This window comes from Shimazuella sp. NTD248 (assembly GCF_059510395.1).
Genome location: NZ_JCAJZT010000002.1, coordinates 1 through 57,671 on the forward strand (window position 1 = coordinate 1; position 57,671 = coordinate 57,671).

The 57,671-nt window shown below is 38.5% G+C and carries 55 protein-coding genes and 3 pseudogenes (1 of these 58 running past the window's edge); 12 read left to right on the forward strand and 46 right to left on the reverse strand.

The window, feature by feature from the left end:
- On the forward strand, positions 1–1,087 hold a 1,087-nt coding region (locus AC5WOE_RS04535), incomplete at its 5' end, for a BclA C-terminal domain-containing protein (protein WP_496052043.1).
- Positions 1,088–1,352: 265 nt separating this feature from the next.
- On the opposite strand, the gene AC5WOE_RS04540 is transcribed toward AC5WOE_RS04535, so the two are convergent.
- From AC5WOE_RS04540 to recA, 13 genes and pseudogenes are all read right to left on the reverse strand, one after another.
- Positions 1,353–1,694, reverse strand: coding sequence for a DUF192 domain-containing protein (locus AC5WOE_RS04540; RefSeq protein ID WP_496049875.1), 342 nt, complete (start codon positions 1,692–1,694; stop codon positions 1,353–1,355).
- A gap of 183 nt (positions 1,695–1,877) precedes the next feature.
- Positions 1,878–2,744 carry a 2-oxoacid:ferredoxin oxidoreductase subunit beta gene (locus AC5WOE_RS04545; RefSeq protein ID WP_496052044.1) on the reverse strand — a complete coding sequence of 289 codons (867 nt, stop codon included), beginning with the start codon at positions 2,742–2,744 and terminating at the stop codon, positions 1,878–1,880.
- Positions 2,731–4,491, reverse strand: coding sequence for a 2-oxoacid:acceptor oxidoreductase subunit alpha (locus AC5WOE_RS04550; protein WP_496052045.1), 1,761 nt, complete (start codon positions 4,489–4,491; stop codon positions 2,731–2,733). Before AC5WOE_RS04550 ends, AC5WOE_RS04545 begins: the two co-directional genes overlap by 14 nt.
- A 163-nt stretch (positions 4,492–4,654) precedes the next feature.
- Positions 4,655–5,620 (reverse strand): dipeptidase, encoded by a 966-nt coding sequence (locus tag AC5WOE_RS04555; RefSeq protein ID WP_496052046.1) that lies wholly within the window; start codon positions 5,618–5,620, stop codon positions 4,655–4,657.
- 59 nt (positions 5,621–5,679) lie between these two features.
- Entirely contained in the window at positions 5,680–5,940 is a 261-nt protein-coding gene (locus tag AC5WOE_RS04560) for a stage V sporulation protein S (protein WP_022737614.1), read from the reverse strand.
- Between the two features lie 113 nt (positions 5,941–6,053).
- A complete protein-coding gene (locus AC5WOE_RS04565; protein WP_496049871.1) occupies positions 6,054–6,851 on the reverse strand; it encodes a TIGR00282 family metallophosphoesterase in 798 nt (265 codons plus the stop codon).
- A 73-nt stretch (positions 6,852–6,924) separates the two neighbouring features.
- A complete protein-coding gene (gene rny / locus AC5WOE_RS04570) occupies positions 6,925–8,418 on the reverse strand; it encodes a ribonuclease Y (protein WP_496049972.1) in 1,494 nt (497 codons plus the stop codon).
- 427 nt (positions 8,419–8,845) lie between these two features.
- A complete protein-coding gene (locus tag AC5WOE_RS04575) occupies positions 8,846–9,520 on the reverse strand; it encodes an OLD family protein (protein WP_496052047.1) in 675 nt (224 codons plus the stop codon).
- The gene (locus AC5WOE_RS04580; RefSeq protein WP_496049971.1) at positions 9,507–9,755 is read right to left on the reverse strand and encodes a hypothetical protein; all 249 of its coding nucleotides are present in this window, start codon (positions 9,753–9,755) and stop codon (positions 9,507–9,509) included. Before AC5WOE_RS04580 ends, AC5WOE_RS04575 begins: the two co-directional genes overlap by 14 nt.
- 448 nt (positions 9,756–10,203) lie before the next feature.
- Positions 10,204–11,220 (reverse strand): annotated as a pseudogene (locus tag AC5WOE_RS04585) (AAA family ATPase); the annotation flags it as partial.
- Complete coding sequence (locus AC5WOE_RS04590; protein WP_496049869.1) at positions 11,207–12,205, reverse strand: metallophosphoesterase family protein; 999 nt, start codon at positions 12,203–12,205, stop codon at positions 11,207–11,209. The gene AC5WOE_RS04590 and the pseudogene AC5WOE_RS04585, both read right to left, overlap by 14 nt.
- Positions 12,205–12,840 (reverse strand): regulatory protein RecX, encoded by a 636-nt coding sequence (locus AC5WOE_RS04595; protein ID WP_496049868.1) that lies wholly within the window; start codon positions 12,838–12,840, stop codon positions 12,205–12,207. The genes AC5WOE_RS04590 and AC5WOE_RS04595 overlap by 1 nt, the downstream gene beginning before the upstream one ends.
- Positions 12,837–13,940: a recombinase RecA gene (gene recA, locus AC5WOE_RS04600; protein WP_496049867.1), complete on the reverse strand. Its 1,104-nt coding sequence runs from the start codon at positions 13,938–13,940 to the stop codon at positions 12,837–12,839. The genes AC5WOE_RS04595 and recA overlap by 4 nt, the downstream gene beginning before the upstream one ends.
- A 233-nt stretch (positions 13,941–14,173) precedes the next feature.
- Here recA and AC5WOE_RS04605 point away from each other — a divergent pair, with 233 nt between their 5' ends.
- Positions 14,174–14,488, forward strand: coding sequence for a metal-sulfur cluster assembly factor (locus AC5WOE_RS04605; protein ID WP_496049866.1), 315 nt, complete (start codon positions 14,174–14,176; stop codon positions 14,486–14,488).
- Positions 14,489–14,533: 45 nt separating this feature from the next.
- Here AC5WOE_RS04605 and AC5WOE_RS04610 read toward each other — a convergent pair whose 3' ends face one another.
- The 15 genes and pseudogenes from AC5WOE_RS04610 to AC5WOE_RS04680 all read right to left on the reverse strand — a co-directional run.
- Positions 14,534–16,189 (reverse strand): DEAD/DEAH box helicase, encoded by a 1,656-nt coding sequence (locus AC5WOE_RS04610; RefSeq protein ID WP_496049865.1) that lies wholly within the window; start codon positions 16,187–16,189, stop codon positions 14,534–14,536.
- Positions 16,186–17,439, reverse strand: a complete 1,254-nt coding sequence (locus AC5WOE_RS04615) for a competence/damage-inducible protein A (RefSeq protein ID WP_496049864.1) — start codon at positions 17,437–17,439, stop codon at positions 16,186–16,188. Before AC5WOE_RS04615 ends, AC5WOE_RS04610 begins: the two co-directional genes overlap by 4 nt.
- A gap of 11 nt (positions 17,440–17,450) precedes the next feature.
- Positions 17,451–18,035 (reverse strand): CDP-diacylglycerol--glycerol-3-phosphate 3-phosphatidyltransferase, encoded by a 585-nt coding sequence (gene pgsA / locus AC5WOE_RS04620; protein WP_496049863.1) that lies wholly within the window; start codon positions 18,033–18,035, stop codon positions 17,451–17,453.
- 249 nt (positions 18,036–18,284) lie between these two features.
- A complete protein-coding gene (locus AC5WOE_RS04625) occupies positions 18,285–19,058 on the reverse strand; it encodes a helix-turn-helix domain-containing protein (protein ID WP_496049862.1) in 774 nt (257 codons plus the stop codon).
- A gap of 56 nt (positions 19,059–19,114) precedes the next feature.
- The gene (locus tag AC5WOE_RS04630) at positions 19,115–20,794 is read right to left on the reverse strand and encodes a helix-turn-helix domain-containing protein (RefSeq protein ID WP_496049861.1); all 1,680 of its coding nucleotides are present in this window, start codon (positions 20,792–20,794) and stop codon (positions 19,115–19,117) included.
- Between the two features lie 72 nt (positions 20,795–20,866).
- Entirely contained in the window at positions 20,867–21,466 is a 600-nt protein-coding gene (locus tag AC5WOE_RS04635; RefSeq protein WP_496049860.1) for a helix-turn-helix domain-containing protein, read from the reverse strand.
- 15 nt (positions 21,467–21,481) lie between these two features.
- Positions 21,482–21,853, reverse strand: coding sequence for a helix-turn-helix domain-containing protein (locus AC5WOE_RS04640; protein ID WP_496049970.1), 372 nt, complete (start codon positions 21,851–21,853; stop codon positions 21,482–21,484).
- Between the two features lie 23 nt (positions 21,854–21,876).
- Positions 21,877–22,632, reverse strand: a complete 756-nt coding sequence (locus tag AC5WOE_RS04645; RefSeq protein WP_496049859.1) for a DUF3388 domain-containing protein — start codon at positions 22,630–22,632, stop codon at positions 21,877–21,879.
- A gap of 237 nt (positions 22,633–22,869) precedes the next feature.
- Positions 22,870–23,118: a DUF3243 domain-containing protein gene (locus AC5WOE_RS04650; protein WP_496049858.1), complete on the reverse strand. Its 249-nt coding sequence runs from the start codon at positions 23,116–23,118 to the stop codon at positions 22,870–22,872.
- Positions 23,119–23,309: 191 nt separating this feature from the next.
- Complete coding sequence (ymfI, locus tag AC5WOE_RS04655) at positions 23,310–24,053, reverse strand: elongation factor P 5-aminopentanone reductase (protein ID WP_496049857.1); 744 nt, start codon at positions 24,051–24,053, stop codon at positions 23,310–23,312.
- A complete protein-coding gene (gene yfmH, locus AC5WOE_RS04660; RefSeq protein WP_496049856.1) occupies positions 24,054–25,343 on the reverse strand; it encodes an EF-P 5-aminopentanol modification-associated protein YfmH in 1,290 nt (429 codons plus the stop codon).
- The gene (yfmF, locus tag AC5WOE_RS04665) at positions 25,340–26,632 is read right to left on the reverse strand and encodes an EF-P 5-aminopentanol modification-associated protein YfmF (RefSeq protein ID WP_496052048.1); all 1,293 of its coding nucleotides are present in this window, start codon (positions 26,630–26,632) and stop codon (positions 25,340–25,342) included. Before yfmF ends, yfmH begins: the two co-directional genes overlap by 4 nt.
- Before the next feature lie 486 nt (positions 26,633–27,118).
- Entirely contained in the window at positions 27,119–29,470 is a 2,352-nt protein-coding gene (locus AC5WOE_RS04670) for an FtsK/SpoIIIE family DNA translocase (RefSeq protein WP_496049854.1), read from the reverse strand.
- 237 nt (positions 29,471–29,707) lie between these two features.
- Positions 29,708–29,935, reverse strand: coding sequence for a YlzJ-like family protein (locus AC5WOE_RS04675; protein ID WP_496049853.1), 228 nt, complete (start codon positions 29,933–29,935; stop codon positions 29,708–29,710).
- Positions 29,910–30,257 (reverse strand): annotated as a pseudogene (locus AC5WOE_RS04680) (ClpP family protease); the annotation flags it as partial. The pseudogene AC5WOE_RS04680 and the gene AC5WOE_RS04675, both read right to left, overlap by 26 nt.
- Before the next feature lie 441 nt (positions 30,258–30,698).
- Here AC5WOE_RS04680 and AC5WOE_RS04685 point away from each other — a divergent pair.
- Positions 30,699–31,112 carry a hypothetical protein gene (locus tag AC5WOE_RS04685; protein ID WP_496049852.1) on the forward strand — a complete coding sequence of 138 codons (414 nt, stop codon included), beginning with the start codon at positions 30,699–30,701 and terminating at the stop codon, positions 31,110–31,112.
- 1,159 nt (positions 31,113–32,271) lie between these two features.
- On the opposite strand, the gene AC5WOE_RS04690 is transcribed toward AC5WOE_RS04685, so the two are convergent.
- The 6 genes from AC5WOE_RS04690 to AC5WOE_RS04715 all read right to left on the reverse strand — a co-directional run bounded on the left by AC5WOE_RS04690 (position 32,272) and on the right by AC5WOE_RS04715 (position 37,584).
- A complete protein-coding gene (locus AC5WOE_RS04690) occupies positions 32,272–34,512 on the reverse strand; it encodes an ABC transporter permease (RefSeq protein ID WP_496049851.1) in 2,241 nt (746 codons plus the stop codon).
- Complete coding sequence (locus AC5WOE_RS04695) at positions 34,512–35,207, reverse strand: ABC transporter ATP-binding protein (RefSeq protein WP_496052049.1); 696 nt, start codon at positions 35,205–35,207, stop codon at positions 34,512–34,514. Before AC5WOE_RS04695 ends, AC5WOE_RS04690 begins: the two co-directional genes overlap by 1 nt.
- A 114-nt stretch (positions 35,208–35,321) precedes the next feature.
- Complete coding sequence (locus AC5WOE_RS04700) at positions 35,322–35,516, reverse strand: hypothetical protein (protein ID WP_496052050.1); 195 nt, start codon at positions 35,514–35,516, stop codon at positions 35,322–35,324.
- 44 nt (positions 35,517–35,560) lie between these two features.
- Positions 35,561–36,310 carry an ABC transporter permease gene (locus AC5WOE_RS04705; protein ID WP_496049848.1) on the reverse strand — a complete coding sequence of 250 codons (750 nt, stop codon included), beginning with the start codon at positions 36,308–36,310 and terminating at the stop codon, positions 35,561–35,563.
- Positions 36,311–37,072, reverse strand: coding sequence for an ABC transporter ATP-binding protein (locus AC5WOE_RS04710; RefSeq protein ID WP_496049847.1), 762 nt, complete (start codon positions 37,070–37,072; stop codon positions 36,311–36,313).
- Positions 37,073–37,233: 161 nt separating this feature from the next.
- Positions 37,234–37,584, reverse strand: a complete 351-nt coding sequence (locus AC5WOE_RS04715) for a DUF1048 domain-containing protein (protein WP_496049846.1) — start codon at positions 37,582–37,584, stop codon at positions 37,234–37,236.
- Positions 37,585–38,037: 453 nt separating this feature from the next.
- Between AC5WOE_RS04715 and AC5WOE_RS04720 the strand changes: the two genes are divergently transcribed.
- Both AC5WOE_RS04720 and AC5WOE_RS04725 read left to right on the forward strand, forming a co-directional pair.
- Entirely contained in the window at positions 38,038–38,205 is a 168-nt protein-coding gene (locus tag AC5WOE_RS04720; RefSeq protein ID WP_496049845.1) for a hypothetical protein, read from the forward strand.
- A gap of 122 nt (positions 38,206–38,327) precedes the next feature.
- Positions 38,328–39,992: a recombinase family protein gene (locus AC5WOE_RS04725; RefSeq protein ID WP_496052051.1), complete on the forward strand. Its 1,665-nt coding sequence runs from the start codon at positions 38,328–38,330 to the stop codon at positions 39,990–39,992.
- 32 nt (positions 39,993–40,024) lie between these two features.
- Here AC5WOE_RS04725 and AC5WOE_RS04730 read toward each other — a convergent pair.
- The 5 genes and pseudogenes from AC5WOE_RS04730 to AC5WOE_RS04750 all read right to left on the reverse strand — a co-directional run.
- A pseudogene (locus tag AC5WOE_RS04730) lies at positions 40,025–40,417 on the reverse strand (ClpP family protease); the annotation flags it as partial.
- Positions 40,418–40,476: 59 nt separating this feature from the next.
- Positions 40,477–41,346 (reverse strand): hypothetical protein, encoded by an 870-nt coding sequence (locus tag AC5WOE_RS04735; RefSeq protein WP_496052052.1) that lies wholly within the window; start codon positions 41,344–41,346, stop codon positions 40,477–40,479.
- 180 nt (positions 41,347–41,526) lie between these two features.
- Entirely contained in the window at positions 41,527–41,889 is a 363-nt protein-coding gene (locus tag AC5WOE_RS04740; protein WP_496049842.1) for a VOC family protein, read from the reverse strand.
- Positions 41,890–41,982: 93 nt separating this feature from the next.
- Positions 41,983–43,566 carry a DHA2 family efflux MFS transporter permease subunit gene (locus AC5WOE_RS04745; RefSeq protein ID WP_496049969.1) on the reverse strand — a complete coding sequence of 528 codons (1,584 nt, stop codon included), beginning with the start codon at positions 43,564–43,566 and terminating at the stop codon, positions 41,983–41,985.
- 42 nt (positions 43,567–43,608) lie between these two features.
- Positions 43,609–44,046 carry a MarR family winged helix-turn-helix transcriptional regulator gene (locus AC5WOE_RS04750; RefSeq protein ID WP_496049841.1) on the reverse strand — a complete coding sequence of 146 codons (438 nt, stop codon included), beginning with the start codon at positions 44,044–44,046 and terminating at the stop codon, positions 43,609–43,611.
- A gap of 404 nt (positions 44,047–44,450) precedes the next feature.
- Here AC5WOE_RS04750 and AC5WOE_RS04755 point away from each other — a divergent pair, with 404 nt between their 5' ends.
- The 6 genes from AC5WOE_RS04755 to nagE all read left to right on the forward strand — a co-directional run bounded on the left by AC5WOE_RS04755 (position 44,451) and on the right by nagE (position 50,810).
- Positions 44,451–45,311, forward strand: coding sequence for a PRD domain-containing protein (locus AC5WOE_RS04755; protein WP_496052053.1), 861 nt, complete (start codon positions 44,451–44,453; stop codon positions 45,309–45,311).
- 152 nt (positions 45,312–45,463) lie between these two features.
- Positions 45,464–45,598: a hypothetical protein gene (locus AC5WOE_RS04760; protein WP_496052054.1), complete on the forward strand. Its 135-nt coding sequence runs from the start codon at positions 45,464–45,466 to the stop codon at positions 45,596–45,598.
- Between the two features lie 15 nt (positions 45,599–45,613).
- Positions 45,614–46,792, forward strand: coding sequence for an N-acetylglucosamine-6-phosphate deacetylase (nagA, locus tag AC5WOE_RS04765; protein WP_496049838.1), 1,179 nt, complete (start codon positions 45,614–45,616; stop codon positions 46,790–46,792).
- Entirely contained in the window at positions 46,789–47,544 is a 756-nt protein-coding gene (nagB, locus tag AC5WOE_RS04770) for a glucosamine-6-phosphate deaminase (RefSeq protein WP_496052055.1), read from the forward strand. The genes nagA and nagB overlap by 4 nt, the downstream gene beginning before the upstream one ends.
- Before the next feature lie 25 nt (positions 47,545–47,569).
- A complete protein-coding gene (ptsP, locus tag AC5WOE_RS04775; RefSeq protein WP_496052056.1) occupies positions 47,570–49,282 on the forward strand; it encodes a phosphoenolpyruvate--protein phosphotransferase in 1,713 nt (570 codons plus the stop codon).
- 79 nt (positions 49,283–49,361) lie between these two features.
- Positions 49,362–50,810, forward strand: coding sequence for an N-acetylglucosamine-specific PTS transporter subunit IIBC (gene nagE, locus AC5WOE_RS04780; RefSeq protein WP_496049835.1), 1,449 nt, complete (start codon positions 49,362–49,364; stop codon positions 50,808–50,810).
- Positions 50,811–51,078: 268 nt separating this feature from the next.
- On the opposite strand, the gene AC5WOE_RS04785 is transcribed toward nagE, so the two are convergent.
- Positions 51,079–51,984: an N-acetylglucosamine kinase gene (locus AC5WOE_RS04785; protein WP_496049834.1), complete on the reverse strand. Its 906-nt coding sequence runs from the start codon at positions 51,982–51,984 to the stop codon at positions 51,079–51,081.
- Positions 51,985–52,351: 367 nt separating this feature from the next.
- On the opposite strand from AC5WOE_RS04785, the gene AC5WOE_RS04790 reads away from it, so the two are divergent.
- A complete protein-coding gene (locus AC5WOE_RS04790; RefSeq protein ID WP_496052057.1) occupies positions 52,352–52,966 on the forward strand; it encodes a PH domain-containing protein in 615 nt (204 codons plus the stop codon).
- A 187-nt stretch (positions 52,967–53,153) separates the two neighbouring features.
- On the opposite strand, the gene ndk is transcribed toward AC5WOE_RS04790, so the two are convergent.
- From ndk to AC5WOE_RS04820, 6 genes are all read right to left on the reverse strand, one after another.
- A complete protein-coding gene (gene ndk, locus AC5WOE_RS04795) occupies positions 53,154–53,597 on the reverse strand; it encodes a nucleoside-diphosphate kinase (RefSeq protein ID WP_496052058.1) in 444 nt (147 codons plus the stop codon).
- 75 nt (positions 53,598–53,672) lie between these two features.
- Positions 53,673–54,647 (reverse strand): polyprenyl synthetase family protein, encoded by a 975-nt coding sequence (locus AC5WOE_RS04800; RefSeq protein ID WP_496052059.1) that lies wholly within the window; start codon positions 54,645–54,647, stop codon positions 53,673–53,675.
- Between the two features lie 18 nt (positions 54,648–54,665).
- Positions 54,666–55,502: a menaquinone biosynthesis protein gene (locus tag AC5WOE_RS04805; RefSeq protein ID WP_496049830.1), complete on the reverse strand. Its 837-nt coding sequence runs from the start codon at positions 55,500–55,502 to the stop codon at positions 54,666–54,668.
- 14 nt (positions 55,503–55,516) lie between these two features.
- Positions 55,517–56,383 carry a UbiA-like polyprenyltransferase gene (locus tag AC5WOE_RS04810; protein ID WP_496052060.1) on the reverse strand — a complete coding sequence of 289 codons (867 nt, stop codon included), beginning with the start codon at positions 56,381–56,383 and terminating at the stop codon, positions 55,517–55,519.
- 15 nt (positions 56,384–56,398) lie between these two features.
- The gene (locus tag AC5WOE_RS04815) at positions 56,399–57,130 is read right to left on the reverse strand and encodes a demethylmenaquinone methyltransferase (protein WP_496049828.1); all 732 of its coding nucleotides are present in this window, start codon (positions 57,128–57,130) and stop codon (positions 56,399–56,401) included.
- Positions 57,127–57,671, reverse strand: partial view of a heptaprenyl diphosphate synthase component 1 gene (locus AC5WOE_RS04820; protein ID WP_496049827.1) — the 3' portion only. 112 nt of this gene lie beyond the right edge of the window; the window shows 545 of its 657 coding nt (coding positions 113–657); its start codon lies beyond the right edge, outside the window; it ends in the stop codon at positions 57,127–57,129. The genes AC5WOE_RS04815 and AC5WOE_RS04820 overlap by 4 nt, the downstream gene beginning before the upstream one ends.

Here is a 57,671-nt window from a genome sequence, read left to right on the forward strand (position 1 = left end):
AAATACCGGCGTTACCGGGAATACTGGCGTTACCGGGAATACCGGCGCTACCGGGGCCACTGGCGCTACCGGGGCCACTGGCGCTATCGGGGCCACTGGCGCTATCGGGAACACTGGCGCTATCGGGAACACTGGCGCTACTGGGAATACCGGTGCTACCGGAAATACCGGTGCCACCGGAGATACTGGAGTTACTGGCACTACCGGGAATACTGGCACTACCGGGAATACCGGCGCTACCGGAAATACCGGCGCTACCGGGAATACCGGCGCTACCGGGGCCACTGGCGCTACCGGGAATACTGGCGCTACTGGGAATACTGGCGCTACTGGGAATACTGGCGCTACTGGGAACACTGGCGCTACTGGGAATACTGGCGCTACCGGGAATACTGGCGCTACTGGGAATACTGGCGCTACTGGGAATACTGGCGCTACTGGGAATACTGGCGCTACTGGGAATACTGGCGCTACCGGGAATACTGGCGTTACCGGGAATACTGGCGCTACCGGGAATACTGGCGCTACCGGAAATACCGGCGCTACCGGAAATACTGGCCCTACCGGGGCCACTGGCGCTACCGGGAACACTGGCGCTACCGGGAATACCGGCGCTACAGGTACCACTGGCGCTACCGGGAACACTGGCGCTACCGGGAATACCGGCGCTACAGGTACGAATGTAACAGCAACTTCCGGTTTCGCAGCGAATACTTCAGGAGCATCCATAGCAGTTATATTAGGAGGAACAGTTGTCCCGCTTCCAGATGCTCAAAATCTGTCTGCCGATATAACAGTAAATGGAGCAAATACAATATTTACCGTAGCTCCAGCAGGGCGTTACTATATTTCTTATAACATCCATTTAACGGCTAGTTTATTACTAGGTTCAAGGTTGATTGTAAATGGATCACCTTTAACTCAATCCTCCATCGCACCATCTATCAGTGTTTCTAGTTTCTCTACAGATGTCATTGTCACATTAACTGCTGGATCTACCATATCACTTCAATTATTCGGGCTGTTAGGAACTGCTGTACTTGTATCAGGAGCAGGTGCAACTTTAACTATTATAAGAGTAGAATAATTTTATATTGATTCACAAACAGATAAACCAATTACTACGGTTAAAACGATAAAATATGATGAAAAAAACAAATTATTCAAACCTAACCCCTTATGTGATAAGGGGTTAGGTTTAGTATCTATGCTTCATATCTGTGTAAAATTCCTTTGTTTGATTCCTACGATTAAGGAAATAAATATTTATTTTGGCATGATCCAAAGATGAAATTGAAATTTGATTAATTGCAATTTCATCTTCTATAAATCCATATGAATCCTATTCATAATCAGTTTCCCCAATCCCATTTTTCCCCAGTAAATATCTGATAACTATGAATAGTCCCCGCATCAAACTCCACTATGTGTGCTGTCTTCTCATAGTGACCTCCATACTGGTTTGGCATTACGTTCCCTTCTAATGCGATAACATCCCCATCTTGATTTAAATAAACAATATCAATTGGAAATTTCATTTGAAATGTATGAACCATTCTTCCCCTCATGAGAAATAATCCACTACCAGCTGAGTTTCGTCCAAGAAGCCCTTTCAACAGTTCTTTTTCCGTTACGGCTAACTCCATACTTCGAAAAAAGATATGTGATCGATAAACATTTATCCAATTTTTCAACTCTTTGCCTCCAAAGCAAAATATTTATGCGCAACAATTAAGAAAACAAAATCCATTCTTTTTTAATTTACATTATATTTCCGATAAAATTTTTTTCTTGTGCAATCAAATATTTACTTGTTATTTGGCAAAAAGTGTTAAAAAATAAAAAAGAGAGCTGGATAAGTCCAACTCTCCATAACCTTATGCAAATTCGCTGATTAAACGATCAAATTGCTCTTCTTTTAAATTTAGATCTTGTTTTACAAGGGCTTCTTCTTTATAACCTTTTATCAAGTCTTCATAGGAAGGTCTGTCGGAATTTTGATAAATAATTCCAGTAACGAGACCATTGTGTTCCATCAAGGTTTGCATTGCTTTCCCACGGTTTGATGGATCATATCCTTCGATATCATCCAGACTAGTAAGGTTTTGTTTAAACCAATCGTATGTGTTGATTTTGTTGTAAGTCACACATGGGCTATAAACATTGATCAACGAGAAACCTTTATGTTTAATACCTGCTTCGATTACAGCAGTCATTCCTTTTAAATCACTGGATACCGTTTGTGCAACGAAACCAGCTCCTACCGTTAGTGCCATTTCCATTGGAGAAATCGCAGCTTCAATAGAACCATTTGGTGTACTTTTCGTTTTGAATCCCATCTCCGAGCGTGGAGAAGTTTGTCCTTTGGTGAGACCATAGATTTGATTGTCCATTACAATATAGGTGATATCAACATTACGACGAATGGCATGAACCGTATGTCCCATACCGATCGCAAAGCCATCTCCATCACCACCAGAAGCAATTACAGTTAGCTCTCGATTGGCGAGTTTTAGACCTTGAGCGATTGGTAGAGAACGACCGTGAACACCATGAAATCCATAGGAATTCACATAACCTGCAATACGACCAGAACAACCGATACCGGAAACGATAGCAACTTCTTCAGGTTCTTTACCTAAGTTTGCAAACGCACGCTGCATAGAAGCCAAAACCGTGAAGTCTCCACAACCAGGGCACCAGTTAGGTTTCACTTTGTTGCGGAATTCTTTAAACGTTGCCATGAACCAACAGCTCCTTACACTCTTTATAGATTTCCATCGGCAAGAACGGGTTTCCGTCGTATTTGCCAACGTGAACCAATTTTTCAGCCATACCTACATTCATTTTAATGAGCGAAGTCAGTTGTCCTGTAGCATTGTTTTCTACGACAATTACTTTTTTCGCTTTTTCCATTTGTTCTTTTAATTGTTCAGTTGGAAAAGGCATCAATTGACGAATATGAGCATGATTTACTTTTAATCCATCAGCTTCTAAACGACCCATTGCCTCTTGGATGGTTCCATAAGTAGAGTTAATACCAACAATCAAGATATCGGCATCTTCATGACGTGTATCGGCATGAATTGGATTTGGGAAAGACAGGTTAGTCAATTTGGACAACCGTTTGTCCATCATTTTTTTACGGTTGACAGCACCTTCAAATGGACGTCCTGTTTCATTGTGTTCCACACCAGTTACATGATGGAGCCCGTGTTTTTTCCCAGGAAGAACACGACGAGACACACCATCTTCACTAAATCCATAGCGTGGGAATAACTCTGAATTTTCGAGTTCTGGCAATTCCTCTTCATCCGTAACCAGTTTTCCACGACGAATCTCAATTTTATTATAATCTAGCGGATCCACGGTTTGTTTGCCGAGCGACAATGCCAAATCCGTAACGATGATTACAGGACATTGATACTCTTCAGCGAGGTTAAATGCTTCAATCGTATCATAGAAACATTCTTCCACAGAACTTGGTGCGATAACGATCTTTGGAATTTCACCATGTGTGCTGTACAGCATAGCAAGAATATCACTTTGTTCTTGTTTGGTAGGAAGTCCTGTACTTGGGCCACCACGTTGTGTATCTATGATTACAACAGGTGTTTCGGTCATACCCGCAAGACCTATAGCTTCTGTCATTAAAGATAACCCAGGTCCAGCGGAAGCTGTCAATGCACGCACACCACCATAGTTTGCACCAATAGCCATTGTGATTGCAGCAATTTCATCTTCTGTTTGTACTACCGTTCCACCAAATGCCGGAAGACGACGGATTAAGTATTCCATGATTTCAGAAGATGGAGTGATCGGATAAGCTGCCATTAGTCTTGCTCCACCAGCAACCGCACCAAAAGCAATTGCATCATTACCAATCATATATAAACGTTTCTTTCCATCAGATGGTGCTAAGCTAAAGTCTTTGATAGAAAGATTGGTAGTTTCGGTTTTGACATACTCAATTCCTTTTGTGATTGCATTCATGTTTTTATCAATCACTTGTTGTCCTTTTTTCGCAAATCTATCTGTCAAAACTTCACGGAATGATTCAACAGAAATACCTAGTAGCGCTACAGATGCACCAACAGCCACCATGTTTTTCATTTGAGCCATACCAACTTCTTCAGCAATCTTTGTAAATGGCACTGCAATTAAGTGTGCCTTGACGCCTTCTGGAACAGTAGGATTAAATTTTGCGTCAGCTAAAATTACACCACCGTCTATTAGTTCATAAGAATTTAAATCAATCGTTTCTTGGTCGAATGCAACTAAAATGTCTAGATCATCTGAAATAGAGCTGGTAGGTTCTGTGCTAATACGAATTTTCGTATTGGAGTGGCCACCTTTAATACGGGAAGAAAAATGACGATACCCAAATAGAAAGTAGCCTTGGCGATTGAGCACTGTAGCTAAAGTTTCTCCAGCACTATCAATCCCCTCTCCCTGCTGTCCGCCTACTTTCCAGGAAAGCTGGTTAATCATGAACTCATCTCCTTTAATACTTCACGCCAAACAATCATCTGGAGAAATCCCCAGATGTGAACCAGTAATGTTTATACATTTGTTTATTATGGTAAATTACTAAACACTAACTATTGCCTTTTCTAATTCTATTCCTGTGTAGTAGAAATTGCAATAAGCAATCTTATCTTAGTGAATGTTTATAAAATTTGAGGGCGTTATGGTAAGTCCATTTATCTACTAATGACTTTGGAAAGTAACTACTCAATACATGGTAAAAGGACGGTAATTCAAATGCATTACTCAATCCATATAGTTTATTCTCCATCCCATCAAAATCAGAACCAAAAGAAATACGATCTTCTCCCCCTAAATATTGGATGTGTTCAAGATGAAACAACAAATGGTCTATTGTTGCCTTTTGGTAGGGATGAAACACAAATTGAGGGACATATGTAATTCCGATTAAACCATTCAATTCGATGATTATTTTAATTTGATCATCTGTCAAATTCCTAGGATGGTCACAGATCTTTCGGCAATTGGAATGAGATGCCATAACTTTCACATTTGGAATCGAAACAACATCCCAGAACCCTTGCTCCGATAAATGTGAAACATCTACAATCATTCCGAGTCTCACCATCTCCTTCACAAATTCCTTACCGAAATTAGTAAGACCTCCGTTACGAATCTCCCTACAACCATCTGCAATAGCATTCGAACAATTCCATGTTAAACCTATTTGCCTTACTCCCAATCGATGGAATAAACGCAAGATGGAAAGATCTCTACCCACTGCTTCTCCACCTTCGAGAGAGAGTACAGAGCGAGTTTCTTCCTCTATTCTTTTCCCATTTCCGCATGATAACAGGGGAACAAAAGGTTCAACGTTTTGGTAAAACAAATCAATTTGTTTAAGTGCAGTTCCTAATTTACCAGTTTGGGGGATATGATCAGGAACATAGATAGCAAAATTTTGAAGGAGTACATTGCTATATTTTAAAGAGTTATAAGAAACATCTAAAGGAGAATTATCCGAAAGAAATAAGTTTTCTTGAGGTTGTTTATTTGAAAAAAAAGAACAATCCTCCTTTTCCCGTTTCCAAAGCTGGTAGAGTACATCACAGTGATTATCTATCCAGTACAAACCCTCACCCCCCATATATAAAGAAAAAACCTGCTACATGACATAACAGGTTTAAACGATTATCGAGGTTCCACAATTAATTTTATCGCCGTGCGTTCTTCACCATCGATGACAATGTCGGTAAAGGCAGGGATGCAGATGAGATCAATTCCACTTGGAGCAACAAATCCTCGTGCGATTGCAACCGCTTTAACAGCTTGGTTTAGTGCACCTGCGCCAATAGCCTGCATTTCGGCTTGACCTCTCTCACGCAAAACACCAGCAAGTGCACCTGCGACGGAATTGGGATTCGATTTTGCTGAAACTTTTAATACTTCCATGAATGTACCTCCTCGATGGTTGGAGTAAGTCCACTCCTATCATATTCGACTAAAGTGTAAAAATTCCTTCTTAAAAAAGTAGACAGAACTGAAATAATCCAAATAAAATTATTTTAATTTAACCACGGTGTGTCATTATCAATACGAATTCTCTTCAATTTTTTTGTTCGTTTATTTGAGGTATCGAAATCCATTAAAACACCTTGCAACATAAATCCTTCTTTTGAAACCTCAAATCGAACCGGAAGTTGCGTTATAAATCTTCTTACAACAGCATCAACCTCCATTCCGATTACTCCATTATAGGGGCCTGTCATTCCAATATCCGTCAAATAACCAGTACCTTTTGGTAAGATTCTTTCATCTGCTGTCTGTACATGTGTATGCGTTCCAACCACGGCTGATACCCTCCCATCTAAATACCATGTAAGTGCTTGTTTCTCAGATGTAGTCTCTGCATGCATATCCACTAAGATATAAGGATTTCCTGATATACGATTTAAAATATTATCTACTGTTCGAAATGGACAATCCAATGAGCTAGCAGCATATGTTCTGCCCATAAGGTTGATGATTACAACTTTACCTTTTGCAGAAGAAATGACTGTATACCCTCTTCCCGGTGTTCCCTCTGGGTAATTAGCCGGTCGAATAATTTTCTCCTCATCATCGATAAAATCAAAAATTTCAGACTGTCCCCATGTGTGATTGCCCATCGTCACACAATTTACTCCTAAGGATAGAAATTCCCGAAAAATATCTTTAGTGATTCCTCTACCATTTATAGCAGCATTCTCTCCATTGACCACAATGACATCGGGTTGATAGGTTTGTTTTAATTTGGGGAGGTATGTTCGAAGTGTATCTTGACCCACTTTACCAACGATATCTCCAATCATTAATAATCTCATTTGTTTGATATCCTCTTTCTATCCACTAGAGACTTTTTATTCTATGAAAAAAATAAAGCGGCACAAGGCCACTTTATTTTGCATACTCAACTGATCGAGTCTCCCGAATTACAGTTACTTTGATATGTCCTGGATAATCTAGTTGATTTTCAATTTGTTTGGTTATTTCTCTAGCTAATCTAGTTGCCTCTGCATCATCTACTTCTTCAGGTCGTACAATAATTCTACATTCTCGACCGGCTTGGATAGCATATGATTTTTCTACACCATCAAAAGACTCACAAATCGCTTCTAATTTCTCCAAACGACGGATATATGCCTCTAATGTTTCCCTTCTAGCTCCTGGTCTGGCAGCTGATAAAGCATCAGCAGCTCTTACAAGTACTGCAATAACACTTTCTGCTTCGACATCACCATGATGGGAAGCAATACTGTTGATAACGACTGGATGTTCGTGAAACTTCTTGGCTAACTCTACTCCAATCTCCACGTGAGAACCTTCGATTTCATGGTCAATTGCCTTGCCGACATCATGAAGCAATCCCGCACGCTTTGCTAAAGGAATATCTTCTCCCAATTCAGCAGCTAAAAGACCGCTAAGGTAAGCAACCTCCATGGAATGTTTCAATACATTCTGACCATAACTCGTTCGAAATTTAAGACGTCCAACGATTTTTATGAGGTCTGGATGCAAACCATGTACTCCTGTTTCAAAAGTAGCTTGTTCACCATATTCACGAATTCTCTCATCTACATCACGACGAGCCTTTTCAACCATTTCTTCAATTCTGGCTGGGTGAATTCGACCATCAGCGACTAATTTTTCCAAGGCCACACGCGCAACTTCACGACGAATCGGGTCAAATCCGGACAAAATTACAGCTTCTGGGGTATCATCGATTATCAAATCAATCCCAGTTAACGTTTCTAATGTACGTATATTTCGACCTTCACGTCCTATGATGCGACCTTTCATCTCATCATTTGGCAAGGTAACTACAGACACAGTTGTTTCTGCTACATGATCAGCTGCACAGCGTTGAATAGCGAGAGATAGAATATTTCTAGCTTTCTTATCTCCTTCTTCAATCGCTTGTTGTTCCATTTCTTTGATGAGTTGGGCAGTTTCATGACGCATTTCATCTTCTACACGCTTCATAATGATTTGACGGGCTTCTTCAGTTGCTAAGCCAGAAATACGTTCCATTTCTTTGACTCCAGCTTCTTTTAAATCCTCTATTTCTTTTAGATGCGTGTTAATCGTAATCTCTCGATCATTTAGTTCACTTTCACGTTTCTCTAGATTTTGTTGTCTCACATCAAATGTTTCTTCTTTTTGAACGATTCTCCGTTCCATCCGAGAGAGTTCGTTTCGCTGTTCACGTATTTCCTGTTCTGCTTCGCTTCGCAATTGGTATACTTCATCTCGTGACTCAAGGATTTTTTCCTTTTTCATAGCCTCTGAATCGTGTCTAGCTTTCTCTAAAATCAGTTCTGCTTGTTTCTCAGCACTACCGATACGAGATTCAGCTATACTTTTCCGCAGCCAATAACCAGCAAATCCCATGATTAGCGAGGCGAACAGCAGCAGGATATGTCCTGTGTCTAGCACTGTAGTGTTCACCTCCCTTATTCTTTTATCTCAACCTCCACCACTATTGATGGGGTTTCTTACTATCAGAAGTAAGTATTTCTAAAATCCAGAAACACTCTGTTTCTTTAAGTAAGGGCACATAATTTTACGAACATTAGTAGGGATCAACCTACTATTTCCTGCATAAGCCAATCTTAGTTATGTTTTTCCTATCTTTGAAGATAAATTACCAATCTTGCAGTATTCTCACAAGATTACTTCATACATGGGTTGGTTTAAAAACAAGACCGATTTGCTCGGTCTACCGTTTTACCTTGTTGTTCATTTTGCATACATGCAACCGGTCAAGTGTATCTTAAATAGATGATAAAAATAAAAAGATACAGCTCAATTGTATTCGTTATGAAATCCCATTGTCAAGGCGACTAGCATGCACCTCTGATTTTCCATCTTTTAGACGAACAAAAAAAGATTGGTCAGCAGATTCTGTTAAATGTATATTATGTGTCACAAACAAAATCTGACGATCGAAAGTTTCATGTACAGACTGTAAAAATTGTGTCATAGGTAATATATAATCCTCACTTACATGTTTACCTGGTTCATCTAATAGAATGGGACCATTTAATCGAGGCCTTACTGTCTCCAAGAAAGCAATTCGAAGGGCAAGGGAGATAATATCCACTACTCCACCACCTCTAGCCTCTTGAGGTTTGGTTCGGATCGTTTCTTCATTCCATTTTGTAACAACATAGAACTCAGCTGTTGGATTTTTTTCTGCAGGTGAAAGGTCTATCTCAAAACGAAAAGAAGAACCAAATACGTATTGAAGTGCGTTCGTAACCAATGTTTCCAATTGAGCTTTTGCCTGTTTACGTGCATACTCTCCAGATCGCTGAAACAAAAGACGAACTCTGTCCAATAACTCTTGCTCTTGGCGTAGTTTCTCTTCTTGTTCAAGCAATTCCAGTTGCTCCTTCACAAGCATATCCTTTTTTGTCTTTCGACGAATCCATTCTTCTCTTGCTTCTTTTAATCTAAGATCCATCCGCTCAAATTGCTCAATGGTTTCCATCAGCAAGTAGCTCCTTAGGAAGTAATTGCTCTACTTCTTCTAATCCATCTTGAACTTCTTGCTCCAAACGACTTATTTCTTCTGTCAGTTGTTCTGGCTTTACCCCTAGCTGCTCCAACTCCATTAATATATCTCTTTCCTGTTTTTCCAGATTTTCCAATTTTAATTCCGCTCTACGACGTAAATCTTTTGCTTCCTCAATTTTTGTTTTTATTTGCTTGATCTTCTCTTCCAGCTGCTGCATAATTACTTCCTCCTTCAAGTTCTTGTAATAAGTGTTGAATCAAGTGATCATTGATTTCTGATCCGCAAATTGGACATTCTCCATGTTCCGTAAGCAAATCTCCATATTCCTTTAATAGACCTTCCAAAGTGTTGTTTACCTCAGCTATGCACTGATATCCCATTGCTATTCTTTTTTGTTTATCTGTTAAATCTACTAAATAAGTTCGCAGTTTTGATAAAAGAGATAGTTTTGTTTCTACTTCTGGTAGATAAAGTTGCAAATCTGCTAGAAAACCTTCGCTGATTGTTAAAAACTGTTCTACTTTTTGTTTCCTTTTACATGTATCTTCCCAAATCCGTTCCCACTTCATTAATTTTTCTAACTGATTACGCTTTATTTCTACAGCGCTTACAAGATTCATCCCTTCGTCTATCTGCTCCGTTTGTAGCAATACATCCTTTAATTTTTCTTGTTCCAGTTGAATCTTGTTGTACTCATTTTGAAACTTTTTGTACTTATTCACGATTTGCATTTTCGTGTCTATCTCTTGTTGGATTTGTTCTATTTGGGTAATGGATGCAGTTTTGTCGTAAATAGACTTTTGTACTGTTTTTTCTTCAACATGAAGATGATAACGGATTAAAAGTTGTCGATATTGGCGAAGGTATAACAATTTATTTTCTAATGAAATGGAAATGTGTTCGGCTTCACCTATACTAGGAAACTTCTCTAATATAACTTGTTGTACTTGTTTTTCTTGAGTTACAAGTTTATATTGGTACGCCAATTGCTTTAATTGGATAAGAAGAGATTGTTTTTCTTTGATATCAGATGCCCTTTTTTCTGCTTGTAGCAGAGCTGACTCTAAAATATCTAGATTTTCAAAGGGTTGAAGTTTTTGCTCCACATTTTTTCTCTGTTCAAGGAGATGTTTATTTTTTGAAGCAAGCTGTATTCGATCACTATTTAACTTCTTCAATGCCCTATCTATCAAATGGGCGCCACTAACTAGACCAATTGTTTTAGCTTTTACTCCACTGGACTCAGATAGGAGAAAAGGACCATCAAGCTGATTACCCACTTGTAAAAAAATATCTTTTTGATCCAACTCCAAAGGTCTAAACTGATGAGCATTGGATATCTCCAACGGCACATCTGAACCAAAACCTTCAAATATCTGCGGTTCCTCTCCTATTTTTTCCAATTGATAACGATTAATGGAGTTGTGATTACGAATTCGTCTAATAATGGTTCCATCATCTAAATAGAGTGCTACTTCACAGAGATTAGCACCCATACGAATATATTCAGTTCCTCTAGGGGAATTGAATAAGACCCAGCGAAGCGCACGTAAAATAGCACTTTTTCCACTATCTGACGGACCTACAAACACATTTAAGCCTGGATGAAAATCTAAATCTGTATGTACATGGGATTGGAAGTTTTTTATGATTAATTTTTTAAAATGTATCATTATTCTTTTCCCCTGCCATCTCTTGAGCTTCTCCAATTCTTTTCAATGCTTCCGCTTTAACAGAGTGATCCAGCAGGTCAATCTTAGCGATCTCTTCAATGATTTCCTCTACTTGAATCCCTTGATAGATACCAGCTGCACTCACCTCTTGAGCAAATTGGGCCCATTTCTCTTGTCGATATATAGACTCTTCTTGAATAGATCGGTCAAAAACATCTTCTCCACGAGCAGCAGATGTTAATTTTTGAAAATGGATTTGAATTTCTTTCCCCAATTCGATTAGAACAACTTGTGGCATACGTCTGATTTCTGCTTGTTGATTCGAAAGTCTAGCAACTGAACCTGGATTGATAATATATTTCTTGTTTTTATGCTGGATAGGAAAACCTGCATGATAGTGCCCTGTCAATAATATATCTGCATCGCTTTCCATCTCCAATAAAGCGGATACCATCGTATGAGGTACTCCTTCCGGCAATGCTTTGTCCACAAGCATACCATGAACCATATGTATACAATAATCTGCTCCTGCATGATTGGTAACGGCGTAGTCCTCTGCTATCGTCCGTTTGTCCAGATCGTAATGAAAGGCTTGTCCAGTTAATTGAACCTGATAGGTGCCATCTGATAACACTATATGTTCCTTCGGTTTTACTAATGTCAAAATACCAAAAGCCTCAAGCAAACCAAGCATCGTACGATCTACTGTGGCAGGATTATGACCAAAAATATCATGATTACCAGCAACAGCGTATACAGGGACGGAGAATTTACGAAAAAGTTGGGCAAACTCTCGAACCACTGCAGGGGATAAGTTTGGACGGTCAAAAACATCTCCACCATGTAACACATAGTCCACTTTCTTTTTTTCTGCTATCTGTATAATTTCGTTTAATTTTCGCTTCATCGACTCAAAAAAATCATCTGTACGACCACGAGGAGAAGTACCTCGAATATGCGTATCTGTGAAATAAAGCAAACGCATTATGACCCCTCCAGATCTCGTTTGTTTCTGATATGCTGCAACGCTTGACGAACCAAGTCAGAGGGAAAGCCTCTTCGTAAAAGATAAGAGCCCAATCGACGCTCAATTGTTTGCCAATCTTCTTGATAAAGACGAGAATAGCGCCGTTCGGCGACCTCTGTCACCAATTGGCGCTCCTCTATGATGTCCTCTTCCTGAATAGCCTCATCAATATTAGTTGAGGAAACTCCCTTGCTTTTTAATTCTTGCTTAAGACGATTAATTCCTAGTTTTTTTCCCATCTGTCTTTCTTTTATCCAATTTACTGCATATTGACGATCATCCAAAAAACCTTGCTGTTTCATCGATTCAAGAACAGACTTGATAAGTCTCTCATCAAATCCTTTTTGTAATAAATGTTTTTCTGCTTCTTTCACAGTTCTTGGACGATAACTGATATAACGAAAAAAGGCTTGGGTTACATAATGACGCTCCTGAGTCTCGCTGATTTCTGTTAAATCGGAAGGTTCTATTTCCATCCCTTTATGTAAGCCATACTTTACCAAAACATCCTCATGGACAGAGAGCACAGGCTCTCCATCCACTTGGATTTCGTAACGCTTATGTCGTTGTCCTACAATAGCTGAAATTATCACTTGAGATCAAACAGAGGTGTTTCTTCCTCCGCTTTCTCCTTTGCTTTACGACCTCTTTTTGGTTTTTCCGTTTCTTCAACTTCTATCGTAACGGCAGCTTCTTCTACATGAATAACTGGAAGTTCATGATGTGAACGGATTTGGTTTTCGATTTTTATAAAAGTCTCTGCATTTTCTTTGAGGAATTGTTTTGCATTTTCACGACCCTGTCCCATACGATCACCATTATAGGAATACCATGCACCACTTTTATTCACAATCTCCAGTTCAGTAGCAATATCTAAAGCACTACCCTCTTTGGAAATACCTTCACCAAACATAATATCTACTTCAGCCACCTTAAATGGAGGAGCAACCTTGTTTTTAACTACTTTGATCTTGGTACGATTCCCAACCACATCTGTACCTTGTTTGATAGCTTCTGCACGACGTACTTCCAAACGTACACTGGAGTAGAACTTCAAAGCACGTCCTCCTGGAGTTGTTTCTGGGTTACCAAACATAACACCAACTTTTTCACGGATCTGATTGATAAAGATCGCGATAGTTTTAGATTTGTTGATCGCACCAGATAACTTTCTCAATGCTTGTGACATCAATCGGGCCTGAAGACCTACATGAGAATCTCCCATTTCTCCTTCTATCTCTGCTTTTGGAACCAACGCTGCTACAGAGTCAATCACAATAATATCAATTGCTCCGCTGCGCACCAAAGCCTCAGAAATTTCCAATGCTTGTTCTCCTGTATCTGGTTGAGACAAGAGTAGCTCAGAAATATCCACACCTAATTTTTGTGCATAAACGGGATCAAGGGCATGTTCTGCATCAATAAAAGCAGCTTGACCGCCATTTCTTTGAATTTCTGCTATCGCATGTAATGCGACAGTTGTTTTACCTGACGATTCCGGTCCATATACTTCAATAACTCGTCCACGAGGATATCCTCCTACTCCAAGAGCAATATCCAAAGCAAGAGCACCACTGGAAATAGTCTCTACTTGATGGGAAGCATCTTCCCCCATCTTCATGATAGAACCTTTACCAAATTGCTTTTCGATTTGTCTCAGTGCCATTTCCAAGGCTTGTTTTCGATCTGACATATGTAGAAACTCTCCCTCTTTCATAAAGTTAGAATGATTGCATTATTCTTACTTATTTTCTGTTTGCGTACACGTTCTTATGGGTAGTAAGAAGTTTTTCATCACTTTCATCTTCTCTATCATAACGTGTTTCTCAAAGGATAACAAGCCTTTTTCCGAACATTTATTCTGTAAAAAATGTGCGTTAGAACTTGCACAAATGTGGTAATCTAAGTTTATAGGAGGGTAGTAACATGGACAAAGATCAATTGAAAAACCAAATATTGGAGCAGCTAGAAGAAGTAAACGATCCTGAACTAGGCATCGACATCGTCAACTTAGGATTAGTTTATGATATTGAGATAAGTGAATCCAATAATGTCAAGATAACCATGACTTTAACTGCGATGGGTTGTCCCCTAGCTGGAATGATAAATGGTCTTGTAGAAGACGCTGTTCGAAAAGTCGAAGGTGTAGAAGAAATTGAAGTTGATATCGTTTGGGATCCACCATGGAGCAAAGACCGAATGTCTCGCTATGCAAAAATAGCACTAGGAATACCAGATTAAAAAAATGCACCTAGCATTCTTCAGCTAGGTGCATTTTACTTTTATTCAACCTCTTGCATTCACTTCTGGTCTACGACTCCTACCTGAATCAGAACGTGATTCACGGGTTGTAGGTCTTGGCGAATTGGTCCTTGGTCTTGCAGGTTCCATGTTGACACGCATTCCATTGATACGGGATTGTTGAAGAGCCTCGTAAACAAACGGAGCAATCTCTTCTTGAACTTCTACAAATGAGAACCGATCATAAATATTGATTCGTCCCACTTGACGCAAACCAATACCAGCATGATCCGCAATTGCTTTAGCGAGCTCTTGTGGACGAAGATTGCTATTACGTCCAACATTAATAAAGAATCGTACCATTCCAGGAGAGGCGCCTGTCTCCCCAAAATTATAAGCAGCATCGCTAGTTTTATTAAATCGTTCAAAGAAAGTAAGGTATAAAGATGCTGCTGCCACTTTTTCTGCTGAAAACTTGCCAGCAAGCTGTTCAATCATATCTTCAAATAAAGATAGATCAGCTTCAGATCGAATAACATCTTCAATTTGCGAAATCCAACTTTGTTGTTGTTTCGCTGCTACTTCTTCTAAAGTGGGGAGTTCACGGGATACAAGTTTTGCTCCTGTTTCTTGCTCAATTAGACGAAGTTGTTTCATTTCACGAGGTGTAATTAAAGTAAGGGCCATCCCTGTGCGGCCTGCACGACCAGTACGTCCAATTCGATGGACATAGCTTTCTACATCTTGAGGGATATCGTAGTTGATCACATGAGTTACACTACCGACATCAATGCCCCGAGCAGCGACATCCGTAGCCACAAGAAGTTCGATCTCACCTTGACGGAACTGCCCCATTACCCGATCACGTTGTTGTTGTTGCAGATCACCGTGTAGCCCACCTGCTAAATAACCTCTTACTTGAAGAGCCTCGGTTAAATCATCGACTCCTTTTTTGGTACGACAAAAAACGATTGCTAATTCAATTTCTTCACTATCTAAGATTCTACAGAGAGCTTCCACCTTCATATTTTCCAAAACTCGGTAATAAACCTGTTGAATCATAGGTACGGTAACTTCACCCCGATTGATAGTGATATATTTAGGTTTTCTCATATATTTGTGAGATAACTGACGAATTGCTGGAGGCATGGTAGCTGAAAACAGCAGTAATTGACGCTGTCCAGGCAAAAATCGCAATACAGTCTCAATATCATCGATAAAGCCCATATCTAGCATTTCATCTGCTTCATCTAGAACAATAACTTCTACTCCATCTGTTTTTAATGTACCTCTACGCAAATGATCTAGTAATCTTCCAGGAGTGCCAATCACCACATGTACACCTTGTTGCAAAGCTTTAATTTGTCTAATGATGGATTGACCACCATAGATAGGTAATGTCTTCACTCTCTTTGGACGTCCCAAACGCCGTAGTTCTTCGGAAACTTGAATAGCCAGCTCCCGAGTAGGCGTTAAAATAATACTTTGGACACGATTATCAGATGGATCAATACGCTCTAAAACTGGAATACCGAATGCGGCTGTTTTTCCTGTACCAGTTTGAGCTTGCCCAATCACATCTTCTCCACGTATAACAGCTGGGATACATTCAGCTTGAATAGGAGAAGGCTCTTCATAGCCTATATCTTGTATCCCTCTCATAATTTCATTACTAAGATCAAAATCCTCAAAACGTTTCATATCGTAGTTTCACCTTTCTTTAGTCGTTCAAGTAGAAAGAACAATGCATGTTTTGCTGCAGATTTTTGAATACGTTCTCTATCTCCTGATAACGATAACTCACAGATAGCGGTAGGCATACCTATTTGGGCTAAACCAATGTATACCAAACCAACTGGTTTACTTTCAGATGAAGCCGGACCTGCTACACCTGTCACGCTTATAGCAAAATCAGTTTGAAATTTTTGCCTTGTTTGTTCTGCTAACAGCTTAGCAGCTTCCATACTTACTGCTCCATATTCTTTTAGCACTTCAGTGGAAATACCAACAATATCGGTTTTGGCTTTATCGGAGTAGGAAACAAATCCACCTTTCACTTCTTCACTAGCACCTGGTACAGTAGTTAACAAATGAACAACGAGACCGCCTGTGCAACTTTCTGCTGTAGCGACACTTTGCTTGCTATTTCTTAAATAATGAATTACTACTTCTTCAAGAGATTCTTCTCGCTCACTATAACAGTGTCTCCCAACTCTGGACAAAATTTCATTACGAGTTGGTTCAATGAATTGTTTTGCTAAATCTTCCGATTCTGCGTGTGAGGTGATTCGCAAAGTAACTCCAATATCCATTGCATATGTGGCAAGAATAGGGTTATCAGAAGCGATAATTAAATCTTTTAACTCTTCTTCTAAAGCAGACTCTCCAATCCCAAAAAAAGACATGGGATGTGAGTAAATGACCTCTTTTGATGGTAGTATACGGTGCAAATAAGGAAGTACTTGTTTTTCAAACATTGGTTTTAATTCACCGGGAGGACCAGGCAGTAATATATAAATAACTCCATCTTTCGTAATGGATAAGCCTGGAGCAGTACCTTTTTCATTGGGGAATACAATTCCTGAGGAAAATACCAATGCCTGTTTGTAATTATTTGCGGGAATAGGAGTTTTACGTTTCGAAAAATAACTTTCTAAACGCTGTCGCCATTGTAGATCTTCTACTAATGTTTCTCCTAACAGGTCTGCCAATGTCTCTTTTGTTAAATCATCTAATGTTGGTCCGAGACCGCCACATAGGAACACCAGTTGTGATCTACTATGAGCTACCTTCATTACCTCTGCTAAGCGATCAGCATGATCTCCAACAGACGTATGATAGGCAACTTCTATACCAATAGGAACGCATGCCTGAGAAATAAACTGCGAATGAGTATTAAGTGTAACACCTAGCATAAGCTCGGATCCGACTGTAATTACTTCGGCTTGCATGGAGCAACTCCTCATCCATTTTTAGTAAGAGATACGATTTTCCTATTTTTATAAAAATAGTCAAGTCCTGACAAAATGGTGATAATGACAGCTAACCATGTAACAATGATGGAAAAGGGGAAAGCAAAGTTAGAAAACGGAAAATTATTCAACATAAGCGATACAATTGCCACAATTTGTACAATGGTTTTTATTTTACCAAGTGTGCTCGCAGCAATAATATGGCCTTCCGCAACCGCAATCAATCGAAGACCTGTGACCGCAAATTCACGGCTTATGATTACAATTGCAATCCACGCCGGGAGCCGCTGCATGTCTACAAGTGAGATAAGCGCAGCGGTTATTAATAGCTTGTCAGCAAGTGGGTCTAAGAACTTGCCCAAATTGGTAATGGTTTTATTTTTTCTTGCTATGTAGCCATCTAATCCGTCTGTAACAGCAGCGATAATAAAAACAAAAGTTGCGATCAGCTCACTAACCCGAAGTGTTACCACGCCAAGTCGCACGATGCCAAAATCAAAGCGAATTAGCAAAAAAATCATCACAACAGGCACAAGAAAAATACGTATTAATGTTATTTTATTGGCCAAGTTCACCAACAACTACCTCCCTGATTTACTTCTCTTGGCTGGGAAGGGAGATGAAGAATAAGCCGTTATCCCAATGCCATGGGCTTTTTGTTGTACGGATATCGCACACATGTTTATTTATGGAACTTTCTCGGTCTTCACCACTATTATCCACTATTTCCAATCAAAATTGAATATCAAAAAAGGAAGAAAGCAATCCTTCCGTAAGTATAAACCACAGCAGAGAGTGATGTCAAAAATGTAACAGGATAGATTTTAATTTGATGCAATTTTAAATTCATAGGTAGTTCCCGTTTTCTGAGAAACCGTATCAATTACAACATCATTCACTTTCATTATTACTTTGCTTGGATCATCAACGTGAATAAAAACCCACTTTTTGCCACTCAAATCAAAAGATTCACTCTTTGACAATTCTTTATCGGCAATGATTTTTCCTTTGATACTATCTTCACGAATACGAAAACTAACACCTTCAAGTGGTTGTATATGAACATGTAAAGAATCTGCTTGCGAAATAAACCATGTCTGCTCGATGGATGAATCAGAGGATGTTTTCTGTAGCGTAAAAATTGGCCTTTCTTTGTTTGATGAGACAGGGGTAGTTTGATTTTGTAATGGCTGTTTCATCGAATTTGTACTTTCTGATTTCTCATTTGGAATAAAGAGCCATGTGACAAGTGCCAAACTTAAACAAGCACCACATGCTAAAAAATAATATCGATAAGTGTACCAAACAGGCTTTTCTTTTGATAATGATCGGGTAGATCTTCTTCCCTTTCTCCTAGGGGTTAATGTTTGTTCTGGACGCTGAAACTGACGATAAGAATCAATAATAGGATCCACTTCAACTTCTAAAAAATCAGCGTAAGTAGTAATATATCTTTCTGCCAAGTATTTTTTTTGAGGCAAATGAGAGAATTTTTCTTCTTCAATTGCTTGCAAATACAACTTAGGTATAGAAAGATGATCTGAAATCTCATCCAGATCGAGAAAAGACGTTTCACGCACTTCCTTAAGTTGACTCAATAGTCTCTCCCCTATCAATATATAAAAAAGAACAGCCCAAAAGAGGGCCATTGCTCTTATTTTTTTACAATGTGTATGATTTTTGATGAAGTAACGCGAATACCGTTGATTGTTACTTTCACATTATCTGGAGAACCTAAAACGATATAAAGATCAGGTATATCTTTGAATGTATGGTTATATTCAAAAGTAGCATCTTTACTTGTTAAGGTGACATCTTTTAAATATTTATTAGGATCAGTGGTAGGATCTTGCTGAGTCCGCAGTTGTACCCAAGATGTTCCGGATGGATTTAGAACAACTTTTGCAGTATCTGTACCTGTCAGCGTGTAAAGCCCAGCAGATTCCTTTTCCAAGTTTCCTTGAGATGTACTTTCAGTAGTCTCTTTGGTAGATGGACCAGCAGTTTGTTGTTTCTGTTCTGTCTTTGTTTCTTCCGTGGTGGTATTTTTTTCCTGAACAACTTTTTTGTCGTCCTCGCCATTTCCTGAAAATAAATACCAACCAATACCTACAAGAAGTAGAACAGCAACAATACTAGCGATGATAACTCTACTACTAAAGAACCCATTTGAGTTTTGAATTGGACGATTTCGAACAGAACTTCTACGAAGTGTTTGTACTTCTGATGCATCTTGGGAATTGGAAGATGCGGTCTTGAAATCCCCCGTATTTCGAGATGCAAAACGAGACTCTTTGAAACCAAATGACCGTTTATTACCGGTATTTTCCTTTTCCACTGTCGCTTTCTCTTGTAATTCTGTATTGCCATTTGAAAACGTACTATTAACAGTAGGTAAAGTATTAGTATTACGAAAGCGTGAAGATCGAGAAAGCACTTTGCTTTCTTGGATAGAATTTGTCTTTTGTTCTGTATTAGGCGGTTTTGTATGTTCCTTTACAACCTGTTCTGGTTGAGTTGGTCTTTTATTTGCTTGTGTACGAGATAGAGTAGAAGATTCAGGTGTTTTATTCAATCTTGATGGTACAAATTGTGCAGTACTACTCTCCGTAGACTGAGGTGATGTGACTTGTTTTTTCAAGCGAGAAGATTGTTGTTTTTGAATCAAAGTCGTCTGCTCTACAGCAGTACTTCCTTCTTTATTAGCCGGCTTTACAATAGAATTTTCATTCGTAGCAAAACGTTTTTCTTTTACTGTAGGTGTTCCACCACGAGTTGTAAGTGCTTGTGATGGCAATAACGATGGGAACTTTTGTTCTTTTTTAGACTTATCACTCGAGAGAACCTGAGGTTTTGCTGTCTTCTCTAATTCTTCTCGCCTCTGCATCATAGGGAGCTTAGCCGTGTTCGATATCGGATTAGCAATGGTAAGAGCTGTTTTTGCACTTGTTCGATTAATAGCAGCCGAAGGTTTCGTATTTGGTGATACTTTCGGCATTGCACCAGTTAAACCAAACTTATGCATACCAGTTTGACCCAATTTGTTTAACTGCTCTGTCAATTGAGAAGCGTCAAATTGACCTGTTTGGTATCGTTCTGCCTGCTCCTTTTTCCGATATTCACGCAAAATGTAATGAGGTTCCACTTTTACACAATTTGCGTAAGATCGAAGATAGGTTCTTACATAAAATGGACTTGGTAATTTATCGAAATCTCCCTTTTCAATTGCTTCCAAAAACGATTTTTGTATTCTCGTCTTTTCTTGTACTTCGTCGAGGGACAGTCCTACCGACTCTCGGGCTTGTCGAAGAAAATTACCAATTTCGACAGACACCCCAGCCACCTCCTGATAGGTTGTACATCAATCATCAACAATCGTACAACCGACATAAAATTGTCATAAATTTTATCCAAGCATACCATTGGATTCTGAAGCTGTCAAAGGCTTAACCTTGTCAGATATTTCTGCAACCTCTGTGCTTGTTGAGCGGAGATAAACAACAATACCTGCCGCAACCAATAATAACAGAAAACCAGTGATGAGTAACCCATTATAAAACTTGGCAAATCCTGAAACTTTCTTCTTTTTGGCTTTCTTTTTAGACTTATTCGTCTTTGATTGGCTTTTCACAGCACGTGACATAGTTACCATCTTTTCCGAAGAACGCCCAAATTCCTGCTTTTTACTACGAGAAAGGACTGGGATTTCATCGGAACGCTGTAGCACTTGTTCTTTTTGAATCCTTGCAGTACGTGACAAACGCTCTGTTGCCACCTGTTTACTTTCTTGATAAATCTTAATAACCTTACGAGGGTCCAGATTCACATAGATGGAATATGTACGAAGATAGGATCGAATATATACTGGGCCAGGTAGAGCTTCAAAATCTCCACGTTCAATCGCATCTAAATATTTTATTTCTATCCTAGTCGCTTCTGACAATTCTTCCATGGAAATACCTGACTGTTCACGTGTTGACCGCAAATGGTATCCCAATTCTTTCAACTTTTGATCCTCCCTCTATTGGAAAAGCATGTAAACCATACCCAAAATGAGGATAATAGCTACAATCAACCAGAGAGAAGAAATTTTCTTTTTTTTAGCTGGTGACCGCTTAGGTAATTCAACTGCTTCTATCTTTGGCTTTATTGGCGTGGAAGATTGTTCTACCATTTGCGATGATTCGTACAACTGCAAAAGAGAACTCACATTAAGATTTAAATACTTCCCATAAGTTTTCAGAAAGGCGCGTGCATAAAAAGGACTAGGAAGTAAATCATACTCTTCCTTTTCCAAAGCTTGTAAGTATTTCCCCTCAATATTCGTGAGTTCTGCCATTTCTTCAAGCGTATAACTCTTTTTCTCACGCGCTTGTTTCAAGTACTTCCCCACGCCAGCCAAGTGCATTATCCCCCTTAAAAATCTTGATCCAAGTCTTCAAGTGTGATGGTTTCAGATGAATCTTGCTTTAATTCAATAATGTAATCAAAATCATCTAAAGAGTATTCGGTTTGTTGGACAAATACATCAGGATGTTCAATTACTTTGGTTGCATTTAAACTCATTATTTCTCTAAGTAACATTCGGTGCTCTTCATCGCCTCTTCTAGTCGACATGACACCATCGATGATGAAAACCCTTTCTTCTGAGAATTCATCTCTCGTCAGCTGGCTGCGCATTGTTTGTTTTAACAAAGTGGAAGACAAAAAAATCCATCTCTTGTTCGCACAAACACTAGAAGCAACAATTGATTCTGTTTTCCCGATTCGAGGCATGCCTCGAATGCCAATTAGTTGGTGACCTTTACGTTGAAATAGCTCTGCCATAAAATCAACCAATATACCCAATTCTTCTCTTGTGAAAAAATAGGTACGCATATCTTCAGATGACCGTTCTAAATATCTTCCATGTCGAATCGCAATACGATCAACTAATTTAGGAGGTCGAAGTGCTGTTAGCGTAATGTCTTCCACTTGCAACAATATATGACGAAGCGATTCAATCTTATCGTGGTTACTCGTTTGTAAAAGCAAACCACGTCGCCGATTTTCAACACCATTGATCGTGATAATATTGATAGCAAGCATCCCTAATATAGAGGCAACATCACCTAATAAACCTGGTCTGTTTTTATGTATTTGGTACTCCATGTACCATTCTTGACTTGCCATGATACCACCTCTCAAAGGAATGACAGGCTTCATGAGCTATACGAATTAGTATAGCACATGTTCTTTTCTCTCGAAAGAGAATCGACCTATAAAACTCTAGTATGGGTGAATAAAAACAAATGCAAAGCTATAAAAACCCCGTGGTTTCGCAAGTCTAACCATTTATGATAAAATTGTGTAGTCTAATGGTTAAATAAAAACGTCTGGAACTCTTCATCAGAGAACCAGACGTTTTCCTTATTTGCGGTCGACTAATTTCACCATAAGGTCAGCCATAACACGCTGCTGATTTTCATCCGCAACATCCCACAATTCCTTCAACAAACGCTCTTGTTCGTTTTTAGGATCTACGTCTTTTGCAAGATAGTCTCCGATTTCATAAGCAAGATCATGTATGGTCGCTTTGTCCATTCCAAGACTAGATGCTTGGTCCACACGATCTTGTAAAAATTTTTTCCATTCATCAAAGTTGTGTAGTACAGACATGATTGGTTTCCCTCCTAAAGTAAGTAACATTCTAAAGATAATATCACCACTTCTAAGAGGAATTATGCGTACGTCCTATAGGAAAGTCTGTTTCTTGCCAAGTGCAACAATCAACATAGACTTCAAAAATTCTTCTACTCTCACTAGTCCTAGGGTCCTTAATATTTTCTAATCTTGAGACTTTCTTTTATCTAGTACATACCACCATTTTGGTGTATCACTTGTCCAGTTATATAGGATGTTTCTTGTTGACACAAAAATACAACTGTTGCAGCAATTTCAAATGGATTTCCTAATCTACCCATTGGAATTTCTTCTGCTAAATCTTGTATTTCTTCTTTTGTAAGTTGTTGTCTTAAAAGTTTCGTATCTACTGCTCCAGGTGCAACTGCATTTACTGTGATACCTGATAAAGCAACTTCTTTTGCAAGAGCTTTCGTCATTCCATGAAGAGCGGATTTTGCTGTTGAGTATAAAACTTCTGTTGCTCCACCAACTGATCCCCATATCGAAGAGACGAATATAATTCTTCCCCATCTTTCCTGCAATTGATGCGGCAATGTAGTTCGTGCAAGAAGAAAAGCTCCTTTTACATGCACATCCATCAAACGATGATATTGTTCTGTACTCGAATCTTGGAAGAGACTTACTTCTGTGTGTCCCGCTGCATGTACTAATATTGTTGGTTTTCCCAATGAATAGTAAATGGATTTATATACTTTTTTCACATCTACTTCTTTTGTAACATCAAGCTTAAAAGCATGAGCATCCACACCATTATCACGACATTGTTGAACCACTTCAATTGCTTTTGTTTGATTTCGATTATAACAAACAGCTACATCTACCCCTGCCCCAGCTAATTGAGTAGCAATAGCAGCTCCAATTCCTCCACTAGCACCTGTTACCCATGCAATTTTTTTATCTGCTGACATCTATTTTGGCAATACCAAAGAGACCGCAAATTGTTCAGGTTGAAAATGACTTCTCAATCTTTCATTTACATCATCCAAAGTCAATTTTTCTAATGTAGGAATAATATCAAATAAATCAGCATCCTGAAAGCGATAGCTCGTAAACTGATTGGCAATCCACTCTAAGGAATTTAAAGAACGAAGACTTGCACCAATCCGTTTCTTTTGAATCCGATTGAATTCTTCTTGTGTTACACCAACGGAAAGGCGACGAGGAACCTCCTCTTGAATACGTTTAATTAACTCTTCAGGATGATGCGTATCTCCACCAAACATCGTAAAACCATATCCTTGCTCTAGTGAGTAATCAAAACCAAAAGTATCATCAATAATGCCATCATCATATAGAGATTGATAAAAATCGGAAGAAGTACTAAACATCGCATCTAAACAAATTTGAGTTGCCAGCTCTTGCTTTAAACGTTCTTCACCAATGCGATTTACTTCTGTATTTTTTTCCTTATAACCCATTAAACATTTTGGAGTTTGTACACTCAAATTCATGATTTTTTTTGCATCGGAAACTTCATTGGATTCTTCTGGATAAAATCTATCAATTTTCGACGGTGGATCGAATTTTTTTGCCGACTGATTCTCACGAATCAATTGCATCGTTTTTTCAGCTTCAATACCTCCCACTACAAACAACAACATATTACTTGGATGATAAAAAGTATGGTAACAATCATATAGTGTTTCTTTTGTAATTTTACTGATTGACTCAACCGTTCCCGCTATATCAATTTTAACTGGGTGATTTTGATAAAACGCTTCGATCAACCCAAAATAAGATCGCCAGTCTGGATTGTCATCATACATCTTGATCTCTTGGCCAATGATTCCTTTTTCTTTTTCTACATTTTGATCTGTAAAATAAGGTTCCTGAACAAAATCTAGGAGCGTTAACAAGTTTTCTACCGTGTGGTCTGTACAGGAAAACAAGTAAGCAGTACGAGTAAAACTCGTAAAAGCATTTGCTGCAGCACCTTGTCTTGCAAACTGTTGGAACACATCTTCTCCTGATTCTTGTTCAAACATCTTATGCTCAAGAAAATGAGCAATCCCATCTGGCACTTGATGTTTCTCTTGTCCTTCTCTTTGAAAGGTATTGTCAATAGACCCATATTTGGTAGTAAAGGTTGCATATGTCTTTTGGAAACCGGGTTTAGGCAATAAATACACCTGTAGACCATTTGATAATTGCTCATAATACAATGTTTCTTTCAATTGAGGATGATCTAACTTTTTCACTGTTTTTCCCCCTCTTCTCCACGCAAAGAATATATCGTGTCCAATTCAACCTTTTCTGCTACTTTTTTGATATCTTCTTTGGTCACGGCATTAATTTTTTGCAACAGTTCTTCTAATGTACGAGATTTCCCACTTAAGACAGATTGAAAATGAAAACCGATTAATTCAAAGGATCTATCTTGTCCCTCTCGCAGTTGATTGGAAAGTGTTGCTTTGGTTTGTTCTAATTCCCTATCTGTAATTTCGCCATTTTTCATAGCGGTTAATTGTTCTTTTATGATTTCAATCGCACGTTCTAAATTCTTTTCTTCAATACCGCTTTGAATGAACAAAAGCCCTTTATGGCTTTCAATAGATGAAGAACAATAGTAAGCTAAACTTTCTTTTTCTCGGACGTTCATAAATAATTTGGAGTGAGCAAAACCACCAAGGATACCATTGTACATGAGTAGAACAGGGTAATCTTCATCTCGAATCGATATCTGCGTACGACATCCCATATTTAGTTTACCTTGATTGACATCTAATCGATCAACTGCCATTTTTACCTTGTCGACATGATGAGAAACGGTTGCGAATGGAACTTCTGCTCTTGTCGCCTTTTGCATCTTATCATCGAAGTATTTCGCAAATAATGTTTTTACTTCTTCACTATCCACATCTCCTACGCAATAAAGATCGATAGGGGAGCGATCAAGTATTTCATGGTAATGATCGTAAAGTGATTTGGCATCAATTGCCGCAATATCTTCAGCATTTCCATATGTATAGAGAGAATAAGGTTCCCCTTCGCACATCGTTTGTACACATCGTTCAGCAGCATAACGAATTTTATCGTCTTGTAAACTATCTATTCTTTGTTTTAAATTTTTCTTCTCTGCTTCCACAAAAGCAGGATGAAATTGATTATTTTCTGCAAAAGGATCTAGTATAATCTCACAAAATAAGCGGATTCCTTCTTCCAATAAAGATGGCGCATCTTGTAAATAGGCCTCATTGGCTAAATCCATTCCGAACTGAATTACTTGTCGTTCTCCTCGTTTAAATACATCTCCAAATGAACCGGCACCATATAATTCGTTGAGTTTTTGTCGCAAGGCAACAGTAGTAGGATAAGAACGAGTTCCTCTACTTAAAACATTCGGCAATAGGGCATTTTTTGTTACCGAATCGGATTGCAGTTCATTGGTAATAAATGCGGACAATGTAGTCGTCTTGAATTTATCACTCGGACAAATATGAAGTCGAATATTTCCTAATGATACAGTTTGAAAAGTTGCAAAAGTCATGCATACACCTCTTTCATATGTTTCACCTAATTTACATCCCTTAAAAACCTTAGTAACGATCATCCACTAAGTTTCTATCGATTATAAAGAAGTGGGCACCTTTATTTTACCGCTTATAATCTGTTGTTTGTAGTCCTCTAATTTCTTAATGACACGCTGATCGACAATTTTTTGGTCAACTTACGGTTAGCAAATTCTATTCTCTTTAAAAGTAATAGCTACGACATTTTTCGGTATTTTTCCTCCTAAATTGCTATCCATCAACCAAATTTTTGATCTGAGATTTGATTCGCTATATCTGTAAGTGCTTTATCCAGCTTAAATTCTATCTTCCAAGTATAACTTTGGTGATCCACCTCTTATTACTCTCCCTCCTGCACAAAAACATATATTTCTAGTCTGTGTAGGAAAAATTTTTTCAACCATTTTTTCTTACTTTCATAAAAAAAAAGACACCTTCAGGCTTAAATGTGTCTTTCTTGTTTTCTAGTTGATTTGTTCTGAATTGGTATTAGCATTACCATTTTGTTGTTGTTTCCACTCTTCTAGCGAAAGACGAACTTCTCTAGGTTTACTGCCTTCATACGGGCCAACAATTCCATTTTGCTCCATCGTATCGATTAATCTAGCTGCTCGAGAATAACCTATTCTCAACCTTCTTTGGAGTAAAGAAACAGATGCGGTTTTTGCTTCTACTACTAGTTGTACAGCTTCTAAATATAAATTGTCTTGAGGATCGTCTACTTGTTTTCCTTCTGCTGAAGTAGGAATCATTTCTTGTACATATTTTGCTTCTTGTTGACCTTTCACAAAAGAAACAACTTGCTCCACTTCCTCATCGGATAAATATGTACCTTGCAGTCGAACTGGTTTAGGAGCTCCTACTGGTAAGTAAAGCATATCTCCTCTTCCTAGTAGTTTTTCTGCTCCTCCCATATCTAGGATCGTTCGCGAATCTGTCTGCGCAGATACAGCAAAGGCAATACGAGAAGGGATATTCGCTTTGATCACACCAGTGATAACATCAACTGATGGCCTTTGTGTTGCAATGATCAAATGAATTCCCGCAGCCCTGGCCATTTGTGCTAAACGGCAAATCGCATCTTCCACATCACCTGGTGCCACCATCATAAGATCAGCAAGCTCATCTACAATCACAACAATATAAGGTAACTTAGGCTGTCCACCCTTTTCTTGCGCTACTAAAGTATTATACCTTTCAATATCCCTAGCACCAATGTTCGCAAACATCTCATATCGCTTTTCCATTTCTTTAACTACTTTTTTTAGGGCAATAGCTGCTCTACGCGGATCAGTGACAACTGGTGCAAGAAGATGTGGAATTCCATTGTAAATGTTGAGTTCCACCATTTTTGGATCAATCATCATCAGCTTTACTTCATCTGGTTTTGCCTTATAGAGCAGACTCACAATAATACCATTGATACACACACTTTTTCCTGAACCTGTTGCCCCAGCAACTAATAAGTGCGGCATTTTAGATAGAACCGCGACATTAGGGTCTCCTGAAATATCTCTACCAAGAGAGATAGTCAATTTTGAATCTGATGTTTGATATTCATCACTTTCGATGATGTCACGCAGACCAACCATCGCAACTTCTGTATTAGGCACTTCAATACCAATTGCTGATTTTCCAGGTATCGGAGCTTCGATCCGAATATCTTTTGCAGCTAGTACTAAGGCCAAGTCATCCGCAAGATTTACAATTCTACTTACTTTTACTCCTACTTGCGGTTGAATTTCATATCGAGTCACAGCTGGTCCACGGTGAATATGGATTACTCTCGCGGAAACACCAAAACTCTCTAATGTATGTACCAATTTTTCTGCATTTTTATTAAGATCATGCTTATCTGCTATCGGTGTTTTTTTCTGTTGTTCCAAGATGTTTATCGGAGGAAGCTGATAATGTTCATTGGCTGATTCCATCTGAAATGGAACCTCTGCCTGTTCCTCTTCTTTCAATGTATTTACTGGCTTTAGAGATTCTTTTTTTGTTCCCATTTTTAATGTTAATTGTTCGCGTGATTCTTCAACTGGTTCTTTTTTCAGAGCAGACTCTTCAAAATCAAAGATAGTAGGTTTTACCTCTTCGTTCTCTTCGATAATTGGATCTTTTGTCACGCTTCCAATCGGTGTTACTTTGCGGCGTCTTTTATTTTTTTCATTTTGTTCTGTTTTATAATAAGTAGCTAAAAACGTAGCTAGTTTTGTCTTCCAAGCAGCTTTTTTACCGTCCCAAAACTTACTTATATGATGAAAAAATTTCACATAGGAAAAACCCGTTACAAGTAAAAAACCACACAAAAATAATGCACAAAGTGCCACAACAGTTCCGATACTTTCAAATAAAAAATAAAAAAGAGCAAAGATCACTCCGCCAATCATCCCACCACCTACATCTGTTGGCAGGCGCGATTCCCGTTCTGCTAATAGCAGATTCCAAGTCTTATCGATAATTGACCCATGAAACCCTTGGGCAATCAGCAATTGAAACGTAAAGTAGTGGGAGAATGCTAAAAGCGAAAGGAGAACAATAACAATACCAGTCATACGAGGCGACCAATCATTTGGCCATCTGCGCTTCAACATCACATAAAAACCTAAACCCACTCCAATTAAAGGAATGAGAAAATCATAGGACCCTACAAAAAAGCGTGCCAAGTATGTTAAATTCCTACCGATCGCTCCTAAACTTGCCATAGCAATAATCGATAATGCCAGAATCGTTATACCATATATTTCAAATAATAATTCTCGCTTGAATTTTTCTGTACGAGGCGTACTTATTGGTTTCGTTGCTTTTTTCGCCATTTCATCCAACTCCCTGTAACCTTTCACCAGCATTATAACATGGATCATGGTGTCAAGTGAGTTTTTTTGGGAATTTATTGGTTAGATCTGGAAATAATTTGAGTTCTTTAATTCTACAATTGAAAAAATAAATCTTTGGATCTGATTAAACATCCATTTATTTCATTTGATCTAAATACCTTCAATTTTATTTTTTATGCCTTAGGTCATAAACCCTGAACGCGCGGTGTAATGGTCCTACCGAACTGAATTTATTGACTGTGAAAAAATCACATTTCCAGGCTGAAACCGAGGATCAAGAAAATGAGCTGGATCAGGACTTAGTAACCGAACTACTCGCATAGCATCTCCATCTTGCTGAACCAAAAGTCTCACACCATCCACAATCGTTTCATGAATTGGGGGAACCTCAGTGGTGAGATCTTGGAATACGATTTCCTCAGGAAGAAGTGTCCAATGAAGCATCAATGCTTCCTCCTTTTCGCTCTTTTATCAGCCGATTTAGCTCACTCATTGCATCCGAAATACCACCAACTCGATCAATGAGCCCCATTCTCACTGCATCTTTTCCCACCACATTCGTTCCAATATCTCTCGCAAGTTCACCAGTACGAAACATCAAATCACGTAGCTTCTCTTCTGTCACCTTCGAATGACTAGAAATAAACCGAATCACCCGATCTTGCATTTTTTCTAGGTACTCAAAGGTCTGTGGAACCCCAATTACCAAACCTGTTAAGCGTATTGGGTGGATAGTCATTGTTGCTGTTTCTGCTATAAAAGAATATAACGCATAATTTATACAGCAAATAACACATAAGGCTTGTATATTTTTTATCCACTTTTCCATCATGAAATTCTTTAAATGCTCTTTAATCGTCATTTGCTCACTACAAGCATCTATTCAATTCTGTATATTCTTCTATATTTATATTTCTTTTCAACATAAAGCAGCGAGAAAATTAGATTAGGAAGTAATCCATTTGGAATAAGTTAAAAAAATACTTCCCCTCTTCTTTTTTCATTCTTCATCTCCTTTTGTTTTATTTGGTTTCCAATTGCTATAAAGCTACTAACATAGATAATATATCGTCAAAATATAGAGATGTGACATTGAAAAAAGGAAATGAGGAATTTAAGTAGTATTCTTATTAGCAAGGAAAATATGAATCATTTTCCATCTCATACAGTATCTTTTAGAAAAATGATCAATGAAGGAGATAAAGAAATGGAAATAAATTTCGATGCTTTAAATCCTGAGCAATTAACAAAAGAGTTAGAAGAAGTGCATAAAAAGCTAATAGTCTTAGATCCTAGTTATAAAGGAAGCTCTTTCTATAATGAGATAGAGGAACAAATCCATGAACGAAAGATGATGGAAAATGCTAGAAAGATTGTTGATGAGATAGATGAAATATTAAACTCACAACATGGGAAACACCCTCTATCACAGAATATCAAAAAAACATGCAGAACTTATCGAGTAGAACTGATTATTTTCATGAAACAGTTAAAACAGTTAGAGCCTACAGTAGAAGAGCCGCCTGATTTAAGTGCAGATGAAAAACGACTAATGAGAGGTCTTTATTATCTGAGAGCAAAGCTAATGGTAAAAAAATTGGATGCACTTCTTAGTAAATAAAAAAACATTAAAATACTTACAGTTTTAAACCATAAGCATTCTAATTACAAGGAGTTTAAAAACTCTTTGCTTGGATGATTTTTTTATATATTTTCTCCAAAACAACCCAAATCTGTTCCTTTTTCATCAAAAAAACGCTTAGCTGGTATAAAAAGTACCTGCATGAATCGTCAATTTTTAAGTAGGATGGCACGATATCTTATAATGTCAGTTCTATGGTTCTTACTTTTTTGAGTTCTGTTTACTATACATTACCTTAATTTTTTCTAGTAAAAAATGTGCTGAAACTCCTTTTTAATATAAGGCGAGAGACAACGTTATACAAGTAAAACTAGATGACATAAGCCATTTTTATATGGCTTCTTCTTTTGAAGTCTATCCTTTGACACTTCATACGGCTAAAGCCATAGGATTTTTGGGACTGTAGTCTTATGACTCCTTCATTACCAAGCTACCCCCGTGAGCCCCACCGTTGAATTGTACAGTATAGAATAGATTTACTGCTTGATTTTCGCATTTCAGTAGTATTCATTATGTGTAATTGGTAATAATTTACCAATAGAATGTATGTTTGTAAAAATATTTTTCTGAAAAATGTGTTGAACAAGAGAGGGATGAAACCCTCTCTTGTTCAACGCTCGTTATCATCCTACTATTTAAACTGTGGGTTTTCTCACTCGCAAATCTATAAACTCATACTGATCTGTGAAAATCAATAATTTCATTTCCTATGTTCCCCACCCCAAATCTTTCAGCTTTTTTCATCTTGATTGATCCCTTCCATGAAAACTCATACAATCTTTACTTGTTACAGCTTTTACAAAAATTTCACTTTGGATTTTTCAAAAAATACTATACTCATCGTCAAAATACTTCTTCCCTATTTTAAGAGCACCCAACTCCAGACCAAGGGGGGTTAAAACCAACTGAATGATAAAAGAAAGTTGCAACTGTACCTCTAATTACACTTAAATGTATCTGCTCCGAGACCGCACTTTTTTTGACGTTGGAGATATCATACACACTAGGGAATTGAGGGATTCCCTCAACGAACAATGCCCCAGTATACCGGGGCATTGTTCTCCATTAACGTATCCGAAACTAAACGGCAACAACTTTATTAGATTTGCTGGCATGTATTGGGTTGCGACCAAACAACTCACTCCGTGCTCGCTTTCAGCGCCTCGCTCATGGATATTTTCGCGAGTTTCCTCCCACATAGCCGTTTGGTCACTTCGTACACGGCGAAAATCACTACAAAACTTATCAGAACATACCATGGGTTCACAATCATGGGCATCACAACGTTGATCTGTTCCCCGAGATAACCGTACAGGGTGTTCCCGACAGCCAGCATTAAGGGGAGTCCGAGCCAGAAACCAATAAACACTACTGGCGTGGAACTGTTGAGAAGCAACTTCGCAACCTCTTTTCCGCGATAGCCGAATACCTTCATCAGAGATATCGTGCTGCGGCTTTCCTCAATCATCATCGACGTTACAAGAAAGATAATGATTGCCCCAGTAAGACTTGCGACGATGGTGATAAGCACTACTGATCCCGTCATTGTCATGGATGTAGATGTATCAGCCATTTCATCAAGTTTACTCATGTCTTTTACTCCAGCAAGCAGATTTCCATCAATATTAAGCTTATTTTTGCTTAGCACCCCGATATAGCTTCCCGGTTTGTTACCGCTTATACGGTTGAGCTCATCAAGGGGCATATAGATATATTGTCCGGAGTAGGTATCCGCGATCCCGCCTATCTTCAAACTGAATGATTTTCCGTCCACTTTGCTAATGATGTTAATGGTATCACCCACCTTTAGCCCCAGCCTGTTTGCCAAAAGATATGTGATATTTACCTGATTCTTTGGCAACTTGTTGCCGTTCGAGTCACGTATAGTAACACCGATGGAGCCTGGTTCCAAGCCCATAACATAAAACTCCGCCTTTTCGTTCCCCTTGGGATAACTGCGAATTGCATTGAACGGCTCACTGCCTTTCGGAACAGCTCCATGCTGTATTTCTTTGAAAGCATACTCCATGGGAAAATACCTATCGGTTCCGGCGCTGTCCATCAAAACATGAAACGAATTGTTGACAGTAAAGCCAATCAGCATCAGCATCGATGCGGCGCTAACACCCAGTAGTAAAAACAACAAACGAGGTATGCTGCGTATCTGCTCGCGTAGTTTGAATTTAGTAGCAAATTTAAACCGCTCCAGCCGGAGTCCGCGTTCAAGGAAATTCACCTTCGCTTTTTGTTCGTCGCCTTTCATCAACTCTGCCGCAGATTTCCTTAGCACTCTGCGTAGGACGAAATAGCTCGAAAGACTCAGCAAAGCCATAGGCATCAGCACTCCCAGTGCCATGCTCAATGGAGGGAAGGATAAGCCTGTTACAGGCACATTGTAAGAAGATGTCAGAAGATCGATGACGGGTCCTACAACCGGCAGAGCAAGCAGTGTACCTGCAAGACCGCCTGCAGCGGACAGCAGAACCGGGATCGCCATATAATGCCGAACCAGTTCACCCCTGCGATATCCCTGTGCGTATAGCATACCAATGACTACGCTGTCTGATTTGACCATACGCAGAATCATCACACCGAGAATAAGACAGCATAACAGGAAAACAGACACTGCCACGGGAGCGCCCAAGGTATTTGCACCTTCAATGCTCCCTCGCACCATAGCGATGCGTGCGTTAGTATCGGCATTCAACCATTCGGAAAGGGAATAGCCTTTTTTGGTTAAGAGCCCATACAGATTGGCAGCCTTTGCTTTTACATTCTCCCTGTCCTTCATGTATGCCGAATATACCGTGGTCGCCTCCGGGAACGCCTTAAAATCCGCGTCGGAAATAAGACCGATACCAAAACCGTTAGGAGGTAATGTGTCATAAACGTTCTTTAGTATATAAATATAATTGGGTATAGCTACCGTGCCAACTATATTGAATATTTTTCCGTTCAGCTTCATTTGATCGCCTATCTTCAGCCCATGCATCTGACAAAATTTCGGATCGAGCAAAATGTCCCCCGGTTTATTCAAACCATGTCCTGATGTTATCGCCGGGATATTGACCTTTATGCCAGGGCTGAGAATACGCAGTTCCCCATTAGGCACTTTTACGTCGTATAGCCGGTAAGTGTCGATCAGCGCACCGGATTCTCTTTCCAGCTCCGCAATATTTTCCAGTGGTTTGTTTGACTTGAATGTAATGTCTTCCTGCTTGTTTTTTTCGGTAAAGTCGGTGACCAGATTTCCTAAGCTACTGCCTACTCCCGAAGCTCCGATAAAATAAAAGCTCCCCAAAAATATCAAGATAAAAATACCGATATATCGACCTTTGTTTTCCTTTAGGATACGCCATACGCGTTTTCGCAGGGCCATTACCATTCAATCCTTTCCGCAGGGATAAGCTCGGAATTGTACCCAACTTCCGCAATTTCGCCGCTTCTCAGCCGGAATACGGCGTGCGCCATGCCGGCGATAGCGCTGTTGTGGGTAATCATCAGGATGGTCGTACCAAACTGCACATTTACTTTTTGGAGCAATGACAGCACATCCCGTGAGGTCTCGAGATCCAGCGCTCCGGTGGGCTCATCGCAGAGTAAGAGCTTTGGATTTTTGACGATGGCTCGTGCGATCGACACGCGCTGCTGCTCGCCTCCGGAAAGTTCCCGGGGGAAACGGTTCTTTTTATCGGAAAGTCCGACAGCAGACAGCACCTCATCTATTTGAAACGGGTTTTTACTGATGTTCGACACAACCTCGATATTTTCGGCTATCGTGAGGTTCGGCACAAGGTTGTAAAACTGAAAGATGAAGCCCACGCTCTCCCGGCGGTATTCAACCAGTTGCTTATCATTTAAATCTGTAACATGCTCTCCGTCAACTTCGACCGTACCGCCGTCCGCCCAGTCCACGCCGCCTATAATGTTCATCAGCGTAGATTTACCCGAACCAGAGGGGCCTAAAATTACTCCGATTTGTCCTCTTTCCATCTCCAAACTCACATCTTTGAGTACATGGGTAATAATCCCTGTGTTATAGCTTTTCGTAAGGTTTGATACTGATAAAAACATCCTAACACCCCATTTTGATTTCTATTTAGTATCACTCAGTATTAATATATAGCAATACCGAGTAGTTGATTGTGTCAATATCAATATTGTAATAAATTGATGAATCATTATAATTCAGATACAAAGATCACCCAATGAATCCCATTCCAACTGAAATGTAATCAATATTGTAAATTCTTCTAAATCATGCATGGCAAACCTCGCGTTGAAATAAGTGATCGAGCCGCCTCCAATCACACCAATTTTGAGGGTTTCCATGATTTCGTCGATGGTTGCCTGGCGTTTAAACTGCCCTTCATGTGATAGCAAATGAATTCATCCCAGAGGCTGACTATTGGTATGGTTAAGTATCCTTATCCTAAATGGCGTTTAAATTGTTTATTGGCAAAGAAGTAAGCGATCACCATGATGCCAACACACCAGGCAAGTGCAATCCAGATACCGTTGCCAACAGATCCTCCATACAAGAGGGCACGAATCGTATTCACGATTGAAGTCACCGGCTGGTTCTCAGCGAACACACGGACAATTTTAGGCATGGTTTCGGTGGGAACAAAGGCCGAACTGATAAACGGCAGGAAAATCAGCGGATACGAGTAGGCTGTAGCTCCTTCCATAGACTTCGCTGTCAATCCGGGAATGACCGCCAGCCATGTCAATGCCAGCGTAAACAGCCCAAGTATCCCAGCTACCGCGAGCCAATCCAGAATATCAGCGCTGGAACGGAAACCCATCAAGAGCGCGATGAGGATAACCACTACAACAGTAAGCGCATTAGAAACAAGTGAGGTCAACACGTGAGCCCACAATATCGACGAGCGCTTGATGGGCATGGTAATGAAACGCGCCATCAACCCACTCTTTACATCATTAAACAGCCGCAGGGAAGTGTAAGCGACACCGGATGCAATAGCCATCAGCAAGATTCCCGGCAATAAATAATTGACATAGTTGTCTGTACCTGTCTTTATGGCACCGCCAAATACGTAGACAAACAGCAGCATCATCATAATCGGAGTAATCGCCACCGTGATAATTGTATCCGGGCTGCGCATGATGTTGCGCATTAAACGACCTAGTAATACCCCTGTTTTGTTTTTCATTTACATGTCCTCCTTTTTGCCGATGATCGCGAGGAAAATTTCCTCCAATGTCGGCTGCTTTTCGATGTACTCCACTTTTGCTGGCGGGAACATCTCTTTGAGTTCGGCAAGAGTACCGGTCGTGATGATTTTTCCGCCATGCAGGATAGCGATACGATCCGCCAGTTGTTCAGCTTCCTCCAAATACTGGGTCGTCAGCAAGATGGTTGTACCGCCGCCGGCAAGCTCCTTGACGGTATCCCAGACTTCAATTCGCGCTTCGGGGTCAAGCCCTGTTGTCGGTTCATCGAGAAAAATGACTGCTGGCTTCCCAATCAGGCTCATTGCGATGTCAAGCCGGCGCTTCATCCCACCGGAATATTGATCCGCCCGCCGGTTCGCTGCATCAGTCAGGCTGAATCTTGCCAGCAGATTGTCGGCGACTTGTGCGGGATTGGAAACTCCCCGCAATTTGGCGATCATTATCAAGTTTTCCCTTCCAGTGAGCATGCCGTCTAAAGCTGCGAACTGTCCTGTCAAGCTGATACTCTGGCGAACATGATCTGGTTGACGCTGAACGTCAAAACCGCAAATACCTACTTCCCCTCCATCAGGCTTCATCAGTGTCGAGAGGATGTTGACTATCGTCGTCTTGCCCGCTCCATTAGAACCCAGCAGTGCAAAAATTTCGCCACTCCTCACCTCAAAATTCACTCCCTTTAAAACTTCCTTGTCTTTAAAGGATTTTTTTAACCTTTTTACAGAAATCGCTGGATTGTTCATACTTTTTTCCTCCTTAAAAACTAAGTTAGATTGCCTATATTCTCCTATTCAGTCTGACTGATAATCTGTATCACTTATTACTAAGTTAAAAATATAACTGAATAGCGAATGCAGTAATTCTCGCTTCTACCCAGCTAATCAGTCTGTATTATTTATTGAATTTACTTTTTTTCTTTTCGCTTCCCGATACTCTGATTCAAATCTTCGCGATACTTGTCTCTCCAAGTTTTCTCATCCTTCACTAGATCGTCGCAGAAAGCGGCCACGTCCTCACCCGTGAGGTCAGTGACTTTCTTTCCTTCGGCTACTCCTACCTCGAAAAGATCGAGAATACCGCCAAAGATGCGACTACAGTCCTTCCAGTCAGTGAGACCGCCAGAGTAATTCATATATTTTTGGATAGCTTTGTAAGCGTTGTGGTACTCATTTGGAAGTGCCTTCGCACGTGCCTCCATCGCCCTCCATTCCCTTTTGTCATCCAGACTTCCAATAATTTTTTCAAAAAAATTCATTTTACTACTCTCCTTTTGATTTATTTTCTCCTAATAGTTTTTGGTGAATCACGCTATTAAGTATCACTAATTACATGTATATAGTAACACCAAGTAGCAAAGGGTGTCAACTTTTTTTAAAAATATTTTTGCACCTTAGTTGTTATCCATGCTCATCCAATTTTATTATTCGGAGTATGACAACTTGAAAACATCATAATACAGATGAATCAATGCTTCGCATACTATTTCCTTATCTATCTACAATCCATATGAGCAACAAAATAAAGCCATCAAACCCTTTCATGGACATCCATTTTTATAAGATATATTGAAATTGGATAGTTACAAGTACCAATTATCTCTTTTATTTCTTTAATCGAGCTCATTTATGTCATTAGTTCCCCAATATAAACATTAGACGTATATCATTTCCTTATTTTACAAAGTCTACTGTTTACAGGGGGTTTTAAATTGAAGGATAATGTTATAGCAGTAATTGAAAAAAAAGATTGTATCTATGAATTAATACAAGGAAATACACATAAAACCTATGAGATTGAACTTTACGATGCTTTAGCTAACGCTGTATTTAAGAACTTAAACCTCTCCCAATCAATAGATGAAACATTAAGCCGCTGAGACAAGCGGCTATATTTATGCTTGGGAAATATCTTGCTTTTATATCGCTGTTTCAATATTATAATGCATATATGATACAGCAATATAAAAAGATACAGCGATAATATAAAGGTGATAAATCTATGCGAAGTAAACCGAAATCATCCAAAGAAGACTACAAAATAACAAACATTATTAACTATGTTCGTAAATCTCGACGAGATGAAGAAAGAGAAAAGAGAACTGGCGAAGATACATTAGAAGAACAAAAAATGCTCATGTGCCGGGTTCTTGATGATCTTGGAATACCTTATGATCAATTTTTAGAAATTGGTTCTGGTGACAGCATTGCCAATCGTCCTGTTTTTCAGCAAGTACTCCAACTGCTACGAGAAGGTAAATATGATACGATAGCAGTCAAAGAAATTAGCCGTCTTGGCCGTGGTAGTTATGAGGATACAGGTCTTATTATGGATTTACTTCAAGAGAAAAGGATTTATATTATTACTCCCTATCGAACCTATGACCCCAATAATTCAAGCGATGCTAGACAAATTCGTTTTGAGCTTTTTATGGCAAGAGAAGAATATGAACAGATTAAAGAACGGATGGTAGGAGCACGTTATAGCTATGCTATGCAAGGAAAATGGATGACTGGCTCTGTTCCCTTCGGATATTATTTAAACTCAAGAACACAAAGATTAGAGATTGATGAGGATCAAGCTAAAGTTGTAAGATTGATTTTTGATCTTTACATCAATGGGATTGAAAGTAGAAAAGTAGGTTTTAAGGCTATATCCAATTACTTGAGCAAATTAGGGATTAAAACTCCCAAAGGATATGACAAATGGGATACTCACCAATTAAAAAGGATGGTTACAAATCCTGTATACATTGGTCACGTTCGTTTTAGTCAAACGGAACGAAGAAAAGGAAGGATTATTGCCCGTCCAAAAGAGGAACATATCTATGTTGAAGAAGCGCATGAACCAATCGTTGATATGGAAGTCTTTTACGAGGCGCAAACAAGGATTAGTAGCCCTCGAAGCATACCACCACATAATGGAAAAGAGTTTCCAGTTGCTGAACTCACAGCTTTAATGGTATGCAACGTCTGTGAAAAAAAACTTGTTATTAATCGATCAAAACGTCGTCATAAGAAAAAAGATGGAGAAGTATCGGTTTACTTTGATTATTATCTAAGATGCCGAAACGGCTGTTTGACTACAAGGTATGAACCAATTGAAGAAAAAGTGGTCGGTTTGCTTGAGTATTTTCATGAGATTGATAACAGTACCTTAGAACAAGCACTTCATGGTCTAATCGAAAAGAAATCAAAAGAAAATTTCACACATGCTCAAAGAAAAGAAGATATACTGAATCAAATTAAGTCTAAAACTAAGGAACTCGAAAAAAGAAGAGATTTTATTTTTACAAAATACGAAAATGGTATCTATGATGATCAGACTTTTATTGAGCGAAGATCAGCTATTGAATCTGAGCTACAAGAATTAAAGACAATGGAGGAAAGTTGGTATAGTAACGTTGAAGAAACTGCCAGTACCTACGAATCCCCATTAGACATAGAAATTGTAAAAGATAATTTCACCAAGATATTAACAATCTACAAAAACACAAAAAGTCCTCAAATGAAAAACGAAATTCTCCATTCTCTATTCCATGATATTAAATTAACGATATTAGAGAAAGGCAATGTGAGTAAGTCAGCTAAAGTAAAACTATCCCCTCGGTTTAAACATGTGATCACGGAAAAATTAAACATAAAGAACACCTTGGAAAAAGCCTAAATCTATAGGCTTTTTCTTTGCTGTTTATATTATGCTATAAAAGAAACATCAGCGGAAACCGCAATTGGAGCGCCTATGCTATGTCCACCACCTAATACGATGGAGACCGTTGGTTTGCTCATGGTGGCGATCATCTCAGAAATGGCTAATCCTGCTTCTACATCTCCACCAACCGTATTTAAGATCAGTACTACTCCTTCGATTTTTGAATTCTGTTCTGCGGCGACAATTTGAGGAATGACATGCTCATATTTGGTTGTTTTGTTTTGTGGCGGCATTACTAAATGTCCTTCGATTTGCCCAATGATGGGCAAGCAGAAAATATTTGATTCCATTTGTGGTACATTGGTCTGCCCTAACTGCTGTATTGCTTGGACCACGTTTTTCTTTTTCGCATCTTCTTGGATTTCTGGTTCATCATTCATTAGCAAAATCCACCTTTCTATGTTTTCCTTAGTATGAACCAAACAAAAAGAAACTCATCCTAATTTTCAGGATGAGTTTCTTTTCTTGCTAAAAGATAGGCAATGCTAAAGCAAACGATGACAAAACTAGCAACTGCATGATTTAGATCATTTCCCGCTGTTTCTGGTAATGTTCCAGGCTTTGTCTTAGGATCTGGAGTTTCTTCTGATGACACTGCGACTTGGTCGGTTGGAATACTTTTCTTGTTGGTTTGTGTATTGATGTCACTGTCTTTAGTTGCTCCAGAAACAGATTTGTTTTGAATCGTTTGTTTGTCTGGTTGAACATTTCCAGCAGATGCGGTTACTTTTTGTTCCTCAGCAGATGAAGTCGTAGAATTTGAAGAATCATTATTTGATTTAGATGAGGTCATAGCCGTTTTCTGATTGGATGGAGGAGGTGATTCAGATGTTTTTTGCTTAGATGTGGATTTTGATTCGGTCGGTTCTGATTTATGTTCGTTCGATTGCTTCTCATGATTGCTTTTTTCCGAACCTTTTGATTCCTCTTCCTTATGTTTTGTAATAGAAGTACCTTCTTTAATTGGCTCATCAATTGGTAACGTCTCTTTTACTGTTGGTTCATCAATTGGAGGTTTTTGCGGTGATAATTCAGATGTTTTTATTTCTGACTGTTTTATAGAAGGTTCAACTTGATCGACATGTGACTGTGCCGAAGGTTCATCTAATGGAGATGAACTTGGAGGCAATTCCTTAATACCAAAAGCAAACGCGCTTCCTATCCCTGTTGTTAACCCGATTAGGCTAGCAAATAAAATTATTAAAATAGCATTACCTTTTTTGTAAGTTTGCTTTGGAATGGGTTTGACCTCTTTTTTGGGTTGTAAAGCATCAACTCGAAATCCTTCTAAAGATTTTTTGGGATCCATCTACATCCCTCCTTTCGGAGCTATTCTAATATTATGACAAATAAATTGAAATAGCAACAACTTAAGCGAAATTTAGGAATATATTGCCTTATGAAAAAAATATCTTCTTTGACAAAGAAACAGCAAAAATCACAAAGAAAAACCAGAAAGGAAACGTTCTTCCCTTCTGATTTCTTTGACTTAACTTTTTAATAAATAATCATTACCTTCATTATCTTGAAACTGCACAAAAGTACCCCATTGCATTTTTTGTGGTTCTCCTGAAAAATTAACACCTTTTTCCATAAGATGTCGATAAGTTTGTTCTACATTATCACACACAAAAACGATGGATGCTTTATGTTCATCTGCGCTAGCCATCATGGATTTTGGATAAATCACGAGATGAGTTAGAGCTTTTTCAGGGGCAACTTCCAGCCAATAACTATCTGATCCCATTTGCTTTTTCTCTTTTTGAACAAATCCCATCTGTTCTATCCAAAAGTGCTCCGCTGCCTCTTGATTATTTACATAAACGGCAACGGTGGCTATGTTTGTTAACATGTTAAAAACCCCTATACTTATATACTAAGTATAAGATTTCCGTTCCAATAGCCAAATATCCATAAAAAAACTCCATTTGATATGGAGTTTAGATTAGGATGCCTTCTTCTCTTCTGTCGGTTCTTTATCATCCGAAATTTTTATATTTTTTAGAAATGGGGCAAATACCAAGCCTGCAATAACAAAAATCAATCCAACAATAAAGACCAAATGAAGAGAATCCACTAAAGTACCCTTTAAAATAGGTACAAATATATTTTGCATCGCTTGAGGAATTTTGTTCATCGTTTCTGAACTGAGCAGCATCGAATATAGCCCTTGTGGATTATTTGCCACCAGCTCTTTCATATGTGTCACCAGCTCATGTGCCTGTGGTGGCAATTTGTCTAACGTCGGAACCAATTGATTCGTTAATAAAGTAGATGATTTATGGTTCATAATTGCACCTAAAATGGTCATCCCAAAAGTACCACCAATTTGACGAAAAAACTGACTTGATGAAGTTACTACGCCTAATTCTGACTTAGGAAAAGACTCCTGAAGAGCAAGTGTAAGTAAAGGCATAATGAGTCCCATACCTAACCCTAGAATAACCATATCTGTCATTGCTTGTAGCTTTGATGTTTCCATTGTCATCGTAGACAATAAATAAAAACCAAAAGACATCACAGCCATCCCAATGATCATTTGAATACGGATACCAATCTTCTTTACCAATTGTCCTGCTAAAATACTAGCTAGAATCATTGCAAACATCATAGGTGTCATGACTGTTCCCGATGCTGAAGCACTAATCCCAATGATACCTTGCATAAACAGAGGAACAAACATGATCGCACCGAACATTCCTAATGACATCAAAAATCCAATTCCATTTAATAACGTAAAGGTCCTATTTTTAAATAGATGCATAGGTAAAATTGGTTCTTCTGCACGATTTTCCACTATCACAAACGCTACTAATCCCACTACAGCTAAAGCGAACAAAGAAATAATTTGCCAGGATCCCCAAGAGTACTCATTCCCACCAAATGTGAGTGCGAGTAGAAGACTGACAACACCCACGATCATAGTAAACATCCCAAGAATATCGAATTTAACTGGTCCTTCAGCTTTATGACTTTTTAATCCCATGGCAATAAAGATAAAAGCCAAAAGGCCGACAGGGAGATTGATATAAAACACCCAACTCCAGTTTAATGAATCGACGATCCAGCCACCCACTTGAGGACCAACAACAGAAGCTAAAGCAAAAATGCCACCAAAAACACCTTGCCATTTGGCACGCTGGGCCCCGGTAAATATATCCCCAATAATGATCATGGCCATTGGCATCATAACTCCGCCACCTAAACCTTGTAGTGCACGATAAAATATCAATTGATCCATGGTTGAAGCTATACCACAAAGAGCTGAGCCAATCATAAAGATAAAAATACCCGATAAATAAACAACCCTGCGACCTAACAAATCTGCTAACTTCCCAGCAATCGGTACAATTGCTGTAGAGGTTAACATGTATGCAGTAGTCAGCCATGTCATTAATTCTAGTCCGCCAAGCTCCCCAACAATTTTCGGCATTGCTGTACCGACAATCGTATTATCCAATGCCGCAAATAACATAGCTACTATTAACCCTGTGATCAATAAGCCGTTACCTGAGTTTTTTTCGTCTATCTCTGTAACATGCAAACTTGCTGAATTCTGACTCAAACTAGCTCACTCCTTAGAGTCTACACGAGAAAGTTTTCTAAATATGGATACAAGCGAATCTAATTCATCTCGATCAAGATGTGACAAGTATTTCACTAGCACTTGTTTTCTTTTCTCTAGTGTCTCATCCAATGTTTTATTTCCTTCTTCTGATATCTGGATAAAAACGACCCTTCGATCTTGCTCATCTCGGTCTCGCAATACATATCCTTGCTTTAAAAGCCTATCTATCATTGCTGTAATGGCACTTGGTTTAACCGTCATCTCTTCCGCTAGGCTAGAAACAGTACTACGACCTTTTTTACGAAGCAATTGAAGTATATAGAACTGTGGTCCTGTTAATTTAGGCTCACAATCTGTAGTTTGTTTGCTAATTCGTCTCATGGTAAGTAAGAAAATTTGTTGCAGTTTCTCTACATAATGTTCAAGCTCTTTATTCTCCACTATATTCCCTCCTTTTTTATCCCTAGCATATAAACTATTGATATCTTTAATATTTAATATAGTTAACTATACGCTACTAAAACGCTATGGTCAACCACTACAAGAGTACAATTTTAATTATAAATAATTAACTAAATATTCCTACTTTAATCCGAGGTTGATCTAGAGTGAATAATAAAATAATATTATAAATGTTAAAGATAATTGCTATGAACATGGAAAAATTGCCATATGCAAAATAATTTACAAATACAATTTTAAAGATTATATTGGTAGTATGAAATTAAAACGCTTTCAATTGGCGTGTTACTGGTAATGCAGGCATAAGCCAAAAAAGATCTTCAAAAACAAAGATCTTTTTTGGCTTTTTATATGTAAATCACATATAAAGTAAGGTGTTGTTGATGAACCAAGATCCCGCATATATTGTAAATCATGTATTTAACAATAACGTTGTCTTAGTAACAGACCCATCATCCAATAAAGAAACGATCTTGCTAGGAAAAGGACTGGGCTTTCAACAAAAAAAAGGCACACACCTCCCACACAACGATGTCCGCATTGAGAAAAAATTTCACTTAGAAGATGAACAATATTTAGCTCAATACCGGGACTTACTCACACAAGTCGATAAAGATGTATTTGGTATATCTGAGGAAATCATCGGACTTATCTCTAAAGAATTTACAGACAATATAAATGAGTATGTACACCTAGCATTGCCAGACCATATTCAGTTCGCCTTGTATCGCATGCGAAACGGATTAAAAATTATTAATCCGTTTCTATTTGAGATAAAAACCTTGTACAACAAAGAATTTTCATTAGCCGTTCAAGCAGCAGAGTTACTTTCCAACACATTTGATATGGAGATACCTGAAAGTGAAATAGGATTTTTAGCTCTACATATTCATTCAGCATTAAATTTTGTACCTGTCCATCGAACCGTAACTTTTGCTAGCTTATTAGCAGATTTTGTGGAGATGGTGGAAAAGGAACAAAAACATTCCATTGATCGAAGTAGTACAGAGTATCTTCAATTCGTAACAAATTTTCGTTTTGCTGTTGAGCGGGAAAAAGAATCTATAAACAAAAACTCTTCCCTACTTGGAAGTATTGAATCTACTTTACCGGTTGCTTATTCCTATTCCAAAAGACTATTTTGTTTAATAGAAACTCGTTTGGAGATAATTCCAAATAGGGAAGAAATCACTTTACTTTCAATAGACATTGATCGCTTGATCCAAAGAGAAAAAGATTTTTGATGTTCTCAAAATGGTTTTGATCGAAAAAATTAACCAGATTGCCACTCCCCTTACAGGCAATCTGGTTACATTAGACCAAGTTCCTGCTCCTGTTTTTTCTCAAAAAATGACAGGTGATAACTTTACTCCATATGTACAAGTTTGGAGATGAAGTGAAAAAAGATGAAAAACTAATTGATTTTGATATGCTTAACATAAAAGCAACTGGGTATCCAACCATTTCCCCTTTCGTCATTATAAATAACGAAATCGTTGCTGGAAAAAACGATATTTATCCATTCACCTAAAGTAGGAGAAATGCTATGAGTAAAACAGCTCTTTTAGGGAAGGTAATCACCAAACATCACTGCATGGACGAAGGTATTGTTGTCGTAGAAAATACTAAAATTGTCTTTGTTGGAAGCCAAACAGATTACGATCTTCAAAAAGATTCTGATATACATGTTTTGAACTATCCTAATGGCTGGATTATCCCAGGATTGATTGATATACATGTCCATGGTAATGCTAACTTTGATGTTATGGATGGCAAAGTAGAATCTTTGCATGGAATTGCTAAAAGTTTAAGCAGTTATGGTGTAACGAGTTTTTTGGCAACGACTATGACAATGCCTATGGATCAAGTTATTCAAGCTATTCATGCTGTATTACAATACCAAAAATATCCAAGCCCCTATGCCAGACTTATTGGTGTCCACCTTGAAGGTCCATTTATAAGTCCAAAGCAAAAAGGCGCCCAGAAAGAAGAAGACATCTTACATCCAACTCATGAAAAGCTGGAACAAATCCAAACTTTACTACAAGACAAGCTCAAAGTGGTTACTATTGCACCTGAAATACCATATGCCATAGAAGCCATTAGAATCCTAAGCAAAAACGGTATCATTTGTTCAATTGGACATTCAGACGCAACGGAAGAGCAAGTAAAAAAAGCTTTGGATGCTGGAGCTACTCATTTTACACACCTATTTAATGCAATGAGAGAGTTACATCATCGAGAACCTGGTGTAGTAGGAAGCGCTCTTATCAATCATGCGTCATCGTGTGACATTATTGCTGATATGGTCCATGTTCACCCTAGCGTTGTGCGTCTTGTCTTTGAGCTAAAATCGAGAGAAAAGCTTCTATTGATCAGTGATGGTATGCGTGCTGTGGGTATGGGAGATGGCACTTTTCATTTGGGTGGTCAAAAAGTAAATGTTCATCACTGTATTGCTCGATTAGATAACGGAGCCCTAGCTGGCAGCACTTTAACTTTAAACAAAGCTGTACAAAATATGGCAAATACAGTCGGTATATCACTTGTGGATGCAGTATATATGGCTTCCACTGCACCTGCAAAAAAATTAGGAATTGATCACCATAAAGGTAGTTTAGAAATAGGAAAAGACGCCGATATAGTAGTAATGTCTGATGGTTTTAACGTGAAACTTACTATGATTGAGGGACAGTTCGTTTATCAGGAGGATCATCCATTTTGATACAACTCGCTATTTTCGAAGATTACCAATCATTGAGCAGACAAGCTGCAAAACATATCGTTGAGCTCATCAGAAAAAAACCGAATGCTGTTCTTGGACTAGCTACTGGTAGTACACCACTAGGATTATACCAAGAACTTGTAAAAATGTATAAAGAATCAAAAGTCAATTTTTCTGATGTTGTTACATTTAATCTTGACGAATATGTTGGTTTACCACGTGATCACTCCCAAAGTTATTATTACTTTATGAATCAGCATTTGTTTTCCAATGTTAACATATTGGCAGCAAACATTCATTTCCCACAAGGTTTGTTTGAGGATGCTGGAAAAGCTTGTCGAGAATATGAACATCAACTTCAAGACATTGATCGTATTGACCTGCAAATACTCGGAATCGGTTCAAATGGGCATATTGGATTCAACGAACCAGCTGATAGAATGACATTGGAAACGCATATTACAGAATTAACTAGCAGAACAATCACCGACAATGCTCGATTTTTTAATGGCTCAGGAGAGGTTCCTCGAAAAGCTATCACCATGGGAATCGGCAATATTATGAGAGCCAGAACCATTTTACTTCTTGCAAACAATGAAACAAAAACTGCTGCACTCAATGCAATGTTTTCTGGAGTGATTGACCCGAACATTCCAGCTTCCATTCTGCAACTACATGAAAATGTGATTGTTTTTGTAAGTAGCGAAGTGGCCAAAAACTTAACATATCGTTCCACTGCTTTGGTAAATTAGCAAATAGAAATGAGAGGGATAAGAAATGCTACAAGGAATTCCAGTTTCATCAGGTGTCGCAATAAATAAAGCTTTATTTTTGCAAAATAGTCCTGTCACCACTGAAAAGAAAAGCATTACAAAAAATCAAATAGCTTCTGAACAAAAAAAATTAGAAACAGCATTAGACAAGACAGAAGAACAGCTTACCGAACTCCACCAACAATTACTTGAGTCAGTAGGAGAAGAACAAGCTTCTATTATGTCTGCACATTTGGTATTACTCAGAGATCCTGCATTTATAGATGAAATAAATAACCGTATTGAAAACGATTTGATTGATGTATCTTCCGCTGTACAGATGGCCGCAGATCAATTTGTTCAGCTTTTTGAATCCTTGGATGACGAATATATGAGAGAACGAGCAACAGACATCAAAGATATCGCAAATAGACTCATATCCAACATATTAGGTAAGAACGATAAACAAACAATCGATACGGAAGAAGCATTTATTTTGGTATCAGATGACCTCACTCCTTCTGAGACAGTAACACTTCCTAGAGAACGAGTTGAAGCGATTATCGTAGCCAAAGGCGGAAAAACGTCTCATGCTGCTATTCTTGCTCGTTCTCTTGGTATTCCAGCTATTATGGGTGTAGGCGATCAACTGGCCAATGGAGTAAAAACTGGTGACATTCTTATTATCGATGGATCAACTGGAGAAATTTATATTAATCCAGAATCATCATTGATTCAAAAATACCAAGAAAAACAACAAGAAGAAAAAGAAGAAAAAGAAGAACTCGCAAAGCTAAAAGATAAAAAAGCAACAACTCGTGACGGAAACGAAATCGAGCTTGTTGCAAATATAAAAGGACCACAAGATGCAGAAGAAGTCCTACAACAAGGAGGTGAGGGGATCGGTCTATTTCGTAGCGAATTTCTCTTTATGGATCGCACTTCACTTCCATCTGAAGAAGAACAGTATGAAGCATATTCCCAAGTAGTAAAAAAATTAGGAAATAGACCAGTTATTATTCGCACTTTAGATATTGGCGGAGATAAACACCTTCCTTATTTTGACTTACCAGAAGAAATGAATCCTTTTCTAGGATGGCGAGCAATTCGTATTTCCTTGAGCAGACCAGAACTTTTCCAAGTCCAGCTTCGAGCACTGCTTCGGGCGAGCGCTCATGGGAAAGTAAGAATTATGTTTCCTATGATCTCACACTTAGAACAAATTCAAGAAGTAAAAAGAATCTTAGAAGAAACAAAAAAACAACTGACAGCAGAAAATATCGCTTATGATCCTGAAATTGAAATTGGAGTAATGATAGAAATTCCAAGTGCTTGTCTGATTGCAGATGAATTGGCGAAAGAAGTTGATTTCTTTAGCATTGGTACCAATGACCTTGTTCAGTACACGCTAGCAGTAGATCGGATGAATGAGAAAATAACAGATCTCTATGATCATTTTCATCCAGCTGTTTTGCGTCTGATTAAAATGGTGATTGATGCCTCTCATCGCCATAACATTTGGACTGGTATGTGCGGGGAAATGGCTGGAGATTTACAAGCGACTGAGATATTGCTCGGTTTGGGTCTTGATGAATTCAGTGTTTCCCCCACCCTACTACCTAGAGTTAAGCATCAACTGTTACAACTTTCTACAGATAAAGCTAAACAAACAGCTGAAAAGACTCTAAGTTTTGGTACTTCAAAAGAAGTATTAGAATATATAACAGCCTCTTATTAATGTCAGTTAAAGTAGTATCCGTCTTTGATGGGTACTACTTTCTGAAAATATATGATGCATAAACAAGGAGGTATCTTCAGTGCTAGCATTTTTGCAAAAGATTGGTAAATCTCTTATGCTACCTGTAGCAAGTTTACCAGCAGCAGCTATCTTGCTTCGATTTGGAGCGATAGACTACATCAAAGATTTTCATCTCGGTACTACTGTAGGAGGATTTCTAAACCAGTACATTGCACCTTTTTTATTAGCAGGTGGGTCCGCTATATTTGATAATCTCGCACTTATTTTTGCTGTCGGGATCGCACTTGGACTAGCAGGTGATGGAGTTGCTGCTTTGGCTGCTGTCATGGCATATGAAATTTTAGTCAATGTATTAGCTAAAGTACCAACTGCCTTTGGTTTTATCGCAAATGATGTAAAATTAGATATGGGTGTTCTAGGGGGTATTCTAGCTGGTGCGTTAGCAGCTTACTTCTACAACAGGTATCATGATATTAAACTTCCTGATTGGTTGGGTTTTTTTGGTGGAAAAAGATTTGTACCGATCATCACTTCCCTTACCATGGTTATTGTGGCACTACTCTTTGGACTGATTTGGGGACCTGTTCAACATGCACTTGATATTTTTGGTAACTGGGTAGTTAGCCTTGGAGCAATCGGCGCTGGAATTTACCAATTCTTTAACCGTTTACTCATCCCATTTGGCCTTCACCATGTTATAAACTCCATTGCTTGGTTCCAAATTGGCAGCTTTACAGATCCTGTCACACATAAAGTCGTTCACGGAGATCTATACCGCTACTTTGCCGGAGACCCTACAGCTGGTATGTTTATGGCTGGATTTTATCCGATCTTAATGTTTGCACTTCCAGGAGCAGCACTTGCCATTATTCACACTGCAAAACCAGAAAAAAGGAAATTAATTTCATCCATCTTTATTGGTTCTGCTTTAGCAGCCTTTTTGACTGGTATCACGGAACCAATTGAATTCGCTTTCATGTTTGTAGCTCCTGCACTTTATGGACTGCACGCTATTTTATCTGGTATTGCAGGATATATTGTAACTGCTATGGGCATTAAAATCGGATTTGGCTTCTCTGCAGGATTGATCGACTATTTCTTAGCATATGGAAAAGCTACAAAGCCATTACTTTTGATTCCGATAGGACTTATCTTTGCTGTTGTGTATTATCTGCTATTTCGTTTGATTATTACAAAGTTTAACCTGAAGACCCCTGGTAGAGAAGATGAAATGGAGGAAAATGACAAAGAAATTGGAAGCGTTTCCAATTTGGATGATAAAGCCTCAAAAGTTCTAACTATGGTGGGCGGAAAAGAAAACATTGTCGATGTAGATGCTTGTATCACTCGACTACGCTTAGTTGTCAAAGATGATAAATTGACTGATGACGATGGATTGAGAAGCTTAGGAGCAGCAGGTATCATGAAATTGGGTAAAGGAGCAGTACAAATCGTATTTGGTACCCAATCTGAACAAATAAAAGATAAAATAAAGAAATTATTATAACAAAAGAACCCTAGTAGAGCTTTTTACGCTACAGCAAAACCATACCAATTGCACTGAAGAAAAATACCTAGGCATTCTACTTGCTTAGGTATTTTTTATGCTTTTGAACATCCTGCAACTTAAAACATAGGATGTTAAGCCGGTAATCTGTTTATCTTTCATTACCTAACCCCGTTACCATCAGGATTAGGTTGTAGAATGATTTTTCAAATTCCAATCTTGCTTCCCTTTTTATCTTACATTTATCGTTAGTTATTCAATCACAAACCTATATTTCCTTCGTGGCTAAGTAATAGGCACCCTTTGTAGCTGGTACTGCATCGAGCACCAATGTGATAGGAACTTGAATGATACTGGATAAATATTGTTTATAACTATCCATTACTTGTGGAATATGTTCAAAAATACTCCCGCTCAGAGCAATGGTAATCGGATCGTCATGACCTAATTTTCTACAACAATTCCATGTCATACTTCCTAGTTTTTGACCTGCATCATACAATATTCGGCCAGCAATAGCATCTCCTGTATCAGCTAAACGTGTTACTACTTTACTTAGCTTTGCAATCTCAGCTTTTGGTCTACTATACGCAAATAGCTTAATATCTTGTGGATCTGTATAGCCCATCTCATCTAACAATGCGCTGCTCAGTTGACATAATGGTAGAGACTCATCTGTCTCCATAATCATCTGACGAAAAGCTTCCATCACAATCCAATAACCACTACCTTCATCTCCTAGTAAATGTCCCCATCCCCCACTAAAAACACATTTATCTCCTTTGATCCCAACTGCAATTGCACCTGTACCAGATATCGCTAAAATTCCATCCTCACCTTTTAACATTGCTGCGTGAGCAATAATCGAATCGTTTACTACACTTATTTTAGTTTGGAATTCATTTGTTATGATTTGAATGAGTTCATCTTTATTCTCAATTCCTTCACTGCCTGCAATCCCTAGATAGATATATTTGCAATCCTCTTTTCTAAGGTTCTCTTGAGCTTGATCAATAGCTACGAGAATATGTTTGGTTGCCTCCTTAAAATTAACCATTACATTACTGAAACCACTTCTTCCCTCTCCCAACACATTCCCATCTAGATCATAAGCAACTGCTATCGTTTTGGTACCGCCTCCATCAACGCCTATCACATATTGCAACTCGAACACCCTTCCTCTTCTTGAAAGCAAAAGTTCTTGCCTGTTTTTTTATACTTGTAAGAATCGTCTTAGTCAAGAATTTTTCTTACTATACTTTCTTATCATGGTTCATCCTGTCTCGCAATGCAATTTCTCTTGTTTATCTATTTACGTATTCTTTCATTTGGTATTCCAATATATCTAATTAAAATTACATAAAAAGAACTAAATTTAGCATACCTAATTATAACCTAAAACTCAAAGAGAAATTTTTATCCCTTCGTCTATGCTTTCATCCGAGCTACTCAATAGAAATAAAATCATCACCTGTGATATACTTTTATTTGTAATAAAAGAAAATCGTGAAGACTCAATCTCCTGTGAAAGGTTTGGTTTCATGTTTGGAAAAGTAGCTGCAGATGTGTTAGGTTTAAGCAATGTAGGGACAGTAATAAAACCTGCTGATTATGATAAGGTAGACTCAGATGACTATGTCATGCACGAAGATGGAGAGAAAATATTTTTCCTCATCAAATCCAAATCGGATGAGTATTGCTTTACAAATAAGGCACTGATTCATTTAGATGGCACAAGTGCAGTGAGCAAGAAACGTACATTATATCGATATGATTATTATCAAAATCATATCTCCAACGTTTCCCTGGAAACCGCTGGAACTGTTGACTTAGATGTGGAACTTAAGTTTAAATTAGGATCTGAATTATACCACATTGACGTACAAAAAAAACAATTGGAAGACGTCAAAGACTTATACAAAGCATTAATTAAAATAGCCGAAATTACTAAAGATAACGCTAGCTATCTACAATTTTCCGAACAAAGCCTGAACATAGCCTCTACTACACTCAGCCGCATTACAAGTGAAGAAAGCAATGTTGTTAACCAATTTAAAGAACTAAACGAATTTGCCTTTACTTGGCTTAAAGAGAAAAAACAAACCTATGTTGTGAAAGATTTTGGATTTGTATTTGAAAAATATATCAATAACTAAAAATAGAAGACCGATCTATACAGATTGGTCTTCTAACTTTCTAATCTATTATATGAGCCTTTTGGCTCATTTCCGCTTCACAGGATAACTTTTGTACATATTAGTGGAAAAGTATCCCATCTCAGGGAAACTCTATATCATAAACTCCAAAATATGTTATATCCTACTTCAACGAATTTCTCGTCACTTAAACCCAACGATTGATTGTTTTCTCATATTCTACTTGCTCTGCTTCTGGAAACCAAAGGGCGAGTTCACGTTCAGCGCTTTCAGGAGAATCAGATCCATGAATGATGTTCATACCAACACTTATACCAAAATCACCACGAATCGTACCAGGCAACGCATCAGAAGGATTTGTTGTCCCCATCATTTGACGTGCTGTAGCAATTACATTATCTCCTGCTAATACAAAGGCGAATACTGGGCTAGAAGTAATAAAATCAACCAGTTCTCCAAAGAAAGGGCGTTCTTTGTGCTCAGCATAATGTTTTTCAGCTAATTCATTTGAAACACTCATTAGTTTCGCACCTAAAAGTTGAAAACCTTTCTTTTCAAAACGAGATACGATTTCTCCTACCAGTCCACGTTGTACTCCATCAGGCTTAATCATAATAAAAGTTTTTCCCATGAAAAATCCTCCAATAGTATGTATGATAACGTTCCACATTGTATCAAGCATAGATCAGAAACGCAATATTTCCGCTTAATAATTTCTACCAACGATAAATTCTGCTAGCATTTTTAATAAATTTTGTTCATGAGTAGGTGGTAATTTTTCTAGTTCTTGTAAGGCTTTGTTTAAATATTGTTTTGATAAATCTAATGTAAATTCATTTCCGCCTGCTTTTATCACGAGATCAAGTACATCATCGTTGAGCGGCTCTTGGCCCTTTGTTGATAAAAAGTCTTCTATAACTTTCCGTTCTTCAAGGGGTAAATTTTTCAATGCATATATTACTGGTAATGTTACATTGCCTTGTTTTAAATCACTTCCAGCTGGCTTACCTAAAGTCTCTTCATCTCCAGTAAAATCAAGTACATCGTCGGTTAATTGGAAGGACATACCAACATAATACCCGTATCGTTTCATATGCCGTACTACTTTAGGAGAAGCATGACTTACCAAGGCACCTAAATAACAACTGACGGACATCAAAAGTGCAGTTTTACGTTTAATGCGAGATAAATATTGTTTGAGGATAAGATTTGGATTATATAAATCTTGAATTTGATCAATTTCTCCTCGACACATGAGAGATATTGACTTCGACAACTCTTGATGAACTTGTGGAATAGTAATATCTGAAATAATCTGAAGTGCACGAGAAATAATATAATCTCCTGTATACATTGCCACTCGATTATCCCAACGCGCCTTAACCGTTTCCTGACCTCTACGCAATGAAGCATTGTCGATCACATCATCATGCACCAATGTTGCCATATGTATTAATTCCAAAGCAACTGCTACATCAATCACTTGTTGTTTGTTTAATGATGTTCCAAATCTTCCTGATAACAGTACAAAAACCGGGCGCATTCTTTTGCCACCAGCCCGGAGCAGATGAGTAGATGATTCGCGTAGTTCCAGCAGATCTGTATCCATTGATTGGGTTAGCAAATCTTCTACTACTTCTAGATCTTTTTTTATATGTCTATAAATACTTGCTAGTCGCAAATTCCTCACCCTGTTAGCTTAGATGTGTACAGGTAGATCCAAAACCTCAATTTTCACTTCATCTTTTATCAATCCAGTAAGCTTTGCATAGTGAAAGTAAGTAGCTAAACCACGTTGTTCTTCTGGACCAAAATTATAATTAAGCCCAGCATAATATTTTTTCCAATCAGCTACTTCTCCTCCTACTTGTCTCCTCGCTTCTTGAATAACTGGAATCAGATCCTGTTGTCCAAGTTTTTTTGCTTGTAAAAATCGTTGATAGATAAGTGAAAGCATCTCCTGTCTTTCCTCTGCCACACGACGGTTTACCGCCCATATTGCATAAGTCATTGGTAGACCTGTTTCTTTATACCACTGTAAACCTAGATCATACACATGATATTTTGTATTGGACCAATTAGCGCGGAGGGCATCGTCACCAATTAACAAGGCAGCATCCGCAACCTCCATCATTTTGTCTAAGTTTGTTTCGTGGGTTGTATAACTCGGTGAACCATTAGCAAAATGCTCTAATAAAATTTTGAGTAAATGAATCGAAGTTGCTGATGTATTGGTTAATGCAATTTTTCCATGTTTCACTGCTGAAAACGTATCTTTTTTGCTAAACAAAAAAACAGAGCCAACTGGACCTTTTGCACTAATTGATATATCTGGCATGACAATATACTTCGGATAATCACGAGCATAAGCAAAGGAAGAAATAGGACCCATATCAATTCTACCATCTGCCATGGATTGATTTAACAGAGATGGAACTTGAGGAATGAGTTCCACCGATAAATCTGAAAAATGAAAGTAGTGGTATAGCGGTAAAATGTTTGTAAATGCAATTTTCCCAATGCGTATCGGTTTCATTTCCACATCCACCTTTATCGAAATAGCACATCTATCATCATAAAACAAAATACGATAACGCTCAGAACCCCATTCATGGTAAAAAATGCAGTATTCAAACGGGAAAGGTCATCATGCGAGACGATAGAGTGTTCATAGAGAAGAATGAGCAATGCGACAATAACTCCTAAACCAAAATAAACTCCGAGATCCGTCATCCAAAGAAGCCCAAATAATCCAAGAGCAGTTCCGATATGCATTAAGGATGAAATCTGCAATCCTCTTTTAATTCCAAATCGAACAGGAATCGAGTGAAGCCCCTCTTTTTTATCAAACTCTACATCTTGACAGGCATAAATAACATCAAATCCACCTATCCACAATGCAACTGTTAAAAAGAGCAGTATTCCTTTGATATCAATCTGTCCAGTAGTAGCAATCCAGCCACCTAATGGTCCCAGACCTGTTGCTATACCAAGTATCAAATGGCATGTCCATGTAAAACGCTTTGTATATGAATAAAAAACCAAAAAAAACACCGCAATCGGTAACAATTCTACAGCTAACATGTTTAACTGGAAAGCTGCAATAAACAATACAAGAAAGGAAACGATCACAAATCCCCAAGCAAAGGAAACAGGAATTAGCCCCTTTGGAATGTGCCTGTTTGAGGTTCTTGGGTTTTTTGCATCAATTTGGCGATCAATGATTCGATTTAATGCCATCGCTGCACTTCTAGCACCTATCATTGCGATTGTAATCCAAAAGATTTGCATCCATGAAGGAAAATGTCCATTTACCTCTAGGCTTCCTAAAACAGCTCCCAGATAGGCAAATGGAAGCGCAAAAATAGAATGCTCAAACTTGATCATGTCTAGGACCAATTTTAGTTTTTTTACCATGATGATTACCTTCTTCTATTTGTAGCCTATGTGTAGAGCAGTAATGCCCCCTGATAAAGGATACACCTCTACATCAGAAAATCCAACCTCTTCCTTCATCATTTTTTCTAACTCTTTATAATCAGGAAAAGATAAAAGTGATGTAGGCAGCCATTTGTATTGCTCATAACGATTAACAAATAGTTTGCCCAATAGAGGTAGAATACGACCAAAATAAAAGAAATAAAGAGCACGAAATGGTTTCCAAGTCGGCTTCGACAACTCAAGAGAGACCACTTTTCCTCCTGGTTTGACCACTCGCTTCATTTCTTGTAAAACTTTTACTACATCAGGAACATTTCGCAAAGCAAACCCAATCGTAGCAAAGTCAAATGTGTTGTCTGGATATGGCAATTCTAATGCATTACCTTCTATAAGATTAACATTGTCTTGTATTCCTTCTTTTTCTAACTTAGACAATCCCATTTCCAGCATTTTAGAACTAAAATCCAGCCCAATGATACTTCCTGTTTTAGAGGCCTTGGCTAGTGCAATTGTCCAATCACACGTTCCACAGCATACATCGATAGCTGAATCTCCCTCACCTACATTCATTTTTTTCATCGCAAATTTTCTCCATGCGCGATGACGGCGAAAACTTAGGATACTATTCATTCGATCATAATTTTCTGCGATATCTTCAAAAACTTGATGAACATATTTTTCTTTTTCTGTACCTTGGAGAGGGACTACCTTTGTATCCTTCAATGAATTGCCTCCTTATCCAACAACATCTGATATAGGACAGATTGGACACTCTCTGGCTCAATAGACTCCATACATTTTAAAAAGGTTGCTCGCTGAATCTTTGGAGCCCGATGATGGTCCAAATGAAGGTAGTAAGAAAAGAGTGAACACCATTCTACCTGCCTGTGAACATGAAAAAAATCGGCAAGAGCCGTAAGCAGTTGATGGCCTGTCCAATCTTCCTGTTTAAATGGATCAAAGGTACCATCGATATGATGTTGCATATTTGCCTCACAAATCTGACTAGCTGTTTTAGATAGTACTTGCATTCCTTCTATTTCATTGTGATGAGCAAGTGTCTTATAAAATAAACTACTATAATAGTCCCCAGCTAATATGGATAACTGCTTCTTTTGAAATACTTCTACATCCTTTTCATCTTCCAAGGACACTTGTTCATGTACAACGAGCCCCATACGCAACAATGCTGTAGAAACGCAATATGAAATGATACGCTGGGGTTTTTCTTGGATAGATGTTAACATAAGTTGAAGAATTTTTA

Coding starts and splice junctions, on each gene's coding strand:
- AC5WOE_RS04610 (WP_496049865.1), bottom strand. CDS start 16,189: ATGAAACGTTTTGAGGATTTTGATCTTAGTAATGAAATTATGAGAGGG.
- AC5WOE_RS04740 (WP_496049842.1), bottom strand. CDS start 41,889: ATGTTAACAAACATAGCCACCGTTGCCGTTTATGTAAATAATCAAGAG.
- AC5WOE_RS04670 (WP_496049854.1), bottom strand. CDS start 29,470: ATGGCGAAAAAAGCAACGAAACCAATAAGTACGCCTCGTACAGAAAAA.
- AC5WOE_RS04575 (WP_496052047.1), bottom strand. CDS start 9,520: ATGGAAACCATTGAGCAATTTGAGCGGATGGATCTTAGATTAAAAGAA.
- AC5WOE_RS04690 (WP_496049851.1), bottom strand. CDS start 34,512: ATGGCCCTGCGAAAACGCGTATGGCGTATCCTAAAGGAAAACAAAGGT.
- AC5WOE_RS04695 (WP_496052049.1), bottom strand. CDS start 35,207: ATGTTTTTATCAGTATCAAACCTTACGAAAAGCTATAACACAGGGATT.
- AC5WOE_RS04650 (WP_496049858.1), bottom strand. CDS start 23,118: ATGTCTGTACTACACAACTTTGATGAATGGAAAAAATTTTTACAAGAT.
- AC5WOE_RS04725 (WP_496052051.1), top strand. CDS start 38,328: ATGCGAAGTAAACCGAAATCATCCAAAGAAGACTACAAAATAACAAAC.
- AC5WOE_RS04805 (WP_496049830.1), bottom strand. CDS start 55,502: ATGAAACCGATACGCATTGGGAAAATTGCATTTACAAACATTTTACCG.
- AC5WOE_RS04560 (WP_022737614.1), bottom strand. CDS start 5,940: ATGGAAGTATTAAAAGTTTCAGCAAAATCGAATCCCAATTCCGTCGCA.
- AC5WOE_RS04755 (WP_496052053.1), top strand. CDS start 44,451: ATGAACCAAGATCCCGCATATATTGTAAATCATGTATTTAACAATAAC.
- AC5WOE_RS04590 (WP_496049869.1), bottom strand. CDS start 12,205: ATGCGTTTGCTTTATTTCACAGATACGCATATTCGAGGTACTTCTCCT.
- AC5WOE_RS04615 (WP_496049864.1), bottom strand. CDS start 17,439: ATGCAAGCCGAAGTAATTACAGTCGGATCCGAGCTTATGCTAGGTGTT.
- AC5WOE_RS04675 (WP_496049853.1), bottom strand. CDS start 29,935: ATGCTTCATTGGACACTTCTTCCTGAGGAAATCGTATTCCAAGATCTC.
- AC5WOE_RS04545 (WP_496052044.1), bottom strand. CDS start 2,744: ATGGCAACGTTTAAAGAATTCCGCAACAAAGTGAAACCTAACTGGTGC.
- AC5WOE_RS04810 (WP_496052060.1), bottom strand. CDS start 56,383: ATGGTAAAAAAACTAAAATTGGTCCTAGACATGATCAAGTTTGAGCAT.
- ymfI (WP_496049857.1), bottom strand. CDS start 24,053: ATGTCAGCAGATAAAAAAATTGCATGGGTAACAGGTGCTAGTGGAGGA.
- AC5WOE_RS04645 (WP_496049859.1), bottom strand. CDS start 22,632: ATGGCAAGTCAAGAATGGTACATGGAGTACCAAATACATAAAAACAGA.
- AC5WOE_RS04685 (WP_496049852.1), top strand. CDS start 30,699: ATGGAAATAAATTTCGATGCTTTAAATCCTGAGCAATTAACAAAAGAG.
- nagA (WP_496049838.1), top strand. CDS start 45,614: ATGAGTAAAACAGCTCTTTTAGGGAAGGTAATCACCAAACATCACTGC.
- recA (WP_496049867.1), bottom strand. CDS start 13,940: ATGTCAGATCGAAAACAAGCCTTGGAAATGGCACTGAGACAAATCGAA.
- AC5WOE_RS04605 (WP_496049866.1), top strand. CDS start 14,174: ATGGACAAAGATCAATTGAAAAACCAAATATTGGAGCAGCTAGAAGAA.
- rny (WP_496049972.1), bottom strand. CDS start 8,418: ATGGGATTTGCTGGTTATTGGCTGCGGAAAAGTATAGCTGAATCTCGT.
- AC5WOE_RS04710 (WP_496049847.1), bottom strand. CDS start 37,072: ATGAACAATCCAGCGATTTCTGTAAAAAGGTTAAAAAAATCCTTTAAA.
- AC5WOE_RS04565 (WP_496049871.1), bottom strand. CDS start 6,851: ATGAGATTATTAATGATTGGAGATATCGTTGGTAAAGTGGGTCAAGAT.
- ndk (WP_496052058.1), bottom strand. CDS start 53,597: ATGGGAAAAACTTTTATTATGATTAAGCCTGATGGAGTACAACGTGGA.
- AC5WOE_RS04715 (WP_496049846.1), bottom strand. CDS start 37,584: ATGAATTTTTTTGAAAAAATTATTGGAAGTCTGGATGACAAAAGGGAA.
- yfmF (WP_496052048.1), bottom strand. CDS start 26,632: ATGACTTTTGCAACTTTTCAAACTGTATCATTAGGAAATATTCGACTT.
- ptsP (WP_496052056.1), top strand. CDS start 47,570: ATGCTACAAGGAATTCCAGTTTCATCAGGTGTCGCAATAAATAAAGCT.
- AC5WOE_RS04705 (WP_496049848.1), bottom strand. CDS start 36,310: ATGAAAAACAAAACAGGGGTATTACTAGGTCGTTTAATGCGCAACATC.
- AC5WOE_RS04550 (WP_496052045.1), bottom strand. CDS start 4,491: ATGATTAACCAGCTTTCCTGGAAAGTAGGCGGACAGCAGGGAGAGGGG.
- AC5WOE_RS04735 (WP_496052052.1), bottom strand. CDS start 41,346: ATGGATCCCAAAAAATCTTTAGAAGGATTTCGAGTTGATGCTTTACAA.
- AC5WOE_RS04790 (WP_496052057.1), top strand. CDS start 52,352: ATGTTTGGAAAAGTAGCTGCAGATGTGTTAGGTTTAAGCAATGTAGGG.